The organism is Microseira wollei NIES-4236 (assembly GCF_020521235.1).
Lineage (GTDB): Bacteria > Cyanobacteriota > Cyanobacteriia > Cyanobacteriales > Aerosakkonemataceae > Microseira > Microseira wollei.
The window spans coordinates 1-47734 of record NZ_BLAY01000069.1 but is presented as its reverse complement, the minus strand read 5'-3'; the positions used below and the strand labels follow the sequence as shown (position 1 = coordinate 47734).

General features: G+C 46.5%; 38 protein-coding genes and 2 pseudogenes. 17 read left to right on the top strand and 23 right to left on the bottom strand.

Annotated elements, in window-relative coordinates; genetic code table 11:
• The 3 genes from MiSe_RS22415 to MiSe_RS22405 form a co-directional block, all read right to left on the bottom strand.
• Positions 1-512: KGG domain-containing protein (locus tag MiSe_RS22415; RefSeq protein ID WP_226585054.1), on the bottom strand; the 512-nt coding region annotated here is incomplete at its 3' end.
• Between the two features lie 634 nt (positions 513-1146).
• Positions 1147-3300: a polyribonucleotide nucleotidyltransferase gene (locus MiSe_RS22410; RefSeq protein WP_226585062.1), complete on the bottom strand. Its 2154-nt coding sequence runs from the start codon at positions 3298-3300 to the stop codon at positions 1147-1149.
• 484 nt (positions 3301-3784) lie between these two features.
• Positions 3785-4330 (bottom strand): GNAT family N-acetyltransferase, encoded by a 546-nt coding sequence (locus MiSe_RS22405; protein ID WP_444980534.1) that lies wholly within the window; start codon positions 4328-4330, stop codon positions 3785-3787.
• A 184-nt stretch (positions 4331-4514) separates the two neighbouring features.
• On the opposite strand from MiSe_RS22405, the gene MiSe_RS52155 reads away from it, so the two are divergent.
• The 9 genes and pseudogenes from MiSe_RS52155 to folP all read left to right on the top strand — a co-directional run bounded on the left by MiSe_RS52155 (position 4515) and on the right by folP (position 15148).
• Positions 4515-9137, top strand: coding sequence for a sll1366 family intein-prone helicase (locus tag MiSe_RS52155; protein ID WP_307731503.1), 4623 nt, complete (start codon positions 4515-4517; stop codon positions 9135-9137).
• Between the two features lie 106 nt (positions 9138-9243).
• Positions 9244-10074, top strand: a complete 831-nt coding sequence (locus MiSe_RS22390; protein ID WP_226585050.1) for an SWIM zinc finger family protein — start codon at positions 9244-9246, stop codon at positions 10072-10074.
• Between the two features lie 5 nt (positions 10075-10079).
• Positions 10080-10658: a Uma2 family endonuclease gene (locus MiSe_RS22385; protein ID WP_226585047.1), complete on the top strand. Its 579-nt coding sequence runs from the start codon at positions 10080-10082 to the stop codon at positions 10656-10658.
• A gap of 202 nt (positions 10659-10860) precedes the next feature.
• Entirely contained in the window at positions 10861-11769 is a 909-nt protein-coding gene (locus MiSe_RS22380) for a Uma2 family endonuclease (RefSeq protein ID WP_226585045.1), read from the top strand.
• Positions 11770-12134: 365 nt separating this feature from the next.
• Positions 12135-12566, top strand: a complete 432-nt coding sequence (locus MiSe_RS22375; RefSeq protein ID WP_264196643.1) for a tetratricopeptide repeat protein — start codon at positions 12135-12137, stop codon at positions 12564-12566.
• Positions 12567-12666: 100 nt separating this feature from the next.
• A pseudogene (locus MiSe_RS53950) lies at positions 12667-13181 on the top strand (CHAT domain-containing protein); the annotation flags it as partial.
• A gap of 65 nt (positions 13182-13246) precedes the next feature.
• Positions 13247-13972 carry a triose-phosphate isomerase gene (tpiA, locus tag MiSe_RS22365; protein WP_226585043.1) on the top strand — a complete coding sequence of 242 codons (726 nt, stop codon included), beginning with the start codon at positions 13247-13249 and terminating at the stop codon, positions 13970-13972.
• Positions 13973-14130: 158 nt separating this feature from the next.
• Positions 14131-14277, top strand: coding sequence for a hypothetical protein (locus MiSe_RS22360; RefSeq protein WP_226585041.1), 147 nt, complete (start codon positions 14131-14133; stop codon positions 14275-14277).
• Position 14278: 1 nt separating this feature from the next.
• A complete protein-coding gene (gene folP / locus MiSe_RS22355; RefSeq protein ID WP_226585039.1) occupies positions 14279-15148 on the top strand; it encodes a dihydropteroate synthase in 870 nt (289 codons plus the stop codon).
• A gap of 47 nt (positions 15149-15195) precedes the next feature.
• Here folP and MiSe_RS22350 read toward each other — a convergent pair whose 3' ends face one another.
• From MiSe_RS22350 to MiSe_RS22315, 8 genes are all read right to left on the bottom strand, one after another.
• Positions 15196-16014, bottom strand: coding sequence for an SPFH domain-containing protein (locus MiSe_RS22350; protein WP_226585037.1), 819 nt, complete (start codon positions 16012-16014; stop codon positions 15196-15198).
• Positions 16015-16178: 164 nt separating this feature from the next.
• Positions 16179-17303 carry an RNA-guided endonuclease InsQ/TnpB family protein gene (locus tag MiSe_RS22345; protein WP_226585035.1) on the bottom strand — a complete coding sequence of 375 codons (1125 nt, stop codon included), beginning with the start codon at positions 17301-17303 and terminating at the stop codon, positions 16179-16181.
• Positions 17304-18206: 903 nt separating this feature from the next.
• Positions 18207-19850 carry an alpha/beta hydrolase gene (locus MiSe_RS22340; protein WP_226585033.1) on the bottom strand — a complete coding sequence of 548 codons (1644 nt, stop codon included), beginning with the start codon at positions 19848-19850 and terminating at the stop codon, positions 18207-18209.
• A gap of 42 nt (positions 19851-19892) precedes the next feature.
• Entirely contained in the window at positions 19893-23723 is a 3831-nt protein-coding gene (locus MiSe_RS22335; protein ID WP_226585031.1) for a PAS domain S-box protein, read from the bottom strand.
• A 220-nt stretch (positions 23724-23943) separates the two neighbouring features.
• The gene (locus tag MiSe_RS22330; protein ID WP_226585029.1) at positions 23944-24363 is read right to left on the bottom strand and encodes a secondary thiamine-phosphate synthase enzyme YjbQ; all 420 of its coding nucleotides are present in this window, start codon (positions 24361-24363) and stop codon (positions 23944-23946) included.
• 56 nt (positions 24364-24419) lie between these two features.
• Positions 24420-25502, bottom strand: coding sequence for a glycosyl transferase (locus MiSe_RS22325; protein WP_226585027.1), 1083 nt, complete (start codon positions 25500-25502; stop codon positions 24420-24422).
• Between the two features lie 123 nt (positions 25503-25625).
• Positions 25626-25778, bottom strand: a complete 153-nt coding sequence (locus MiSe_RS22320; protein WP_226585025.1) for a hypothetical protein — start codon at positions 25776-25778, stop codon at positions 25626-25628.
• 329 nt (positions 25779-26107) lie between these two features.
• On the bottom strand, positions 26108-27280 hold the full coding sequence (locus MiSe_RS22315; protein WP_226585023.1) for an aminotransferase class V-fold PLP-dependent enzyme: 1173 nt from the start codon (positions 27278-27280) through the stop codon (positions 26108-26110).
• Positions 27281-27407: 127 nt separating this feature from the next.
• Here MiSe_RS22315 and MiSe_RS22310 point away from each other — a divergent pair, with 127 nt between their 5' ends.
• Positions 27408-29078 carry a TM0106 family RecB-like putative nuclease gene (locus MiSe_RS22310; protein ID WP_226585021.1) on the top strand — a complete coding sequence of 557 codons (1671 nt, stop codon included), beginning with the start codon at positions 27408-27410 and terminating at the stop codon, positions 29076-29078.
• A gap of 261 nt (positions 29079-29339) precedes the next feature.
• On the opposite strand, the gene MiSe_RS22305 is transcribed toward MiSe_RS22310, so the two are convergent.
• The 3 genes from MiSe_RS22305 to hemF all read right to left on the bottom strand — a co-directional run bounded on the left by MiSe_RS22305 (position 29340) and on the right by hemF (position 32046).
• Positions 29340-29738 carry a hypothetical protein gene (locus tag MiSe_RS22305; RefSeq protein WP_226585019.1) on the bottom strand — a complete coding sequence of 133 codons (399 nt, stop codon included), beginning with the start codon at positions 29736-29738 and terminating at the stop codon, positions 29340-29342.
• 553 nt (positions 29739-30291) lie between these two features.
• Positions 30292-30660, bottom strand: coding sequence for an STAS domain-containing protein (locus MiSe_RS22300; RefSeq protein ID WP_226585017.1), 369 nt, complete (start codon positions 30658-30660; stop codon positions 30292-30294).
• A 339-nt stretch (positions 30661-30999) separates the two neighbouring features.
• Positions 31000-32046: an oxygen-dependent coproporphyrinogen oxidase gene (gene hemF / locus MiSe_RS22295; protein WP_226585015.1), complete on the bottom strand. Its 1047-nt coding sequence runs from the start codon at positions 32044-32046 to the stop codon at positions 31000-31002.
• Between the two features lie 1535 nt (positions 32047-33581).
• Between hemF and MiSe_RS22290 the strand changes: the two genes are divergently transcribed.
• Positions 33582-34061: an SRPBCC family protein gene (locus tag MiSe_RS22290; protein ID WP_226585014.1), complete on the top strand. Its 480-nt coding sequence runs from the start codon at positions 33582-33584 to the stop codon at positions 34059-34061.
• A 665-nt stretch (positions 34062-34726) separates the two neighbouring features.
• Here the strand turns inward: MiSe_RS22290 and MiSe_RS52150 are convergent.
• From MiSe_RS52150 to MiSe_RS22270, 6 genes are all read right to left on the bottom strand, one after another.
• Positions 34727-35344 (bottom strand): group II intron maturase-specific domain-containing protein, encoded by a 618-nt coding sequence (locus MiSe_RS52150; protein ID WP_307731504.1) that lies wholly within the window; start codon positions 35342-35344, stop codon positions 34727-34729.
• A gap of 210 nt (positions 35345-35554) precedes the next feature.
• Entirely contained in the window at positions 35555-36100 is a 546-nt protein-coding gene (locus MiSe_RS52145) for a reverse transcriptase domain-containing protein (RefSeq protein ID WP_307731502.1), read from the bottom strand.
• Positions 36090-36470 (bottom strand): reverse transcriptase N-terminal domain-containing protein, encoded by a 381-nt coding sequence (locus MiSe_RS52140; protein ID WP_307731501.1) that lies wholly within the window; start codon positions 36468-36470, stop codon positions 36090-36092. The genes MiSe_RS52145 and MiSe_RS52140 overlap by 11 nt, the downstream gene beginning before the upstream one ends.
• Positions 36471-37176: 706 nt before the next feature.
• Positions 37177-37596 carry a zinc ribbon domain-containing protein gene (locus tag MiSe_RS52840; RefSeq protein ID WP_226585058.1) on the bottom strand — a complete coding sequence of 140 codons (420 nt, stop codon included), beginning with the start codon at positions 37594-37596 and terminating at the stop codon, positions 37177-37179.
• 144 nt (positions 37597-37740) lie between these two features.
• Complete coding sequence (locus MiSe_RS22275; RefSeq protein WP_226585012.1) at positions 37741-38055, bottom strand: transposase; 315 nt, start codon at positions 38053-38055, stop codon at positions 37741-37743.
• Entirely contained in the window at positions 38030-38515 is a 486-nt protein-coding gene (locus MiSe_RS22270; protein WP_226585011.1) for a hypothetical protein, read from the bottom strand. Before MiSe_RS22270 ends, MiSe_RS22275 begins: the two co-directional genes overlap by 26 nt.
• Positions 38516-38918: 403 nt before the next feature.
• Between MiSe_RS22270 and MiSe_RS22265 the strand changes: the two genes are divergently transcribed.
• Entirely contained in the window at positions 38919-39989 is a 1071-nt protein-coding gene (locus MiSe_RS22265) for an Mrp/NBP35 family ATP-binding protein (protein ID WP_226585010.1), read from the top strand.
• A gap of 137 nt (positions 39990-40126) precedes the next feature.
• Here MiSe_RS22265 and MiSe_RS51110 read toward each other — a convergent pair whose 3' ends face one another.
• Positions 40127-40249 carry a hypothetical protein gene (locus tag MiSe_RS51110; protein WP_264196641.1) on the bottom strand — a complete coding sequence of 41 codons (123 nt, stop codon included), beginning with the start codon at positions 40247-40249 and terminating at the stop codon, positions 40127-40129.
• 411 nt (positions 40250-40660) lie between these two features.
• Here MiSe_RS51110 and rodA point away from each other — a divergent pair, with 411 nt between their 5' ends.
• The 4 genes from rodA (at position 40661) to MiSe_RS22245 (ending at position 45482) form a co-directional block, all read left to right on the top strand.
• The gene (gene rodA, locus MiSe_RS22260; RefSeq protein ID WP_226585009.1) at positions 40661-41908 is read left to right on the top strand and encodes a rod shape-determining protein RodA; all 1248 of its coding nucleotides are present in this window, start codon (positions 40661-40663) and stop codon (positions 41906-41908) included.
• A gap of 219 nt (positions 41909-42127) precedes the next feature.
• Positions 42128-42325, top strand: a complete 198-nt coding sequence (locus MiSe_RS22255; protein ID WP_226585008.1) for an NAD(P)H dehydrogenase subunit NdhS — start codon at positions 42128-42130, stop codon at positions 42323-42325.
• 110 nt (positions 42326-42435) lie between these two features.
• The gene (locus tag MiSe_RS22250) at positions 42436-43083 is read left to right on the top strand and encodes an HAS-barrel domain-containing protein (protein ID WP_226585056.1); all 648 of its coding nucleotides are present in this window, start codon (positions 42436-42438) and stop codon (positions 43081-43083) included.
• A 269-nt stretch (positions 43084-43352) separates the two neighbouring features.
• Positions 43353-45482, top strand: a complete 2130-nt coding sequence (locus MiSe_RS22245; RefSeq protein WP_226585007.1) for a cation:proton antiporter domain-containing protein — start codon at positions 43353-43355, stop codon at positions 45480-45482.
• A gap of 265 nt (positions 45483-45747) precedes the next feature.
• Here the strand turns inward: MiSe_RS22245 and MiSe_RS22240 are convergent, their stop codons facing one another.
• Both MiSe_RS22240 and MiSe_RS22235 read right to left on the bottom strand, forming a co-directional pair.
• Positions 45748-45885, bottom strand: a complete 138-nt coding sequence (locus tag MiSe_RS22240) for a hypothetical protein (protein WP_226585006.1) — start codon at positions 45883-45885, stop codon at positions 45748-45750.
• 165 nt (positions 45886-46050) lie between these two features.
• Positions 46051-46914 (bottom strand): lipid kinase, encoded by an 864-nt coding sequence (locus tag MiSe_RS22235; RefSeq protein WP_226585004.1) that lies wholly within the window; start codon positions 46912-46914, stop codon positions 46051-46053.
• 245 nt (positions 46915-47159) lie between these two features.
• Here MiSe_RS22235 and MiSe_RS22230 point away from each other — a divergent pair.
• A pseudogene (locus tag MiSe_RS22230) lies at positions 47160-47249 on the top strand (helix-turn-helix domain-containing protein); the annotation flags it as partial.
• Positions 47250-47734: the final 485 nt, after the last annotated feature.

Genomic DNA, 47734 nt, shown 5'->3' with positions numbered 1-47734 from the left:
CCGCGATGGGAAGCTTTCCCGCCCTTGCTAGCTATTTCGCGCACTTTTTCTTTATCCATTGAAGCAAAACCTTGCTTGCCTTTGCCTTCATTTTCATTATCTTCATCTTCTGATTCATCTTCATCGTTAGAAGCACCGCGATGGGAAGCTTTCCCGCCCTTGCTAGCTATTTCGCGCACTTTTTCTTTATCCATTGAAGCAAAACCTTGCTTGCCTTTGCCTTCATTTTCATTATCTTCATCTTCTGATTCATCTTCATCGTCAGAAGCACCGCGATGGGAAGCTTTTCCGCCTTTGCTAGCTATTTCGCGGACTTTTTCTGTATCCATTGAAGCAAAACCTTGCTTGCCTTTGCCTTCATTTTCGTTGTCTTCATCTTCTACGTCACCGTTGGTATCGGGTTCTTCGCCTTTATGGGAGGTTCTACCACCTTTGCTTGCTATTTCCCGTTGTTTTTCCTCATCCATAGAAGCAAAGCCTTGCTTGCCCTTGGTTTGTTGCTTCTTCGCCATGATATTAATTCCTTTATCTCAAGCTCTGAACTGTGACTTAAATCAGCTTACAAAGCTGCAATTTATCTTCCCTCTTCCTCTGGAATGAATGTAAATATCTTTCAATTGAGAGAGGAGGTTTTGAGCGGCATTTATTAGTTATTAGGCTTTATTTATTGCTGATTCAGGACTTACGCAGCAGCACCATATGTGGTGGTTGAGGTGCCGTACTCTGCTGGAAGAGAGCACCCTACATTTAGATCCTTTGCGTAATTCCTGTAATTGATAAATAGGTGCGCGTAGTTAAAAGTAAAATGCTGACCCTCTAGAGCGCCAGTCCAGTAAAAGAGATTGACAAAAACCACATAAGATGTATTGTGTAGGGGCGAAGCATTCGGGCGACAATTTATTGCACAAAACCCAAGATTTTCTGTCCGAATGCTTCGCCCTACCGAGGTCTGTATAAGGATCCACATTTAGTTTATTTTGTCAATTACTTCTACTGGACTGGCGTTCTAGGTCGGGTCTCTGTCTGTTTGGGGATTGAATAAAAATCAAAAAAGCTTCTGAAACCAGAAGCTTTTTAGTCAGTTATTTAAGCCAGATTTGAGATTTTAATTTTGTTACAATTCAAAATCAAAAATCTAAAATCGGTTTAGCGCTTGGCACCAGCTTCCCGTGCTGCTGCAGCTTCTTCTGGGTGAATGCCTAAGCGCGTGAGATTGATGCGACCTTTGTTATCAATTTCCCGTACTTTGACGATCACTTCGTCACCGACGGCAACTTCATCCTCGACTTTGCCAACGCGGTAGTCTGCGAGTTGGGAAATATGAATCATCCCTTCTTTACCGGGAAGGAATTCCACAAAAGCACCAATGGGAATTATTCGAGTGACGCGACCGGCGTAAACATCTCCTTCTTGGAGTTTCCGCGTCATGTTGAAGACGATAGTGCGCGCGCGTTCGGCTTTTTCAACATCGTTGGCGGAAATGGTAACCGTTCCATCATCTTCGATGTCAATTTTTGCACCCGTTTCTTCGGTGATCCCTTTAATAGTTTTACCACCAGGGCCGATGACCAAACCGATGAATTCTGGTTCGATTTTCAGCGTCAGCAGGCGCGGAGCAAAGGGCGACATTTCTGTCCGGGGTTGGTCAATGGTCGCCAGCATTTTTTCTAGGATATGCAATCGTGCGGGACGAGCTTGCTCGATGGCTTTGGCAATGGTATCCATGGATAAGCCGTTGATTTTCATATCCATCTGCAATGCGGTGATGCCGCTATCCGTCCCGGCGACTTTGAAGTCCATATCGCCTAAGAAGTCTTCAATGCCCTGAATATCGGTTAAGATGCGGACTTCATCGCCATCTTTAATTAAACCCATTGCTGCACCGCTGACGGGTTTGGTAATGGGTACGCCAGCATCCATTAAACCTAATGTTGAGCCGCAGACGGAACCCATCGAGGTGGAACCGTTGGAAGAAAGTACTTCCGATACGACGCGGATGACGTAGGGAAATTGGTCTTTGGGTGGCAAAACGGGTACTAAGGCGCGTTCTGCTAAAGCACCGTGACCGATTTCGCGGCGTCCGGGTGCGCGCAGGGGTTTGGTTTCTCCCACGGAGAAGGGGGGGAAATTATAGTGGTGCAGATACCGCTTTTGGTCTTCTGGATGCAGGTCGTCGGCGAGTTCTTGGGCGTCGCCGGGGGTTCCCAGGGTGACGACGGACATGACTTGGGTAAGTCCTCGGTTAAATAAACCGCTGCCGTGGACTCGTTGCGGTAAGACTCCGACGCGACAAGAGACGGGACGTACTTCGTCGAGTTTGCGTCCGTCTACTCGCACTCCGTCTTCGACGATCTGACGGCGCATGAAGTATTTGGTGATATCTTTAAACGTGTTGCCGACGGCTTTGCTGTCTGCGGCGGCGGCAACTCGCACGGGGTCTTCTTCTGGCAGTTCGGCGATCGCTTGTTCTATTGATGCTTTAACTTCATCTAAAGCGGCATCCCGTTGGTTTTTATCTAACTCGAACTGGGAGAGGATCTTTTTGATCGGTTCGTTGCCCCGATCGCGGATAAAATTCTCCAGTGTCGGGTCTACTTCCGGCGGTGCTTCTTGCACCAAATCTATCCCCAGTTCTTTGAGCAATTCTTCCTGCGCCGCAATTAAGTCGCGCACCGCTTCATACCCGAAGTCAATTGCTTCGATAATATCCGCTTCCGGCAATTGATTCGCCCCTGCTTCTACCATCACCACGCCTTCAGGAGAACCCGCAACCACTAAATCTAGGTCGCCGTCTTCGATTTCCTTATAGGTGGGATTGATAATGAAATCATCTCCTACTAACCCAACCCGTACGGCTGCCATCGGCCCGTTAAATGGTATCTTTGCTAACAGCGTGGCAATGGAAGCCCCGGTAACTGCTAGCACATCGGGCGGTACTTGCTCGTCCATCGATAGGGTTGTCGCTACGATTTGAATATCCTCGCGCAACCAAATGGGAAATAAGGGGCGCAAAGGACGATCGATCAAACGACTGGTGAGAATGACTTTTTCTGGCGGACGCCCTTCCCGTCGCAAGAAACCGCCCGGAATTCGTCCAGCGGCGTAAAGTCTTTCTTCGTAATCTACCAATAACGGTAAAAAATCGATGCCCTCTCTGGCACCGGAACGGGTTGCCGTCACCAAAACGGCTGTATCCCCCGACTGAATTAAGACGGAACCCCCTGCCTGTGGTGCGAGTAAGCCAACCTTAAGTCTAATATCCCTTCCGTCAAAGGATATTGATTTGTCAATCTCTACCATTCTTTCGGTCTCTATCACAATTCTTTATCTGTCGCAATCGTAGCACTGTTATACGGGTGGTGTTTGGTAATCGGCGATCAAAAACTCCTGGGTCTGAAACCCCGTCCTTTTAGGACGGCTTTTGTCGTTAAACACAAAAGTGTGTAACATTGAAGGTGGTTACTAACCCACCAGAACGATGGAGACATAGAGCCTAACACCAAAGTTTGCATCATCATGCAACGGCGCAGAAAAATCGGTAGATCTGGAAAAGAGGATGGGGCAATGAGATACATCCCTTGAATCAACAAAACACATAAGAATTCCTTTTTGGACTTCGATACATATGGCTGCTGGGCTAGCAGTGTCAGTCTGTGGAGCGACCATAAGACCTAATCTCTTTAAGCGAAGAGGCAGGTGCTATGAAGCAGAAACCAAAATCGTGAGGTTTTGGCATCTCGGTCGTTTTACGACGGAGAGGATGTCAAGGGTAATAGCTTTTGCTTCAAGCAAGGGATCGATAAAGTATCAAAGCATCAACTACTTGTCCCTCTACAAGAAGCGCCGCTTTAGGAATCCGCCCAATCGTTTGAAATCCTAAAGACTGCCACAGGTTGAGGGAGGGTATGTTGGTTTCAAACACCAAGTTGAACATTACACCCTGATAGCCTCGACTCGCGGCAATTTCCAGCATTGCTTCTCCCATTACTCGACCGATCCCCTTACCTCGCTCTCCCCGTTGTACAATAAAACCAGCGTTGCAAATATGGCTTGAGCGTCCGGGAAAGTTGGGTTTCAGATAGAAAGATCCTAAAACTTCTCCTGGGCCTGATGTTGTTGTGTCGTCAATTGCTCTGGCGACAAACGCATCCGAACTCAGCCAGTAAGCAGCGAATTCTGACTCAGAAAGAGGTTGTTCTTGCGGATAGGTTTTACCTTCAAGAATTACCGCGTTCAACAGATTCCTGACCGCTTCTTTTTCTGACTCACGCATCCAATCTATTTCTATTTTAGCTGAATTTGTTAATAATTTTCGGCTGGGCAGTTGGATTATCATCTGAGGTAAAATATAAGCCTGAATTGACTGGAGAATTTCAGATTTTAGCTTAACTTGGATGGGTAAAATTCCATATGCCTAGTTGGCATGGAACAAATACCCGCTCCGGATTGTCTCTGACCTAAAAAGACAACGGTCATTTTTTTGTGAATAAAGACGAATTAAAATAAATTCTGGCATGGCAATTTTACACGGAAACTGGATACCTCAAAATCAGGGTGGTTATTTATTTATTTGGGGAGAAACTTGGCGTCCTCAAACATCTTTGGTGGAAGCGGGGAGAAAAGATGGGATATTATCTCACCCGTTGGCGATGGCGCAGGCGGAATTAGTTTCTTTTTTGCGTTCTCACAGACTCGATATAGAAGCATCTCCCTCTGCCGCGAAGGGAAAAGGCAAGGGAGAGGGGGCATCTGGGGGTGGGAAAAGATGGAAAAGTCATGCGATCGCATCCCCGACTCCGATTGTGGCAGACAAACCCACCTACCCGATTTATTCCCCCAAGGTATCGGGGGAAACAAACGATCTATATCTATATCCCTGGGAAGTTGAAGGATTGTGTTTAAATGCTGCCGATGGGATGAAATTCTTACAAGCATTGCCCCTCAGTTCTTTTAAAGCATCAGATGCTTACTTAGGGGGAGAATTGCGGTTTTGGGCGCAGGTTTGTCGCTGGAGTTTAGATTTACTGTCCAGGGGTAAATTTATACCTGGAATGTACCGAAAAAACGATGGTTCTGTCGTCGCTTGTTGGCAACCCTTGTTAGATAGTGCCGTAGATCGGGAGCGTTTGGAAAACTTTGCCCAGCAAATGCCAGGCGCTTGTCGCACTTATCAAGATGGGGCATCGGAATTACTCAATTATCCATGTTTGGACTTGCCAGCAACACCAGAAAAATTATTACTAGAATTCTTAAGGAGTACGATAGATGCTCAGGTGCGTGCTTGGGGAAATTCTACCCCACCCACAGCAGCAACTCCCGTGCGGGAGTGGTTACAAGCACTTTCCAGAGTATCCGATAACTTAGTCCAGGCAACGGGTGAAGCGGTGGGACGCCTGGAAACTGCACTGCAAAATTGGACAGCAGCCGTACAAGATTATATCGTCGTCTCGCCATCGCAAGGATTGGGACAGAACTTGTATCGCACCTGCTTTTCCATCCATCCACCTGGAGCGGGGGAAAATAGCTGGAGGTTGGAGTATTTCTTACAAGCAGCAGACGATGCCGAGTTTTTAGTTAGTGCTGCCAGAATATGGAATCACACTACTGCTGAATTAGTCCACCAAGGTCGGAAAATTAACCATCCCCAGGAAACTTTTTTGCAAGGTTTGGGTTTAGCAGCAAGGTTATTTGCACCGATTGAACCCAGCTTACGGGAAAGGCGTCCCCAATCTTGCCTTTTAACACCCCTACAGGCGTATGAGTTTATCAAGTCGGCGGCGTGGCGACTGAAAGATAGCGGACTCGGTGTCATTTTACCGCCTTCTTTGGCAAGTCAGGAAGGATGGGCGAACCGCTTAGGTTTGAAAATTCAAGCTGAAACGCCTGAGATCCCCTCCTTGCGAAGGGGGGGAAAGGAGGAGAGGATAGGTTTGCAAAGCTTGTTGAATTTTAAATGGGAATTGTCTATTGGTGGACAAACTTTATCCAAAGCTGAATTTGACCGACTGGTAGCACAGAATACGCCCCTAGTCGAGATTAACGGCGAGTGGGTGGAATTGCGCGCCCAAGATGTGCGCGCCGCACAAGCATTCTTCACCTCGCGCAAAGAGCAAATGGCTTTATCTTTAGAAGATGCTTTGCGCTTAAGTACAGGCGATACTCAAATGATAGAAAAATTGCCCGTAGTTAGTTTTGAAGCATCAGGAACGCTTGAGGAATTGCTATCTAATTTAACAAATAATCGCGCAATTGAACCGATTGAAATTCCCAAGAGTTTTCGAGGAAAATTGCGACCTTTTCAAGAAAGAGGAGTTGCCTGGTTAAGCTTCTTAGAACGTTGGGGTTTAGGAGCTTGTTTAGCGGATTCAATGGGCATTGGCAAATGCTTGTTCAAAAAATCATTGGTTTATATCAATGGTATTTTACAGACTCCAGAGCAGATTTGGCAAGCTTATGAGGGTGAAACAGAGTTTGATGGTGAGGGATATTGGTCTATTCCTTCTCAACCTTTGTTTGTCAATGCTATTGATGAAAAGACAGGTAAAATTGTGTTGGCTAATGTTAAACGAATTTATCGTCAGTATGTCCGCGAAAAATTACGGATAATTGAACTAAAAGATGGTAGCAAGATCGCAATTACTAAACAGCATAAATTACTAACAAATAAAGGGTGGAAAAATTACCTCTACATTGGGGATTACGTCTGCGTACCTGCTAAATTAGTTTGGAATGGAAAGCCAGAAGATCCCGATCTGGTTAAGTTCTTGGCTTGGCAAATTTCCGAGGGTTATGAAAACTACGAAAACGCCAGTGTCAGCATAGCACAGAAGGAGCAAAAAATTCTTGAAGAATTACGTTTAATACTTCTTCGTTTCTGCGACAAGTACGGAATCAAGATTAATAATCCTGTTGTGCGGCGTCGCAATCGCCAAAATGCTGCTGACCTCATTTTACATAGTCGAGGTTACCAAAAGTTCCTTGCAGCCAAAGGATACAACTGGGGAAGACTCTCAAGCGATAAGAGCATTCCCTCGTTTATCATGCAAGCGGATATTGAAACTGCAAGAATTTTCCTCACCAACTATTTTGATGCTGAAGGTTCTGTTATTTCAAGTATGGGAAGCATAGAAATTGCCACAGCTTCACATGAAATAATTCATCAGCTATCTGTACTTCTACGTCGCTTCGGGATTTGGTTGAGAATATCCGTTAAACGCAAACGCGCTACCAATGGTACGGGTATCTATCGTACTTATTACATTGGCACGCTTGGAGGAAATAGCGCTCGCAGATTTTTGCAAGAAATTGGCTTTGGCATTCCAGAAAAACAGCGTAAGTTAGAAGCAATATGTCAAAAGAGCGGCAATACAAACGTTGAAGGTATTCCCGCATCAGATATTTTTGCTAAAGCTGTTCAAGAAACCAAACTACCTTTGGGACATTTTGGCGTACACAGCAACGTTTACATCAACGGTTCGCAGCAGTTTTCACGCAATAGTTTGGAAAAAGTTATTGCTGGATTTGATAATATCCTGAGCGGCGAATCTGAACAACAATATCGTCAGCTAAAACCTTCCAAATGGACAAGGCAGACACTTGATGCTTATGCTCAATTGGACGTACAACAACTTAGCTTGACAAGACAGCGCTTACAATGGTTACTCAACCAGGAAGTATTTTACTGCCAAATTGAATCAATCGAGGATGTTGAATACAACGACTGGGTTTATGACTTTGAAGTCAGCGAACATCACAATTTTGTGGCTAACAATATCCTTTGCCATAACACGATTCAAACTATTGCTTTTATGCTGAAACTACAAGAGGAAGAAGCATTAGAAGCACCTGTATTACTTGTTTGCCCCACTTCAGTTTTAGGCAACTGGGAGCGAGAGGTTAAGAAATTTGGCCCCTCAATTAAAACTTTAATGCATCACGGAGATAAACGCGCGAAAGGGAAAGCATTAGCTAAGGCAGTTAAGGATAATAATTTAGTTATTACTAGCTATCCGTTGGTGTTTCGGGATGCGAAAGACCTCCAGAGTATTTCTTGGCGGGGAGTCGTGTTGGATGAAGCACAAAATATTAAGAACCCAGACGCGAAGCAGTCGAAAGCAGTAAGGGAATTACAGACACAATTTCGCATTGCGCTGACAGGAACTCCGGTAGAAAACCGCTTATCGGAACTTTGGTCAATCATGGATTTTCTCAATCCGGGATATTTGGGGCAGCGACAATTCTTCCAGCGGCGGTTTGGAATTCCAATTGAAAAATATGGGGATGGAGAGTCGTTGAAAACATTGCGCTCGCTAGTACAACCCTTCATCCTCCGCCGCCTCAAAACCGATAAGGAAATTATCCAAGATTTACCAGAAAAACAGGAGATGACTGTCTTCTGTCCCCTGGCAGTAGAACAAGCAACGCTTTATCAAAAAATAGTCGAAGAATCGCTGGCTGAAATCGAATCTGCCGATGGAATTAAGCGGAAGGGAATGATTTTAGCCTTGATAACTAAACTCAAACAAATCTGCAATCATCCGGTTTTATTTAAGGAAAAAAATCCGGAATACGGAATTAGTTCGCAACAATCGGGGAAACTCCAGCGATTGGATGAAATGTTAGAAGAATTAGTTGCAGAAGGCGATAGCGCGTTAATTTTCACCCAATTCGCCGAGTGGGGTAAACTTCTAAAACCCCATCTGGAAAAACAACTAGAACAAGAGGTATTATTCTTATATGGCAGCACCGCCAAAAAACAACGGGAAGAAATGATCGACCGCTTCCAAAACGACCCCGAAGGGCCAAAAATATTTATTTTATCCCTAAAAGCGGGTGGGGTTGGGCTTAACTTAACTCGTGCAACTCACGTTTTCCACTTTGACAGATGGTGGAATCCAGCAGTAGAAAATCAAGCCACAGACAGGGTATTTCGGATTGGTCAAACCCGCAACGTTCAAGTGCATAAATTTGTCTGCAACGGCACTTTAGAAGAAAAAATTCACGATTTAATTGAAAGTAAAAAAGCCCTAGCAGAACAAGTCGTAGGTGCAGGGGAACAATGGCTAACCGAACTAGACACAGACCAATTACGTAACTTACTGCTATTAGACCGGAGTTCAGTAATAGATGATGAATAAATAGCTAATGGCTAATGGCTAATGGCTAATGGCTAATGGCTAATAGCTAGTCAAACAGCAATTAACAATTAGCCATTAGCAATTAGCAATTAACAAAGGAAAAAAAATGACTAACGACCAAACACAAAGAGAATGGTGGGTGCAAGGGTGGCTGGATTTACTCAACTCCTACCGCTTCAAGAAACGGTTAGAAAGAGCGCGAGATTATGCGCGTCAGGGTAACGTGCTTAGCTTTGAGTTTCAAGGACCAAAAGTAGTTGCCCAAGTTAGGGGGAGAGAACAACCTAAATATGACGTTTCTTTGTGGTTAGATCCTTTCAGCGATGAACAATGGGATTATGTCATCGAAACTTTATCCCAGCAGGCGATATTTTCTGCAAAACTGTTAGCGGGGGAAATGCCGCAGAATATCCAAGATGTGTTTACGGCGAATGGGTTGTCTTTATTTCCGTTTAGCTTATCTGAAGTGCGATCGCATTGCAGTTGTCCGGATAAAGCCAACCCTTGCAAGCACATTGGGGCAGTTTATTATATATTGGGCGATCGCTTTGAGGAAGACCCCTTTGTCCTATTCCAATTGCGGGGTCGTTCCAAAGAAGATATTCTATCCGCATTGCGCCAAATGCGAAGCGCTGCGGGTGAAGCATCTGACTCAGAAACATCCCCGATTCCACAACCTCCACCACCCCCTTCATACCCGCTACAAATCAACCAATTTTGGCAATATAACGAACCTCTGGAATCTTCCCTAGTTGTAATTGCACCCCAAGGTAGCGAGACAGTTTTAGATGTCTTGGGGTCAATTCCCCCGATAAATGAGGCAGAAAACCGCTCAAAAGGTCAGGATACTCAGGTTGTAATGCAGTATCTAGATGGAATTTACAAAAATGTCAGCCAGCAGGCGGTGTTATCAGCAATGAATGTAGAAGGGAGTTGACAAAAATGACAGTTACACCTCTGGAAAAAGAAGCAGAACCAATTTTAATCGACGGGTTAACCAGGCGCGAATTCAAAGTTGTGGAACAGCTAATTGATCGCCCAGGAGTCAGACTATCTTTTCTGGATGGAGTTTTAGAGATTCGTAAAAATCCAGGGAAAAAACACGAAACTATCAAAGAACGCATCGGTGCTTTGTTGGAAATATATATGGAATTTTTGGGGTTAGATTTTACTCCCACTGGTTCTATGACCTGGGAAAGTGAATCTGGACGAGTCAAACGGGAAGCCGACAAATCTTATGAACTAAGTCCTGATAGAGAACGTCCCGATTTAGCAATTGAAGTTATCGTCACTAGTGGAGGGATTGACAAACTCGAAGCTGACAAACCTCTGCAAATTCCTGAAGTTTGGTTTTGGGAAAAAGGGCAACTGTCATTTTATGCGCTGGGGGATGAGGAATATGAAAACATCCTTCAGTCGCAACTACTCCCCAATTTAGATGTAGCGCTGTTGATGCGCTGTATTAACTTACCAAATCATACTCAAGCTTTGGGAGAATTTCGGCAGGGAATCCAGAGTTAATAGTTGCAAAATAGAAGAAGAAGTCGCTGGTAACTATCCAGGACTTAAGCAAAGAAACTGGGTTTATATGAAAAATTGTCGCGTTGGAAGTAGTAGCACAGCGCATAAAATGTTCGCTTTTACAGAATATATCGCCCGTTCCCTACGCTCCAAATCCGGTTTCTAAGTTTTGTTATCATCTCTAATCCATTCCGGAATCGCCATGACTCAAAGCACAAACCCAAGGATTCTTCCTCCTCCGTTTCCCGACCATACCCAACTGCCTGAATCAGACGGTACGTTTGTGAAGAATTTTCAAGAACATCCCCAAAGTATTCTACTCACCGACTCGATTGGCCCGGTTTTACAAAGCCTGCACCCCGATGGACAGTATGCAATTGGGCAAGATTGCGGCATTTATTGGCGCGAAACCGAACCGCCGGAACAAGGTGCAGAAGCACCGGATTGGTTCTACGTGCCGAACGTTCCTCCCCTGGTGGATGGCGAAATTCGCCGTTCTTACGTGCTGTGGCGGGAATATATTGCGCCTGTGATTGCGATTGAACTGGCGAGTGGGGACGGTACCCCAGAACGCGATCGCACCCCCCTATCGCGCACTGCTGCTGAAACCAGAAAACCGGGCAAATTCTGGGTTTACGAGCAAATTGCCCACATTTCCTACTACGCTATTTTCGTCATCAAGACGGGCGAACTAGAGGTTTACAACTTGGTAAACACTCGATACCGCCGCCTGACACCAAACGAACGAGGACACTATCCGATCGAACTCTTGGGAGTTGAATTAGGAGTTTGGCAGGGAAGCTATCAAAATCAAACGCAGCGGTGGTTGCGCTGGTGGGATAGTCAGGGTAATTTACTCCTAACCGGCACCGAGCGAGCTGAAATCGAGCAGCACCGAGCCGAACAGGAACGCCAGCGTGCCGAACAGGAACGCCAACGCGCCGAACAGGAACGCCAGCGCGCCGAACTTGCTGAACAAGAGAGAGCAGCTTCCGCGCAAGCGCGACGGGAAGCGATACCGCGCTTGCTGGGTTTGGGTTTAACGGTAGAGCAAATAGCCGCAGCATTGGGATTACCGCTGGAAGAAGTGAGGTCGTTTATGCAGGAGTAGGGGCGGCGATCGCATCTTGCACCCGATCGCGCAGCTGCAGCGAAAGTCCACTCAAGTGGACTAAAAACTGCTCTGGAGTCCACTTGAGTGGACTTTGGCTATTAGCCTCAGACTTAAGTCTGAGGCGGGTGAGAACTTCGGTGCCAGATCTGATATCATGTCCGCTTAATTACTGGCAATAAAAACTTCGACCCGTCGCCGCGTCGCCCCGTCTGGGCGTCAGCCCTAATTATAAGTGTTCAACCGGACATGATATGAGGGGCGATCGCAACTCCAAATCACCAAAAATTGCATAAGTCTTCAAATCCCAGAAATATGAATAAATAAGTAATACTCTTATGCCCTACTGATGAAGGATTTTCTCCATGCCTCTCCAAAGCAGACTAATTGCGCTGATGACTTTCTTGGTTACGATTCAGGTTAAAGATGGATTGGCAACTTCTTTCGATGGGCAATTAATCCAAAATCCAAAATCTAAAATGCAAAATTCCCAGGTATTGGCACAAACCCCAGAACCCCGAAAAGCGGAAGCAGATCGACTGTTTCAGCAAGGGATTGAGCTATTTCAAGCAAATCAATTTCAAGCAGCAATCCAGTTTTGGAAACAGGCACTGAATATTTATAGGGAAATAGGCGAGCGCGATGGTGAAGCTAATTCCCTGGGCAAGCTAGGCAATGCTTACTATTCTCTAGAGCAATACCAGCAGGCAATTGAGTTTTTTCAGCGGCAACTAGCTGTTGTACGACAGATTGGCAACCGTGCAGGGGAAGCCAATTCTCTGTACGCTCTGGGCTAGGCTGATAATTTTCAAGGCAAATACCAACAAGCAATTGAGTTTTTTCAGCAGACACTAGCCATCGCAAGGCAGATGGGTAACCTGCTACAATTCCCGGGACCAATTTAACCGCGATACTGTGTTGTTGATGAATGATTATTCGATTGTTCACCTCGCCACTCACGCGGCTTTTTTAGTTGGTCAGCCGGAAGATTCTTTTATTATGTTTGGTAATGGTGACAGGGCAACGCTGCGCGATGTGGAAACCTGGTCGCTACCCAAGGTGGATTTAATCGTCCTGAGTGCCTGCCAGACGGCTGTAGGCGGCAAGTTAGGCAACGGGGAAGAGATTTTTTGGGGTTTGGCTACCAAATGCAGCGTACAGGCGCGAGAGCAGCAATTGCCACGTTATGGTTCGTAGAGGATGGCGGCACGCAAGTCTTGATGGATGCCTTCTATGCCACCTTGAAGCAAGCCAATATCACCAAAGCCGAAGCCCTAGGTCAAGCGCAAATTGCCTTGATTACGGGGCAGCAGCGCATTAACAGCAGTCTACCGCCACAAGTGAGTAACCGCCTGGGTCACCCCTTCTACTGGGCACCGTTTATTCTGATTGGCAATGGTCTTTTGCCCTAACTGACCCCTTAAAGTCATAAACTAAAGTTTGCAATTGTAATAGTCTGAACTTGACAGAGTGACCCGTGCGGAAAATCGTTATTGCTGGCAACTGGAAAATGTACAAAACCCAGGCTGAAGGCACTGAGTTTTTGCAAGGATTTATGCCCACCCTGGAAGAAACTCCCCCAGACCGGGAAGTTATTCTCTGCCCTCCCTTTACAACGCTAGGCATTCTCTCTAAAAATTTACATGGGAGTCGGGTACAATTGGGCGCTCAAAACCTCCACTGGGCGGATGCAGGAGCGTTCACCGGCGAAATCGCCCCGGCGATGCTGACGGAAATTGGGGTGCGTTACGCTATCATCGGTCACAGCGAACGGCGGCAATATTTTGGCGAAACTGACGAAACGGTGAATAAACGCCTCAAAGCCGCCCAAAAATACGGCATCACTCCCATTCTCTGCGTCGGTGAAAGTAAGCAACAACGGGATGCTGGCGAAACTGAATCGCTGATTATTTCCCAACTGGAAAAAGGTTTAGTCGATATTGACCAAAACAATCTTGTTATCGCCTACGAACCGATTTGGGCGATTGGTACCGGCGATACCTGCGAGTCAAAAGAAGCGAATCGCGTGATTGGTTTAATTCGCAGTCAGTTAAGCAATCCCGATGTGCCAATTCAGTACGGTGGTTCGGTTAAGCATGATAATATTGATGAAATCATGGCGCAACCGGAAATTGATGGGGCACTTGTAGGAGGCGCGAGTCTAGAACCTGCTAGTTTTGCTCGCATTGTTAATTACAAGTAGGGGTAATTGGTAATAGGTCATTGGTCATTGGTCATCGGTTATATCAAATCCGCTTTCATTACCCCCTTGCAAGCCGAACGACTCGCATTCGCGGCTACACAAACAAAGACCGCCTGCGCGGTCTGTAAGAATGAATAAAGGGGGTCGTTAACCCTGATTTGGTCTTATATCATTTCTGGTTGCATCGCAATTATGATGGCGCGGTTGGGACAATTACCAATTACCAATTACCAATTACCAATTACCAATTACCAACAAAGCTAATTCCACGGGATGCCACCGGATTTGATACGATCGATCGCTAAAATGAGTATTGACAGAGGAAAAAAAATAAACTTGCTACCAATGACTGTGGGCGATCGCTTTTTCAACTGGGGAAAACGCACCTATTTAATGGGCATTTTGAACGTTACCCCCGATAGCTTTAGCGACGGGGGACTGTTCAATCATCCAGAGGCTGCATTAGCACAAGCTCGCTATTTAGTCAAGGCAGGGGCTGATATTCTGGATGTGGGGGGTGAATCGACTCGTCCCGGTGCGGCGGAAATTTCCCTAGAAGAAGAACTGAATCGGGTAGTCCCAGCAATCGAAGCAATTCGTCGGGAATTGTCCGTACCCATTTCTGTGGATACCACAAAAGCAGCGATCGCTCGCGTCTCTGTCCTCGCCGGTGCGGATATCGTCAACGATATTTCGGGAGCAACTTTTGATTCCCAAATGTTACCAACTGTAGCAGAATTGGGGGTTCCGATTGTGTTAATGCACATGCGGGGGACGCCCCAAACTATGCAAAACATGACGGATTATGAGGATTTAATTGGGGAGATTTATCAGTTTCTGCAAGCGAGGGTAGAAGCTGCGATCGCATCGGGTATCGACAAGTCTCGCATTATCCTTGACGCAGGTATCGGTTTTGCTAAAACCTCCGACCAAAACTTAGAAATTCTGCGCCGCTTGTCGGAATTTTCCAGTTTAGATTGCCCGATTTTAGTCGGGGTATCGCGGAAGAGTTTTATCGGTCGGATTGTCAATCAAACCGATCCGCAAGCGCGAATTTGGGGGACGGCGGGTGCTTGTGCGGGTGCGATCGCATCTGGCGCAGACATTTTACGAGTCCACGACGTGCAAGAAATGCGCGATGTTTGTCTTGTCGCCGATGCTATTTTCCGACGTTAAGCGAAGATTTTAGATTTCATGCAATTTGAAATCTAAAATCTTTCAGCTTAACTAGCTTTTGTTGCTTCGCCGCCCAGATCTCTGATTTGATCGCTAATTTCATCTGCAACCATCAATTCGGATACAGCTTCTGACATGTCTTTCGGGTTCATAAAGACTATCTTAGAATTCGGGCTTTCTCCCAGTTTATAGTTAGCATCCACAAATTTTTGAGCCAGGAAAAACTTCAAAGCTTCCTGACCTTTGGGGTTATCTTTCAAAACATCAGAAATTTGCCTCATGTAATCTGCGACGCCTTGAGCTTGCAATTTGGCTGCGTTTCTTTCAATTTGAGCCGCCTTTTCTTTTTCGATGGAAGCGACAATGTTTGGCGCTAATTTAATTTCCTGAATTTCCACCCTCGTAATTTCGACGCCCCAAGCTTTGGTCACTTCTTTGATTTCTTCCGTCAGTCCTTGGCTGATTTCTCTGCGGTTTGAAAAAGTTTTTTGTAGTTCCATCTGACCAATTTGAGAACGCATGGCGGTGAGAACTAAATTTTTCAGCGCGTTTTCCAGATCTTCAACTTCGTAGTACGCTTTATACAAATCCGTAACCTTCCAGTAGATGATCGCATCCACCTTGACTTGGACGCTATCGCTGGTGAAGGCTTCTTGAGGTTCGATATCGATCAATTGTTCCCGTGTCGTTTCTTCCCAAACAATCGTGTCTAGGAAAGGCACGATGAAGTTCAGACCGGGTTTGAGGGTACGTTTGTATTTACCCGTTTGCTCTACAATGGCTTCATACCCTTGGTTGATCACCTTTGCCGATCCCACGGTTGAACCCAGGATTAGCAAGATAAAGGCGGCAATAATCCCATCCATAACAAGTTTTCTCCAACTCTATTTTTGATTGAAATCCCAGGATTTCAAGTTACAGAATTCTTGACACTCCCCTAGCTAAAGCTGAGGGGATTCTGCAATCAACGTCAGAGTTTGCTCGCTTCAGGATTGCACCAACTAGCGTAGTGACCCCAACTCCTACAGCGTTACTTCCGGGATGCCCTCCCGTAGCTTGCTCTCGCAAGATTTAAAATATTTATCGCCGCATTTTCGTCTCGGTTCAATCGACATCCACACTTACAAATGTGAGTGCGAGTTGATAGAGACTTCTTCACAATCCCATCACATTTACTACATTTTTGACTTGTATAGTGTGGTTTTACGGCGACAGCTTGGCGGCTAAACTTGTCAGCAAAATACTCAATCCACTGTCTAAACTGCGCCCAAGCAGCATCATTAATTGACTTGGCTAGACAGTGGTTTTTGACCATGTTACGAACAACTAAATCTTCGTAGGCTACTAGGTCGTGAGTCCTGCAAACGTTACGCGCCAGTCTCTTGGCATGTTCATTCCGTTGCCTACTTACTTTTAGGTGTTTTTTAGCGAATCTTTGCCGCGCCTTACGTCGCCCGTTTTTGCCTTTCTCCTTTTTGTAGATGCGACGTTGAACCTGTTTAATAGCTTGTTCAGCTTTTCTCAAAAAACGCGGATTTTCCTCCTGGTGTCCGTTGGAATCTGTGTAGAAAAATTCAAGTCCCACATCCAATCCAATGGCATTTCCGGTTGGTTCTAGTTGCTGTTTAGTTTCAGCATCAATAGCAAATTGGCAGTAATAGCCATCAGAGCGACGCACCAACCTAACTCGCTTGATTGATTTGACTGGATAGGTATGAACATCCCACTTACCTAACAGCTTTAACTCACCAATACCTTTGTTGTCAGTAAAGGTAATCCGGCGGTTAGTCGAATGCAGTTTCCACCCACTGGTCTTATACTCGACCGAACGGTTGTCTTTTTGGAAGCGTGGATATCCTTTTTTACCCGATTTTTTGGACTTACAGTTGTCGTAAAATCGGGAAATTGCAGACCATCCACGCTCAGCCGCAGCTTGCACTGCCATTGAGTTTAGGTCTTTAACAAATGAGAATTCGTTGCGTAGTTCTGTCGAGTACTTGTTTAGAACAAAACCATTGATTTTGCTTTCTTTTGGCGCATCCATCCAATACCGAATGCACTTGTTTCTCACAAACTGAGTTGTCCGAATGGCTTCTTCAATTGCTTGATATTGATGAGTGGTGCGTGCTTTAATTTTGTACTCTAAGACCAGCATTGAATCGACCTCTCAATGTTCTATGTGTACTATAGTATATATGCTGACGGGCGTCATGGCGGTTACATGAAGAATCTTAAACTCGAAGTGAGATTGACTCAGTACGAAATGTTGCAGCTAGAGCAAGAGGCTCTTAGGCGAGACATGACTAAATCAGAATTAATTCGTAGTTTGATAGCTCGATTCCCCGAACCACTAATTCAGAAGGATGTGACGGGACTTAAAAGTCCCGCTCGCGCAAAACCCCCACGTAAACGATGGGGGTTTTGCGCCTCTCGTCATGATTAATAACCCAAAACGCGAGCGACCGCAAGGCTGTCAGATGCGGTGCTTTCCGCGGCTTCACCTCGATCCTAATCTGCGCTCGCCCAACTTGATGCCAGGAGTTATATCGTGTCCGGTTGCATCGGTTGCGTTTGGAGAGCAAAGGGGATGGGGGAGCAAAGGGGAGCTGGGGGAGAAAAAACGCTTTTTCGCACAATCAACTATACACAACTGATCTCTCGCGGACATGATATTAGCTATAAAATCAATCCTTATAAAGCATGACTAGGCTAGAAACCCGGTTTCGACCTGGATCTCTCCCAACCAAACCAACGATTTTTGCTAGAAACCGGGTTTCTTTGCCTAAGTCCTGTCCCGCTCAAGCATGACGAGACGCGCTTGCACCCCCTCTAAAAGGGGGGATTGGGGGGATCGGGACTAAAACAGGTTTCGTCAGTACAAGAAGTTAAAACCTACCCACCGACTGGGAGAAAGTTGACGACCCAGTATCCCGCTGCCAGGCTAGGATTTTGACCGCCATTAGGCAGAAGGATGGCGCTAAGGGTTCCTGAGTTTTCAGGATATTAAGACCGCAATGTCTTAAGAATCCCCGTACCAACAGGCGCGGGGAGTGTCAATCTACCGACGCGCGGTTATTTGCAGCCATCGGTACACGGTTGCGGGTAGTTGGGTGTTGAAACGCAAAGGCAATTCCTGGCTAGAAAGCGATTGGGCGTAGGCGGGCGTTAAAAAGGGTTCGTAGGTTTTAGCCTCTGGTGTCAGTTGTTTGATAAACGCTAAACTAACTCCTTGTAGCAATTGATGCAATGGCTCTACATCATCGCCGATGCGCTCTTGCACCAAGGTTCTTTGAATGCCCAAATTACTTGGATCTCCGACGCTGAGGTGAGTACCGCCAATGACGGTTATAAGGTATTTTTCGCCACCGAGTTGCGTGAATGGTTGCAATTGGTGGTTCACGGCTGGGGTAAACGCATCCTCAGTTCCGGATAAAATCAAGGTCGGGATCGCGACTTGTTTTAAACCCGTTTTACCAAACAATTGACCGACTACGGGGTTAAGAGCGAGCGCATTTTTTACCCTTGCATCCCCCAATTGTAAGCGGCGAGAGGGCAATTCGGAGGCGGCGCACTGCAACCATTCGGCGGGAGACTTAGAAAGCAAATCCGTTGATTTACACGACCGCCGCAACTCGTCTAATTGCAGTTCCCCACCCGCTAACGCCAAAGCAGTATAGCCGCCCAAGGAATGACCGATAACGCTGACCAATTTGGTGTTAAACTTCCCTTGCCAAGTTCCGGGTTGCTCGTTTAACAGCTCAAGTTCATCGAGTAAAAAGCTGATATCTTTGGGACGGTCGATAAACTCCGACGGGGAGATTAAATCCCCTGGATTGCCGCTAACGGACGCTCTAGATAGCCAATTTACATTACTACCTGGATGTTCTAAAGCAGCTACCGTGAGTCCGTGGGAGGCTAGATGGCGGGCTAAATACCTTAAAAATCCTCGGTCGGCACCAAAACCGTGAGAGATAATTACCAGCGGACCCGGATCTGGTGGAGTAAGGTCGTAGCCATCCAAGTTGGAATTCGGGTGATTCGAGTATATGTCTACGGGAATCAAACGATCGCGCTGTCGGTCCCAAAAAGTCAAGGTTTGCTCTTCCACGCGCCCAAAACCCCTTTGTGCGGGGTTAAACGGCGGATCGAACCCAGTGGTGTCGCTGGCGAGTTCCCGTTCCAGCATCGGACCGAGGACTTGGCTTTCCCAGAATGATGGGTTGAATTGTAACGCTAGTGCGATCGCTCTCGTCACGTCTATGGTGACGCTTTCCCCCGGAAATGCCCGCAACAAGGAAATTGCACTCAACCCGTTGGCTTGACGCGCCGCGATCGATATGGCAGCCTGTACTTGCTCGATGCTGCTATTGGGCAGAGCATCTCCTAAACTTTTGATAACTTGTTCTGCCGCCGGACTTCGCAGCCAGTCTTTAATTACTCTATCTGTAATGTTCGGGTCAACTTGCAGCCGCTGTAGCAGGATATTCCGCACATCCTGATTCAACACCACCGAGAAGGATCTCAGGTTCCCAGGCAATTCGCCGGTTTTGGCAAAACGTTCCAAGTCCTCGATCTCGATCGACTGCTCAAACGGTCCCAATCGCAGGAGTAACCGTTCCGCTGCCGATACAGGCATTGCCCAGCAAGAGCCTAGCATTAAAGCCAAGGTACAGAGAAATTTGTGCGCTAATTTCACGGTCATCGATTCACAGACATTTAGGAAAATAGTATTACAAAGCGCCGCTCAACTGATTCCCTGGCGAATCGGTATTTCTATCCAAAATTCCGTTCCCTTACCGGGTTGGGAAATACAATCCAAAACGCCACCGTGTTTTTCTACTACAATTTGGTAGCTAATCGATAATCCCAAACCCGTCCCTTTACCGACTGGTTTTGTGGTAAAGAAAGGGTCAAATAATTTGGCTTTTACTGTTTCAGTCATTCCCGGTCCGTTGTCGGCAATTCGCACTACTAATTTTTCCCCGTTTTTGACTTCTGTGCTAATCTTAATTTTCGGAACTTTGTTGTTTTTCTCTCCTTGATTTTCCGGCTTCCACCTGTTTTCTTCTAACGCATCAATCGCATTGTTTATGATGTTCATGAACACTTGATTTAGTTGACCAGGGTAGCATTCTACCTGTGGCAATTCGCTGTATTCTTTAACTATTTCAATCCCCACATAGTCTGATTTTACTTTCAGCCTGTTTTGCAATATTAGCAGCGTGTTTTCAATTCCTTCGTGGATATCTACTGCTTTCATTTCCGCTTCATCGAGGCGGGAAAAGTTCCGCAACGATAGGACTATTTGACGGATGCGTTCGGCTCCCATTTTCATCGAACCGAGTAATTTGGGCAAGTCTTCTGCTAAAAAATCTATTTCGCAGTTTTCGGCTTCATCTTCAAGTTCTGCGGGTGGATTGGGATAATGTTCTTGATAAAGCCCCAGCAGCTTCAGCAAGTCTTGGGTGTATTGTTCGGCGTGAACGAGATTGCCGTAAATAAAATTAACCGGGTTGTTAATTTCGTGGGCGACACCCGCAACTAATTGTCCCAAAGATGACATTTTTTCTGTTTGAATTAATTGGGTTTGAGTTTGTTGCAGCTGTTGTAAAGCTTGTTCGAGTTCCAAGGCTTTTTCTTGCGCTTCTTGGGCAGAGTTTTGCGCTTGGGTGTATAGTTCGGCTTGGTATAGCGCGATCGCTAGTTGATCCGCCACCGCCCGCAGCAGTTCCACTTCTTCGTCGCACCAAGTTCGCCCATTGTCGCACTGGGCGCAAACCAGCAACCCAATTGCCCCAGAAGGCGTTTGTATCGGTAAAGATACTATTGCCCTATATCCATATTTATGATATAATCTCCTACCCTCTAGATTTCGGGAGTTTTTCAAATCGGAGGCACGCAAGATTGCCTGGTTTATTAGCTGTTCGACCAGGATATTGGCTTCGACTGGATAGACGCCGACTTGAGAAGCTAGGGTGGGAATCTTGGCTTCGGTGACGACTTGCCAAACGGGGGGTGCAGATGCGGGGCGATACCAAACAAAGTTGCACCGATCGAGTTGCAACAAGGTCTGGATTTCTTGTACGGCGGTTTCCAGGATGGTATTCACGTCCAGGGAATTGCGGATATGGCTGGCGAGTTGGTTGAGTAGCGCTTCCCTTTGCGCCAGGAGTCGATACTTTTGTTCCGATGCTTGCAATTCTTGCGCTTGTCGTCTGCGAAAGGTGGCGTCTACGCCCAAACCAATTAAGCCGATGATGTTGCCGTCTTTATCTTTAATTTTGGCTTTGGTAATTTCCAGATAATGCTGTTGACCATCTACAAACGGCAGACTTTCTTCCGAATGATGGGGTAATTCCTGCGACCAGCAAGCAGCATCGGACGCCATGCTGTTGGCTGATGCTTCTAATCCTAATATTTCCGAATAGTGGGAAACTTCGAGAAAGCGCGATTCGGGTATGCCGACGTTTTCGCAGAAGGTTTTATTCACAAACTGCATTTTCCCGTTGCGATCCGTCATCCAAATCCAAATCGGGGTATTATCTAAAATCGTCCTCAAAGTTTGCTGTTGTTTGGCGAGGGCGGCTTCGGTTTGTTTGCGCGAGGTAATATCGGTAATCATGCCCAAGGTTCCGGCATATTTACCCTCTGTATCGTAGATGGGATTGGTAGAAACAATTGCCCACAAATCTGAACCATCTTTGCGGGTAAATTTAAAATCGTTTTGTTCGGCGATTCCTGGGCGACGATGTTCTAATTTGGTTTTAGCGATCGCAATTCCCTTTTCGTCCATAAATGCTACCAAAGGTTCGCCTAGCATTTCTGCGACGCGATATCCCAACATCGCCGCCATTTGGGGATTGACAAAGGTTGTCATCCCATTTTCATCTAGCATCCAAATGCCTTCGTTGGCTGTTTCTACGATGCGACGATATTGTGCTTCGCTGGCTTTTAATGCAGCTTCTGCTATTTTACGGTCGGTGATATCGTGCATCGCTACAACCGCACCGAGTTTGTTCCCAGAGGCGTCGATAATCGGTTGACCCGAAGCAAGTAAAGTCCGCGGTTTTCTATCTTTGGGGACGAGTACCATTTCGACGTTGCGAATCGTTTCTCCCCGAAATGCTCTAAATAAAGGAATCTCTTCGGTTGGCATTGGGGTTTTCCCGTCGGGCATGTAGATGTTATAGTATTTTGCCCACATTTCGGGGGGAATCGGTTGTTCGGGTAAGCCGCAATAGTCGCGGGTGGCGCGGTTAAATAAGGTTAAAGTGCCGTTGGCGTCGCAAGCGACGATACCGTCTTGCAGGTTATCTAGCAAAGCGTTGAGAAATTCCCGTTCTCGATACAGCGCTTCTCGCGCTTGTTTGCGAAAGGTGATGTCTCGCGAAATTCCCATGACGCCGATAATATTGCCGTTGCGATCGCGGTAAGCATTTTTAGTAGATAAATAAGTCCGAGTCAAGTTATCCCTCGTGACCTCTTCTTCCAAAATCTGGGTTTCCCCCGTTTCCATAATGCGACGATCCGTTGCTTGAATCTGACGCCATATTTCCTCTGGCATTAATTCGCGATCGTCTTTGCCGATAATTTCTGCTACGGATTTTCCCATGGCGATCGCACCCGCCGAGTTAATCATCTGGTAGCGTCCTTGAAGGTCTTTCACGAAGATGCTATCGGGAGTACCTTCGATCACCGAACGCAATAAACCGTTGCTAATTTCTAACTCTTCTTTAGCTTGTTCCCGTGCTGCTTCTGCCATCTTGCGTTCGAGGATTTCGCTTTCTAGCTGTTGCACGGTTTGCCTTAATTGGGCAGTACGCGCTTCGACTCGCAACTCTAACAGTTCTTTTGCTTGGATTAACGCTGCTTCCATCTGCTTGCGTTCGGTGATATCTTTCATGAAGCAGTGATGTCCGATGAACCTATGTTGGGCGTCGTAGGCGCAGACCATCACGACTTGCTTGTAAAAGATCGACCCGTCTTTGCGAATTCCCCTTGCTTCCGCTTCGACTTTGCCGTCTTTGAGCATTTGTTCGTAGGCGGCTATTAATTTTTCTATGTCTTCCGGATGAACGGTCAAAGGCCATTCCATGCCGATCATTTCTTCTGGTTCGTATCCCGCTGCGTTCGCATAAGCTTTATTGGCGCTGATATATCGCCCTTGGGTATCTAAGCGCGAAATTCCCTCTACCGCATTCGCCAGCGCTGCACTCAAATCCCGCAGTTCTTGTTCAGCTTGCTTTTGTTCGGTGATATCCCGCGCCACTGCATAAATTAAACCTTCTTCTAAGTAGGGTGCTGCATTCCAGATTAGCCATTTATACGACCCGTCTTTGCACAGGTAGCGATTCTCAAATCGGATCGTTTCTATCCCACTGTCTAGTTTTTTGACTTCCGCAATCGTTGCTTCCCGGTCTTCCGGGTGAACTAATTCCAGGAAAGGTTTGGCTAAGAGTTCGCTTTGTCTAAAACCCAGGGTTTTTTCCCATGCCGGGTTGACGTGCTTGAAATAGCCGTCTAGTCCGGCTATACACAGCAAATCCAACGACAACTTAAAAAAACGGTCTGCCATTGGCTTTGACCTGTGGGATTTTTTCCGGATGCCCGTTGGGCTTGAATTGTAGCTTAGCAATTTTGCCATCCCTCCCAGGCGTGATTTTTTAATTATTTTCTATTTTTTTAATTATCCTCAAAATTTTCACCGTTTGGGGATAGGGGGTTGCTATCTTTTTTACAAAAGTTATAACTTGGGCAAAACTAAGCAGATCAAGTACCGCGAAAGCACAAATTATCTAGTTGCCGGAAATATGGACGACGAGTTCTCGAATATACCCGTGTTGCCGATGTTCCCAAATATAAATGCCTTGCCAGGTTCCCAGTAACAATCGACCGCGATCGATCGGTATCTGTTCCGATGTTTTTGTCAGGGCGGTGCGGATGTGGGCGGGCATATCATCTGGTCCTTCGGCGTTGTGGATATAAAGCCGATCGTCTTCTGGCACTAGCTGGGAGAAGAAGTTTTCCAAGTCTTTCAGCACGTCCGGGTCAGCATTTTCTTGAATCAGCAAGCTAGCCGAGGTGTGGCGCAAAAATAAGCTACAAAGTCCGGTTTCTATCCCGGATTCGCCGACAACTGACTGAACCTTGCCGGTAATCTTAGACAAAGATTTGCCAGTTGTTTGAATTTTAAGTAACTGTTGGTAATGGGTCATGGGTAATTAGTCATTGGTGATTTAGCCGGGGTAAATGCGATCGCTCCTGGCAATGACTACCGTTGGAAGTAATTTACAATCGCTTGGGCGATCGCGAAGCTGCCTCGTTTATCTAACCGTTGAGTTTTAAGGGGCGGTTGTAGGGGTTGGTGGAGAAATTCCCAACTCGTCGCGAAGAACTCCGATGGGTGAATAATTTGATGATACCCATAATTTTGCATCCCTTCGATAAGTAAGGGAGATTCGGCAAAGCCAGAGCGAGTCAGGGATACGATCGGCAATTCTAAGCGCAACGCTTCCGAAAAAGTACTGTAACCCGGTTTAGAAATGACTCGCCCGCACAGCGGCATAAAATCCACCGGACGCAGCGAGCGCTCTCCGATTTTAATTAAATTGGGTAAATCGGGAGCATTGTCATCAAAGCTGATAAATTGCCAATCGGGAAATTGACTTAAATTCTCGTAGGGAATCGCCTGCAACCCCAATCCACCAAAGCTGAGCAAGATTGTTCTTTCCGGTGGTGCAGTTATATTAAACCGCAATCGCAACTCCTCTGGACTGTAATGAGGTGTCCCACCAGTTAAACCCACATCTTCAATTACCCGAAACGCCGACATGGGTTCATTTAACGGGAGACGAAACAAGCGATCGCATAAACCAAAACAATCCTTAATCCACTCAGCTATTTCGATAAACTCTCCCCCCCAAGCTCCATAAATAAAATCCCAGCCAAAGTTACTCAACATCCAACAAGGTATCCCCGCAGCTTTGGCGATAACAGGCGCTAACGGCGGAATATCTGCCAGCATTAATCCCACTCGATTTTGCCGGATAAAGCCAACCTCTCCCGCAATAATCGATTGCTGAGTAGAACGAATGTGCCGCAATTTTTCCAAAGTGGCATTTTTATCCATCGTTAAACTATCCGACTGAATCACCCCCACATCAAACGCGCGGGGTCGATGGATAAAATCTCCCGGAATATACGACTCCAACAACCAACGCGGCGCTGTCGTGACTAAAATTAGCAGAATTTCTGGGTTTAACCGTTGCACTTCTGCCGCGACCGAGGCGGCGCGCACCGCATGACCGAATCCGTGATTGGTAATCGCAATATATAAAACAGGTCGAGTTTTCAACACATCCTCACCGATTTAATCAACCGCCAAGACGCCATAGACAAGGGTAGCGACTTCCCGAAGCGTAGAACGCCAAGCAAGAAGAGAAGAAGATAGGTGGTCCTGTAGCGCCGAAGCGAGTAATCAGAGGAGGAAGCGGGTTTCTGAGTTTTGGCTGTCTAATTCTTGCTCAATTTTCCCCACTTCTACCTTCTGCCTTACTCTCTTCAGTACTCTAACATTCCCTATCTTCTTCTTTTCTCTTACCTTCGCGCCCTTCGCGTCTTCGCGGTTCATCACATATAAGCTTAGCTTATTAAACTAATCTCTAATTTTTAAAGATTAAAACCAAGTCAAGGAACCATAACAAATTATTGATAATTATTCTTAATTATTTCACTATTTTAGGGGGGTTGACGAGTTTGAAGTTTTGTGTTGAAATATTATTATGCTTAACATTCGGATAATGGGAATCCGTGCGCCCATATATAACCGTAAAAATAGCCATAATATCAATATAACTCAAACATGGAAACTTGCGTACAAGAGTTGGCACCCCTATCGCTCAAAATGTCAGGAAAAATTGATATTTAACCAGTCTAAAAGCACCGGCGCGGCGACGGCAGCTAAAGGGCGGACTTGACAGAATCGACAACATCGAGTAGGAGATGGATTTCGGATGGGAAAGTGAAGTAGTGGACGCAGGCGCGGACGCAGTCTGGGAAGCGAATCGTGCGGATAAAGCAGTTTTGTTGTTCGAGAAGTTTGACGAATTGATTGTGGGGGATACCTTTAACTTGGAAAGAAACAAGACCGGCGGCGGGAGGGGAAGTATTCAGACAGTTGATATAAGGTAACTCGGATAAGCGTTGCCAGAGATAGTGACTCAGATGCTGGATTTGTTGCAGGCGTTGTTGGGGAGAACCCCATCGCTCGTGGAGAGCGATCGCTTCCGCCAAACCTGCCATCAGTGGATAAGCAGAGGTAGCAACTTCATAACGTCGCGCATCGGATTGCCAGCGAATCGGATTGCCGCTGCTATCGGTAACAATGCCGCGCCAGCCGATAAAGGTAGGGTTTAAAGATTCTAGAGCATCGGGTGAGATGTAAAGACCGCCGAGTCCTTCCGGGCCGCACCACCATTTATGACCAGTAAAGGCATAAAAATCGATGGGGATTTCGCCCAGATTTAACGGCAGCACGCCGACAGATTGGGCAGCATCGACTAAAATCCTTGCCGAAGAAACATTTTTGCAGGCTGTGGCGATTTGGGCGAGGGGTAAAACTTGTCCTGTATTCCAGAGGATGTGACTGATTACTACTAGGCGGGTAGAAGGTCGCAGGTGTTGGACGATGGCTGCAACTGGGTCGCCTCGATCGAGAGTTTCGACGAGGGAGCAAATAGAGATTTCAATGCCAAAACGGCGCTGGAGTTCTTTGACTGCGGCGACAATGCCGGGATGTTCGCAGTCGGATATTAATATATGGTCGCCCGCAGACCAATCTATGCCCCAGAGGGCAATATTGCACCCGACGGTGACATCTTCGGTGAGGGCGATGGAAAGTTTGGAGACGCCGAGTTGGGATGCGATCGCCATGCGGGTGCGATCGGCTTCGATGTCGATCCAATCGTTAACCGCACTGGAAAATGGACCTGCTTGCTGGATGAATTGGTAAGCTTGGGAAATTGCTGCGAGTGCCAAACTGGGAAGGGGTCCAGTACCGCCATAATTGAAATAGGCTTTATTCGCCAAAGCTGGAAATAAGGCACGGTGTTGTTCGGTTTTTGCGTCGGTCATGGTTGTGGGTGGGAAGGGTGGCAAGATTGAGTATTTTAGGATTAAACCGCCAAGAAGCCAAGAACGCCAAGGAAGAGGAAGAAGAGGAGAGTTCGCAGTCTGTGGAATTTATTGGTAAGTTAAGGTTATGTTGTTGACTGCGGAACTGCTACTAAGTTACCAGCGCTGTGAGAGGCGAGCTTTTCTGGATGTTTATGGAGATCCTGAACAGCTCGATCCGATCGGCGATTTTCATTTGAAACTACAACAGGATCGGTTCGCCCAGGAACGAACTGTTTTGGCAGGGAAAATTTATCGCCAACCAGAGTATCGTAAGGGAGATTGGCAAGCGGGTGCTAGAGCGACCTTGGAATTGATGCACCAAGGGGTGGAGGCGATCTATCAAGGGGTGTTGCTGGCGCAATTGTCGTCAGATCGGGTTTGGGACGAGGAAGACTCTTGTTCTCTACCGAGTAATGATGACCAAGAAGACGCGGTGACGCAAAGAAGGGGTGACGGGTCGAGTGAAAATTTCCCTGTCTCAGAGTGTCAGAGCTTCAGACTGTCCTCTTCCCCGCGTCACGGTGTCCCCCCGTCACCGCGTCTTCTTCCACATACCGCGATGCAACAGGCGGGGAAAGTGGAAGCACCTCGCTTTGTCACTTTATTAAGCTGTGCGGATTTATTGGTTAAACAGCCGGGAGAATCTATTTTTGGGGATTGGTGTTACGTTCCCTACCAAATTGAACTGGGCAAGCGTCCCAAGCAGGATTATCAAATTATTGCCGCGTTTCACGCTTTTGTCCTGGCGGCGGTACAAGAAAGTTTGCCGGAAACGGCGTGGTTGATTTTGCGCGATCGCCCGCCCTATCAGGTCAATTTACCAAAAGTTATGCCCAAGATGCAGGGTGTTTTGCATGAATGCATCGCTTTGCTGCAACAGCAGGAAGAACCAGAAGTGTTTATTTCCCGTCAGCGGTGCAATCTTTGTCGCTGGTACAGTCACTGTTACGCACTAGCTCAATTCGAGCAACATTTGTCTTTGATACCGGGGGTGAGTCCGAGTCGATACAGTTACTTGCGAAGTCTCAACCTAACAACGGTAGAATCCCTCGCTGGCGCGGATGTCGATTGGTTAGAACCGACCATCGAAAGAGATATTGCGATTCAATTAGTCAGACAAGCTCAATCCGTCTGGCAAAATAAAGTAATTTTAAGCGATTCTCCACCTTTCGCGGCGGATGCGTTACCAACTGCGCCGATCGAACTTTATTTCGATATAGAAGCCGAACCAGATATTAATTTAGATTATTTGTTAGGGGTTTTAGTTGTAGATAGGGCAGCCAAAACAGAAAAATTTTATCCTTTTTTGGCAGAAAGACCCGAAGATGAAGGTTTGATTTGGGAACAGTTTTTAGAGTTGGTTTCCTGCTATCCCGACGCGCCGATTTTTCATTTTTGCGACTACGAAGTCGAGACGGTAAAACGGTTAGCCAAGTGCTATAAAACACCCTACGATCAAGTTAAATCCATCCAGGCGCGCTTTGTCGATATCCACTCACGAGTTAAACAAGCCGTAACGTTACCAGTGCAAAGTTATGCACTCAAACATATTGCCCGCTGGTTGGGTTTTGAATGGCAAAATCCTCAAGCAAATGGACAGTTATGTATATATTGGTATGACCAGTGGTTAAAGGTAAGCGATCGCCACTACCTCGACGCAATTTTACGCTACAACGAAGACGACTGTCGCGCTACTTTGTTGGTCAAAGATTGGCTTGTAAATTTAATTGAAGATTCGCAGCAAAATCCAGCTTAAATTGCTAATTAATGATAATAATTGGTGACAAACAGCGCGATCTAATTCATGGTTTTACCTGGTTTCATTGGTGGCCTCTGACCGCTATCTAAAATGCACGCGATATGCCTTTGCAACCCTGGCGCGAACGCACAGTATTGTTCACACCAAGAGCATACACTACCGATGCCACCAGACATGATATCACTTGTAGTAATATACGCTATACTCCACCCTCACCCAGGTGTATTGCCATCGGCTGTAACCCGCTGTAAATGCCGTTCAAGCTCGTTTTTTAGCTATCAATACTGCACCGGGCAGTATAAAGAACGCCTGGGTAAATTGCCCATTTTCATCCGACTTAAACTCAATACTAAAACCAGAGTGCCCCTGGAGATTGAACTCAGTTCCCCGCTCGGGAACTAACACATTCTCCCTCTCTCCTTGAAATGTTGCTGTCAAAGTCTCATTCTTCAATGCAATAGTTAAAGTAGAACTGTCCGATGCAAATTCATAAATGCCAACAAATTGTTGTAAAAAGCTTTTCTCAGTCAGTTCTCGCTCTGCTTTTCGGATGAATACTATATGCTTGACCTCTGGATCTAGCTGAATCGCTAAAGAGGCAATATTTCCCTTGAGGTCTGTAGAAAATGAGAACTTGATTCGAGGGTCCAATTGCACAATGGTCGCTGCAAAAACATCATAGTAATAATGGGCTACCAGGTAGGCGCAAGACAATAGACGCCGGACTGGGGAAAAGGGAAACCCGAAAAGGGGGAAGGATGAACAAACTTTTCCCCTTTTCCCCTTTCCCCCTTTCCCCCTTTCCCCTTCTCCATTTGCCACAATGTCCCATCTTAGATGGGTAGCCCATTTTGTACGATCGCGATCGCTACTCCTGGCACTTGCCATTGTTTGAGTGTTTCTTCTACGAATGGACGGAATTCGCTCAGATCCCATTGGTCGTTCATCAAAAGCCTCGTTGATGCAGTGAACGAATAGCTGATTCAATGGTAAGTGACAAAGAAGCGATTGTTTGTCTGATTTTGCCAAAAGAAAAGTGCTTTGCGAGTATTGAGCGCGAAGTAAAGCCATCTGGGGCGCCCTGCTTGCGCCTTACCGCTTTACCAAACGGCAGGATTTTTCTGCTTTTGTGCCCATATAAAATATTCTCCTCCCGTAAAAGAGAGGAGCTTGCTTGATTTGTTACCAATGCTGAAGATACAGCCAGCGCTTAACCTACCATGCTGCGGGGAACTCCTTCGAGAGCTTCTTCCTCGGTTTCAAAGATTTCAAATACCGAATCCATCATAGTGACTTCAAACACCAATCTAGCTTCGGGATGCACGTTACAAATCCGAAAACTGCCTTTTACCTTGTCGGCATCTCTCATGCCTGCGACCAATGAGGTGAGGCCAGAACTGTCAATAAAACCAACTTGACCTAAATTTACCACCACGTGACGGCTGAGTTTGGAGATGCACTCCTGCAATTTCAAGCGAAATTGCCACGCCGTTGTGATATCGAGACGGCCTTTAGGTGTTAAAACGATAACAGTCGTGCCGTCTTGGGTTGTGTGGGTTTTCTGCTCGATGTGAATCACTGAACTTTCCGTTAAATTCGTATAGATGTACAGCGTTTGATCTTAACTTTACCCAAATCAAGCCAAAAACGAACGCAGCCAGCTTTAGCAATTGGCGACGCCGGTGGTTGATGAGCGGAATTTTGGGGAACCCACTGGGCGAACAACAATAGTTTCTTTTTTGTTAAGTATATCCGTCAACTGGTAGGAGCATATATCCGAAAGAACAGCCAGCCGCCTGATGAGATACTTTAACAAGCTAAAGTATACCGCAGCAAGTTGCTTCAACTGAAAAATATTTGCAACTTTTTACCTTTGGTAGCGAGGGATCGAATTGCTGGCTGCTCATCTCGTGGAAGATTATTTCACTTCTGAGTTAGACTCGGACCAGTTCGCCCAATCTTGCGGCTTGAGGAAAGTGTCGTATAACTCTGCTTCGCGGGACTTTGGTTCTGGTTGATACCCGTATTCCCACCGTACCAATGGTGGCAACGACATCAAAATCGACTCGGTGCGCCCGTTGGTTTGCAGGCCAAAAATCGTACCCCGGTCATAAACCAGGTTAAATTCCACGTACCGCCCCCGACGATACAGCTGGAAATTCCGTTCGCGATCGCCATACTCCAACCCGCGCCGTTTTTCTACAATCGGTACGTATGCCGGGACAAATGCCCCGCCGCAAGATTGTATAAAACTAAACAAATCTTCCCAAGTACGCGGAGCTAAATCTCCCACGCCCTCGCTGTAAACGCCAGCCGTTCCGTTTGCATCTGCGCCTCGGTACAGTTTGCCCCTGCCGTCTTGATAGTCAAAAAAGATACCGCCCACGCCCCGCGTTTCCTGACGGTGTCTGAGATAAAAATATTCATCGCACCAACGTTTAAAAGTAGGATAGTACTCGCCATGATGGGCATCGCAAGCGGATTTTATCGTTTTGTGGAAATGAGCCGCATCTTCGGCAAAGGGGTAGTAGGGTGTTAAGTCCACACCGCCACCAAACCACCAGACTGGCCCTGCTTCAAAATAGCGATAGTTCAGGTGTACTGTGGGAATATAAGGATTGCGGGGATGCAACACCATGGAAGTGCCAGTGGCGTAGAAGCGATGACCGGCGGCTTCGGGGCGCTGGGTCAAAATGGAAGGAGGCAGGTGGTCGCCCCAAACTTCGGAAAAGTTGACGCCGCCTTGTTCAAACACAGCACCTTCGCGGATGACGCGAGAACGACCCCCACCGCCTTCGGGGCGCACCCAGGAGTCTTCCATGAAAGTGCTACTACCGTCGGTAGTTTCCAGTGCTTGACAAATTTGGTCTTGTAGGTGGCGCATAAACTGGCTCACCCTGGATCTTGAGTCAGCGGGTGGCACAGAATGGGTTGTGATTGTATCGATTGTGGAAAAAGCGGTCATAATCTCAAAAGAATCGATTAAGTGAATTTCAACCGAACAGATGTTGAATTGTGGTGGTTGAGCCGCTCCTCGCGCCTATTGGTACGGGGATTGCTGGCTGGAAGTTGGGGATAGCTTTTCGCCCGGAACCTTGAGGAACGGCTATCTGGCTAACCTTTTCCAGCTATGGGGAGAACTGCTCTACGGGGCAATCAGTACACCGGCTAAAGGACGCGCTTACTAATCTCTCAGTTTACTGGCATATCGCTCTCTTGCCTCCCTGAAGTCCGGCTCGGACCTTTGATGATAAACATCTGCAATCAGAGCAACCCTGATTACTGACTCTAGCCACCTCGACTAGAAAACCATTGGTTGACTTTGCAGCACTAAGATCCGTCAAAGTTATTTCAACCACAATTTTTACTATCACCGATAACTTCGTTTCCCCGTTGTTTCGACTTAGGCGCGTCAGCTACCTAAAAAGATGAGGCAGTGAGACGCCGTCTGTTTAGAGCGGGTTGCTGACATCGTATAAGTGAGGGCGAATAAATTCGCCGCTGCGCGTTTGGGTCCCGAACTGAAGTTGCGGGGATACCACGCTGCCGATTTATTTCGGTGTATTTAAGATTAACTCGAATCGGGTCAAGTTAAACCAAGTCGCTTTTGCCTACTTTAAGCAGCAGCGTATTAATCACAATTTTTAGCAGAAAGATGCGAAGTATTACACAAATAGCCTATGATCGAAGGCTACGCTTGCAGGCTAACTAGAGGCGGACTACCTTCAACGACCCCACCGCTCCCGGCGGATGGGGATTGACCGAACCAATTCGGACCAGTCAAGCGTTGGTGCGACTGGTTCGCAGCCTAATTCATCAGCTGCGGTGAGAAGGAAAGGTTAGAACCTTGAAAATCTCATAACTGTTCCTGGGATGGAGGTGTAAACCCTCCCCTTCAAGGCTAGAAGTGACTCCCTATCTGTCCACGCTGAGGTTAATCACCAGGGTGAAGCTTTCGCCCTGGCGCAATCAGAGCTGAATCAGATTAAGCACACTGGCGCTAATGGGGAGATACTATTGGTGAACTTAATGTGAAGCGCCTGAAAAAGCGTCTTATGCGTAAGCGAGAATCTGTATAAATCTCGACTACACCACCTATAAACCCGCAGCAATTCAACGCGTTAGCTGCAAAAGCCTTGGGTTGGTGGTAGACGAATTGGTGACACCTAAAGTATCAAAACAATCTAAGGAACGGAACTCGACTCTAACAATACCGCAAGTAGACATAGCTTGGGACACACTTGCGAATACTTCTCTAGTTCGGATTATCTGTAAGCCTGATTGGTCAGGCGTTGCGTCATGGCAAGCCATCTTAGTTATGTTGCGGGAAGGGACTTAAACGAGTTTACTGGTTCTCGGCTTGATCGGCATTAAAAACCAGTTCCCGTAAGGGATTTGGCAGGTTTTGGATTGGTGGCGAAGGGGGCTTTTAACCCCACTCAACCACCGCTCAATTCCCTCCCCACAGTGTAGAAGGATGGGGTATCTCGGAGAAAAAAGATGAAGGGCAATTTTTCCTCCAAACTGATGCGCTGGCGCAAAAAGCGCTGGTGGCAGTTTAAATTGGCTAAGACATATCGGGTTTTGACTCCAGCTTCTGTGGACGCCCTCTGGCATAAAGTGATTGACTTAGCCGATGTTTCCTGGCATCCTCTACTGGCAAGCACGAACATTCCCAAAGGGTTAGTTCCCAAACCCGGCTTGATTTACCAAGCCGTGACTCGCTCAATCCCGATTCCAATTCGGATTTTTGTCGAGCAAGTGCGACCCAGAGAATTATTGAGCGTCCGAATTATGACTTTACCAGGACTGGAAGAACGGGTGATCTACAAGGTAGAGTCCACCGTCTGCGGTACTCAAATATCCTATTCCATCACCTTGCGCGGGTGGTTGTCCCCCCTGATTTGGTCGCTAATTAAACCCAGTGCCGCCAAAGTAGCAGCGGAATTAGCCCACGCCGCCGAACAAACTAGGGGCTAGGGGCGGTGGAAAACAGCGAGAAAGACTTGTTTGTGACATCCTCCCGACGCTGACAACAGCTGTACAGCGATGGCTCTCCTTACCTCGCGATCGGGCATTCCTAGTTACTTCCCTGGCGGGGTTTTCGCCACTTATCTAGAACAGCCCCATGACTTATTCCCCGATAGACCGACTGCATAGGCGTTTTGCACCCCGAGGAGTCCGTGACGCTCCTACACCTCCCTAACGGGTAGGTGTAGGCTTCTGGGGCATTCCGCAAGCTTCGCCTGGCGCAAAGCGCCTTAGAATGCGTAGAATTTCTTTCGCGCTGGCATCAGTAGTAGAACTAGCTATTAAGTAGGTGCAGGTAAATAAAGTAAAAATAACTGAATGGTTAATTAGAAAACTAGCGCTGTTGTCTTGATTATTTTGCTATAAACAGAGTATTAAGTCAGATGCTCAATCTTTGAAATAATCAGGCAAAAGAGTGGAAAAAGCGAGCAACCCTTGTCTCTTCCACCTCCCTTTGTGATTCGCGATTTATTTTCGCGAATTATTGCAGTTTTATTCTGATTCTTATCAAATAGAAAATTTCTAGGATGGGGATTTAGTGACATTGACACTCCGTTAACCTAAGCCGGGTGGTCACCCACCCGACTCGGCTTCAAAACCGTGCATGATTATTTCTAATCACACGGCTTCTCTCCAAGTTGATCCTGGTCATGGATACTTAGTTCAGTGGTGAGATGACCGTAGCCTCCATGTATCAGGTCATGACAATGAAGGTGTACAGCAGTCAAGTTCTCTAACCGATTATCTTTGGGATTTCCATTTCTATGATGAATCTCCACAATGTCATCAGGTAGAAAAGTTAGTCCACATTCAGCGCACTTCCCTTTTTGTCTGTTGATGGTTATCGTCACCCTCTTTGAGACTCCAGGGTATGAGCCTTTTCGCTTACTCCAGTATGTCCATCTCCCATCATAGGGGGAGCTTTCCCCTTTGACTTTTGTATGTCGGTTGATTTTGGTATTGGAATGTTTTGGTAGGACTAAATCGCCGTTACCAAATGTCCATCCTTTATCTTTCTGGAGTCGCCAATATTTATTGGCTATCCATCTTCCCGACTTCTTGGGATGTCTGAACTTACCCCATCCTCGGAATAGCTTCTTCCATACCATGTGGTCTAACTGAGTAAAGATATCTTTACTACAGACAGTGGCGTAGTAGTTACACCACCCCGTGATTATTGGTATAAGTTGGCTAATTAGCTCATCTTGGGTTGCAGGGCGACATTGAGTTATTACCTCTGCTACCTTTTGATAATGAGCCTTGATACTTTCTTTGGCGGGTTTGACAATTGTTTTGAAACCTGTTCTATTCCCGTTATTTTTTCCACAGTTAGTTTGTCCAACGGGGTATGACCGGATATTGAATCCGAGGAAGTCAAACCCTGGTTTATCTTCGCCTATCCGGCTAAGGGTGTGGCTGATTCGGGTCTTTTCAGGTTTCAGTTATAGCCCGATTTCTGCTAACCATTTGCCGGCTATTTCTTGACATCTTTCAATTTCCTCTTTGCCTGGATGAAGAATCACAAAATCCTCGGCATATCGAATTACTTGGGGCTGACACAGATGCCATTTATCTCCTCGCTTTACTTTAGTTGGAAAAGCCTGGAGTATTTCTGTTTCTAACCCGTGCAAGGCGATATTTGCCAATAATGGACTCAGAACTCCACCCTGTGGCGTTCCTTCTGTTGTGGGGAATAACTCCCCTTTATCTAGAACACCTGATTTGAGCCATGTTTTGATGACTCGTTTAAACAGAGGAAATGTGTTGAGTTTGGCAAGTAGCTTTTCATGATTGATTTGGTCAAAACATTTGGCTATGTCTGCATCCAGCACGTATTTGGCTTTTTGACAGATTGCCGTATGAATTGCTTCAATTGCATCATGGGCAGAACGTCCTGGTCCCAATCCGTAGGAGTTGGGTTCAAACAATGCTTCCCATTCTGGTTCTAAAGCTAGTTTGAGAAGTGCTTGAGTTGCCCTATCTCCCATGACTGGGATTCCCAGAGGTCGTTTTTCGGCTTTTCCAGGTTTTGGAATCCATACCCTGCGGGTTGGTAGTCCGCTGGCTTTGATTTCGGTGTGTGTTGACTAATTCCATTCTCTGTTTTGGGTTGAGGGATTTAATTCCATCAACCCCTGCCGTTTTTCTTCCTCTGTTTTCTTGAGTGACTCGCCTCACGGCTAGACACTTTGCTGACCAGGATTTTGTCAGGAGTTTTTGCCAGCGGTGAACTTTCTTGACATCTCCACTCAACGAAGCTCGATAGATTCTTTTTTGGAGCTTGAAAACTTTCACTTGGATTTTCTTCCAAGGGATTGTCTTCGATTCATACCTAATCGATTTTAGCGATTGGCTCATGACTTTTGTACTCTACTGATTGACTCTATCTTTCAACTTGTAGTGGCTACGTCTGCATATCCCTAACGTTACTCAGGGCATTTGCTTCTTAGCCAATCCTACCCCTTCACTGCTTTCGGTTGACACCTACTCAGGCTATCGACCTTTGCTTGAGAGCAAATGGAGGGGTTATCCCGTTCCTGTTATCCGTTTGGCATTGGTTTTAGGATGTTACTGTCTGCCGGGTCATACTATGAGGGTGATTGTTACTACTTGCGTTATAGTTAACCTCGGATGACCGTTACCGTTTTGGTCTGGCTTGTCAGTCTCGTTTAGCCAGTTCAATTTTTCGACAGGTTAATGTAACTTTGCTTTCGCTATCCATAACCAATTTTGCTAGATGGGGTTTTGAGTGAGACTCTCAATTACCATCATTTATCCCCGCTTCACCCGATTGATAGTCAGTCGCACAGGTGGGGGATAAGCTGTCACTTTGTCACCACAAAGGGTAGGAATTTCACCTACACGGATAACAAGTTGTCAAGGTACGTTTTGGAGGTTTTACTCCTTGTGTACGACTTGCCGCCAATCTCCCAGTTGTGCTGGTTTCTGGCTCACGGGTCGCACCCGCACTGAATTGACGGGGATTCTTGCGTCTACAGATACTCTCCACTAGGGAGAATACCTTTCATCAAGTTAGGGGTTGTGCCAAGCAACCCATTCTCGCTTACCAGATGAAACCATTACAGCAGCATCTCTCTGTAGGTCTAAAGAACATGAGAAACCATCCCCGAAGGGCTAAGTTCAAGGCAGCGTTCAAATCAGCATTATGGTGGTGTCCTAATGGGCAGTTGAAATCATGTTTCTTCCTGTTGCCAATAGTTCCGCAAGTTGAACAAGATTTGCTGGTATATCGATCCGGACGTTTGATTAGTTTTAATCCCTTAAGTGCTAACTTATAATCAAGTTTCTGCTCTAAAGAATAGTACGCCCAAGCGTGCCTTGATTCCCCATGATCAAAGCGATTTTTCTGACTCTGTTTCATGGTGTTTCGACATCCTTCCAAGTCTTCAATCACAACATCAGCATTGTGATATTCAGCAAATCTTACAATCCTTCTGCTGATAGTGTGATTAACAGCTTCCATCCATCGCCGGGCTACCAATCTAAGACGGGACAAAATGGCCTCTCTCGAAGGGGATTTGGGGATTTGGGAAAAGGGGTTTGGCTTGTTCATCCTTCCCCCTTCCCCCTTTTCCCAAATCCCCTTTTTAACTGTGTTGTCTTGCGCCTACCTGGTAGCCCATCGCCGCTCTTTCTTATCCCACTTCTTTAAGGCCCGAAACTTTTTAGCCGACTGCAAAGAATGGCGACGTTTTTGATTAGAGCGACGGCGATGTTTAACTTCTTTACCGTTGAAAAACTTGCCGAAACCAAAAGCAGGTGCTACCACTGCTAGATTATTTTGTCCTCTATCGCAGCCAATTCTGTTCGTTGTCTTCACCTCTGGAACTTCCAGGGTTACAGAAATATAGGCATACCACTTATTTCGATGTTTGATTAATTTTGCGGAACCTTTATCAATCAAAGCGTCGCCAACTAACAACCTGTCTAAAATTGGTTGCCAGTGCTTTGATGCTACTTCTACTGGAACTCGCGCAAGTTGCTTTGATACTGGGAAAACTTAAGCTAAAAGTTTCACCAACTTTATGGATTGACCAGTTCTGCTTATTGATCTCTGGTGGCAAGGATTTATATTGTTTGACTTTCTTCCCTACCCCAGATGTAGTATGCCGAATTGTCTGATTTGCAATAGCAGACATGAGTGACGTTTCTATCTTGGCTGTCGTTAGCTTTCTCCGTTCTGGGAGCGGAATCGTTAACAGCCAATTAGCTAATCGAGTATTTGACTCTGTCATCTCGCCAAACATTTTTGCTTTGGCATGATTGAGGCATGAAAACTTTAGTTTTAGCGTGATAGTTACTTGACTCATGCTACTATGATAGCACCTATTACCCGACTGGGTAATATGACGGCGAATAAATAAGCCCTTGTCGCATTTCATCCACCGGATAAATCACGGTGGCTTTCATGCTACCGTGCTATTTTAGGTAAGAGTTCCATCGGCAGAGTTGAAGATTCTAGATCGCTACTGCAAGCGAACGAAACGAACCAAAACCGATGTTGTTCGGGAGTTTATACGCTGATAGGCGACTCTTGGGGGGTTCGACCCCCCAAGAGTCGCCTTGGGGGTTGATGTATCCCGACGCTCAAGCAGCGGGTGAGCGCGGAACTTATAGCCCCCAAACCCCCATCACTTAATTGCAATTTGGTGTCAGATATTGAGAGTTCTGAGATTTTTGTCTTTGACTGGCGGCAACTATCAATGGGAACCCGCCGAACGTTAAGATTTTATCAACGTAAGTCATTAACCTGCCTGCACCAATGCAGTGCAGGTGGAGAACACAATGTCTGCTACTGTTGATGTCACCTCGGTTTTAGATGTCTTGCGACCCGTGCAAGACCCGGAACTCCGCAAGAGTTTGGTCGAATTAAATATGATCCGTAATGTCAAAATAGATGGCGGTAACGTCAGCTTTACCCTCGTGCTGACTACCCCTGCCTGTCCGTTACGGGAATTTATCGTTGAAGATTGTCAGAAAGCCGTCCGGCAACTGCCTGGGATAACGGATGTGGTCGTTGATGTGACGGCAGAAACACCGAAACAAAAAGATCTGCCAAATCGCCAAGGAATTCCGGGGGTGAAGAATATCATCGCGATTTCCAGCGGTAAAGGAGGCGTGGGTAAAACCACCGTCGCCGTGAACGTTGCCGTGGCTTTGGCGAATTCAGGCGCTAAAGTGGGGATGCTCGATGCAGATATTTATGGGCCAAACGTACCCACGATGTTGGGGCTAGAAAACGCCCAAGTCATGGTACAGCAAGGCGCTGCTGGGGAAGTCTTGGAACCGGCTTTTAATCACGGCGTCAAAATGGTGTCGATGGGCTTTTTGATCGACAAGGATCAGCCGGTAATTTGGCGCGGGCCGATGCTCAATGGCATTATCCGCCAATTTCTCTACCAGGTACAGTGGGGCGAATTGGATTATTTGGTGGTAGACTTGCCCCCAGGAACCGGAGATGCCCAATTAACCTTAATTCAAGCCGTGCCGATGGCAGGTGCTGCGATCGTGACTACGCCGCAAAACGTGGCGTTGCTGGACGCGCGCAAAGGCTTAAAAATGTTCCAGCAGCTGGGCGTGCCTGTGTTGGGGATTGTAGAAAACATGAGTTATTTTATTCCCCCAGACATGCCAGAGCGACATTACGACATTTTTGGGTCTGGCGGCGGCGAAAAAACATCCAAAGAACTCGGTGTGCCGTTGCTAGGGTGCGTGCCGTTGGAAATTCCCGTGCGCCAGGGAGGCGATGTGGGAGTGCCGATTGTGATTGGTCAGCCCGAAAGCGCTTCTGCTAAGGCGTTGAAGGAAATTGCTTTTCGGATCGCTGGTAAAGTTTCCGTTGCTGCATTAGCATAATTAAAGTTCACAGACAAGTAGCTTGGATTAGAGTCATTAGTCATTAGTCATCAGTCATTAGTCCTTTGTCAGATCAAATCTGCTCGCTCGCCCAAAATCAAAATCTCAGAGCGTCCGTTGCATCGGGTGCGTCGGTTTTAACTAATCTCGCCCAATTCCCCATCCACCGTTAGCGGTGGGGATGGATAGCGACGGCGCGGGAGCGCCAATCTCTGGTAAATATTGTATTGGTCGAGTACCCGTCTGACTGTCTGGAACATACAGGCTAATTCCTTGCGTAGCAGTAAGATGCTTGCCGCAGAAACAGCAGAGATCAGAGAAAGAACGTCTCCCGCTGGTCGCTATTGCAGAAATCCATGAGACGTTGTGGGAACAAAACTCAACAACCTTGGAAAGCAGGGTTGCTGCCTGGGTAGTAGAGCAATCTACTACGAGAGTTAGGCTGCGCGTGGGCAAACCTCTAGAGGACAAGTAAGACCATCATCGTACTCGGTACGAACTTCTTCGGAAGTCCCTAACCTGGCATTGACCGTTGAAACAGGAAGCCCCATCCGCCGTTAGCGGTGGGGTACTTCACCTACGGGTAATCGACCAGACACGATATAACTTGCTAATGACCAATGACCAATGACCAATGACCAATGACCAATGACCAATGACCAAATGGCACTATGTTAAGATCGCAGACCCAATCCCGCTTCAAGACTTGGTTGATGCCTTGGCAGGGAATCGACGGCTGGCTATTGATCTTGCCCGCTGCGCTGACTGTTTTGGGCGGCATTATGATCCGCAGCACCGAGTTAACCCGCACCGTAGAATGGTGGCAGCATTGGGTGATTGGTGGAATTGGTTTGGCGGTAGCACTTTTGATTGCTAGCTGGCGGTACGAGAAACTACTAGATTGGCATTGGGTCACCTATGGGATAACGAACGTTTCCCTGATTGTGGTATTGATTATCGGTACGACGGTCAACGGTGCCCAAAGTTGGATTACCCTGGGTGGATTCAACATTCAACCTTCAGAATTTGCCAAATTAGGGTTGATTATTACTTTGGCGGCAATTCTGCACAAGCATTCGGCAAAGACAATACCTGATGTTGTGAGAGTTTTAGCGATCGCTGCGGTACCCTGGTTTTTAGTGTTTATCCAACCCGACTTGGGAACATCCCTAGTATTTGGCGCGATTACCCTCTCAATGCTTTACTGGGCTAATGCCAACCCCGGATGGTTATTGCTGTTAGTTTCTCCCTTGGTGTCGGTGATTCTGTTTAGCGCCTATTTCCACGGATGGATTGCTTGGGCAGCGATTACAGTTTTCATCGCTTGGCGCACTCTCCCTTGGCGTTTGTATGGAGTGGGCGGCACTTTGGTGATGAATTTAGTTGCAGGGGAATTGGGACACATTGTTTGGGGGTTATTGAAAACCTATCAAAAAAACCGCTTAATTTCATTTTTTAACCCTGAAATAGACCCACAGGGAAGTGGTTATCACATTATTCAATCCCGCATCGCCATTGGTGCCGGACAGTTGTGGGGACGGGGTCTGAACCAGGGGACTCAAACTCAGCTGCACTTTATCCCAGAACAACATACAGACTTTATCTTCTCAGCGATTGGCGAAGAATTGGGTTTTGCTGGCTGCGTTTTTGTCTTGATAGTCTTTTGGCTGATTTGCCTGCGCTTGGTAATGATTGCTACGAGGGCTAAAGATGATTTTGGCTCTTTATTGGCGATTGGCTTTTTGAGCTTAATCGTGTTTCAGGTAACGATTAATATCGGCATGACGATCGGTTTAGCACCCGTGACGGGTATTCCCCTCCCTTGGTTGAGTTACGGTCGATCGGCACTGCTGAAAAACTTTCTGGCTCTCGGTCTGATAGAATCGGTGGCAAACCATCGACCGCGAAAGAGATATTAGTGTTTGGCTAATGGCTAATGGCTAATGGTTAATGGCTAATGGGTAATGGCTAATGGGTAATGGCTCATGGCTAATGGGTAATGGCTAATGGCTAATGGGTAATGGGTGGTTAAACAATTAGCGATTAGCGATTAGCGATTAGCAATTAGCAATTAGCGATTAGCAATTAGCCAAGCACTGATTGTAAGCTAATAGAAGCAACCACAAGAGGAATCAATCATGTTTCTGCCCGGTTCAGCGGTGAAAGTCAAAAATATCGACGATACTTACTACGGCTTCCAAGGGTTAGTTCAACGAGTCAGCGATGGTAAAGCTGCCGTACTTTTTGAAGGGGGCAACTGGGATAAGCTAATTACTTTCCGACTCTCTGAATTAGAATTGGTTGATGCAACTGCTGGTCGGAAAAAAGCTAAGTAGGTAATTGGTCATGGGTAATTGGTAATTGGTCGAAAAGACGATTTACCATTACCCTCGTGACCACGGATCTGCCTGGGAACGCCATTACCTATTACCCATTACCAAAGTTTATGCGCCTTCCTCTGCCACAATTTACTGTAACCGATCGCCACCCCGACCACATCGCGGAGGTGATCGAAACTGCGACGACTGAATTTCTAGCCCAATGCCTAGAACCCGATACGCTTAGCTTTCCCACGATGCCGCCTTTTGGCAGTTTGGTGAGGGCAAGGGATGAAGAGTCGGGCAATCAAATTTATGCGATCGTTTACCATGCTACCACCTGCCCGATTGACACGATTCACCGCGCACGCGCTTTGGGGTTGTCGTTACAGGATCTGCGCGAAGAACAACCCCAAATTTTTGCCATGCTCAAAACCGAATTTCGCGCTTCAATTGTAGGATATCAACCACCTGCTGAGGGAACGCCTGTTATTTACCAACATCTACCGCCTCGTCCTCCCCAAGTGCATCAAGCGGTGTACTGTTGCCAACCGGAAGAAGTGGTTAAATTTAGCGAAAAGTTAGATTTTCTGCGAACTTTATTGCAGGTGAAGGGCGCACCCGTAGAGGCACTTGCTGCGGCGGCGATTCGCGAAGTTTATCAACTGAGAAAGGCGGATCGCGCTTGGTTAGTCCAGGCAGGACGCACTTTGAGTACGCTGCTCAAAGATGATTATGACCGCTTGCGGATCGTTTTGAGTCAGGTGCATTTTTAGAGCGAGCGCAACTATATTTTGCTAATTGCTAATTGCTAATTGCTAATTGCTAATGGCAATGCTGGGGTGGAAAAACCATAATTTATAGCATATTTTTAGCAAAAAGTCTATCAGTATTTAGAAGGAAATTAAATGTTTTATCAAGCATAAATAAAAAAAAAGAGTGAATTAAATCTATCCGCAGACGAATAGCATAAAAATTGGTAAGCGAGTTTAATTTTTTAAGTTATACCCTTTTTCTTAGAGTAGCGACACTCTCGCTTTAACCGATGGAATCCGCATCAGAAGTTCTCCACGAACCGCTTGTCCCCTTCGCTATTTTGCTAGCGGTGATTTTAACCGTACCTCCTTTATTTGAGAAACTGCGATTACCGGGATTAGTCGGTTTGCTAGCAGCAGGTGTAATTCTTGGCCCCAACGGGTTAAATTTACTTCACAATAAATTACCGACGATGCGGCTGCTATCAGATATTGGGTTAGTTTACCTGATGTTTGTGGCAGGACTAGAAGTCGATATGGCACAATTCCGGCGGACGAAACATCGTTCGGCTGGGTTTGGTTTCTTAACGTTTATAGTTCCCTTGATATTTGGCACAATTGTGGGGCGGATATTTAATTTTGGCTGGAATGCTGCAATTTTAATTGGCTCGCTGTTTGCCTCCCACACGCTCTTAGCATATCCGATTGTCAGTCGCTTAGGGGTTGTGGGAAACGAAGCCGTTATCGTCACGATTGGCGCTACTATTTTTACCGATATTGGCGCTTTATTAGTACTAGCTGTTTGTATCGGCATTCATGCAGGTAACTTTACCCTATTCAAGCTATTTACTTTATTGGGGATGTTGCTTGTATACTCGGCTATTATCTTATTTGGCTTTGATTGGGCGGGGAGAGAATTTTTCCGCCGTTCTGGAGACAATGAGGGGAATCAATTTTTATTCGTGCTGATGGCGGTTTTTCTAGCAGCTTTGGGCGCGCAATTAATAGGGGTGGAAAAAATTGTCGGTGCTTTCTTAGCCGGATTGGCAGTGAATGACGCGGTGGGGGAGGGGCCGGTCAAAGAAAAGGTGGTTTTTGTGGGCAGCGTCCTATTTATTCCGATTTTCTTTGTGGATATGGGACTGCTGATCGATATTCCAGCTTTTGTGAAAAGCATTGCATCGATTTGGCTCACCTTAGCAGTTGTGGTGGGTTTAATTGGCAGTAAATTTTTAGCCGCTTTGTTTGCTAAATTTATTTACCGCTATAACTGGCAGGAAATGCTGACGATGTGGTCGCTGTCGTTACCCCAAGTAGCGGCTACTTTGGCTGCAACGTTAGTAGGATATCGCGCCGGATTGCTGAGTGAAGCGCTATTAAACAGCGTGATAGTTTTAATGTTAGTAACGGCAACTCTTGGGCCACTAATTACGAGTCGAGTTGCACCGGGTTTGAGCGTACCGGAAACAAATTTAGAACCAGATCCAAATGGGACAGATGGGGGAGAGGAACAAAAATCGAGTTCGTTTACCGTTGTGGTTCCAGTTTATAATCCTAGAACCCAGCGATATTTGATAGAAATGGCGGCATTGTTGGCGCGACACGAACAAGGTCGAATTGTACCCTTATCAGTTACAACCGCCCACGCGCATATGGATGCACCCCATTTGGAAGTTGCACTCCAGCGGGGTGAGGCGTTACTTACAAAGGCAACAGAACTGAGTCGAGAATTGGGTATAGAGGCAGAACCGCTATTACGAATTGACGATAATATTGCCCAAGGAATTAGTCGCGCTAGTCGCGAACAAAATGCCAGTTTAATTGTGATGGGATGGGGTCAAAGAACGGGTTTTCGCGCTCGCTTGTTTGGCAATGTTATTGATAATGTTTTGTGGACGTCTCACTGTCCGGTTGCCCTGACGCGCTTGCTGAAGTCGCCGACTCAGATACAACGCATTTTGGTGCCAATTGAAAACCTTACCCCTGAGGCGGTGCGTCCGGTGCGGTTTGCTCAAATTTTAGCTCAGGCGAATCCGCAGGTGACGTTATTGCATGTATGGGTTAGCGAAGCGGTGCCCGATAGCGCACTTCGCAACACTACCACCACCCGACGCGCCTGGACCGAATCCCAACTCGCTTTACTCGCCTCTAAATGGGCACCCCAAAGTAATTTTGAGATTCAAATTGTTCCCCACGAAGATATCGTCAGAGCGATTTTAAATGCATCCCAATCTACCGATTTAATTATCTTGCGCTCAAAACGACGACGGACTGCGGGGGGTTTGGCAATTAGCGACTTAACAACTCAATTGGTACAGCAACTCAATTGCTCGTTAGTGATGCTAGGGGAACCGCAGCGGGCGCTAACGGGTATTCCTACCGAACGCTTGCCAAACAAAGTCTTTCCTACAATTGGGTAATCTTTACCCCTCTCCCTGGATGGGAGAGGGGGTTGGGAGGTGAGGGTATATAAGACCTATTTATTGCTCAAATGAGGGGAGCGAACCTGAGCAATTCCCTTGTCTCCGAATGCGGTTCTCACCGCGTCAAATTGCATAAAACTAACCTGAAAGATGGAAAAGTTGAAACGAGCCAGAATGCCAGATGCAACCGTTTACAAATAGTAAGGCATTTAGGCGATCGCGTTTCACTGAGCGATCCCAACAAAATAATTAAATTTTTGGGTCAAAATTTGCGCGTTTCCTCCCAAGTTTCAATGACTGCCCAACCGATGTAGGAAGCTGCAAGTAACACGACAGCTGAAACGACATAGGCAACTGCCAGCATTTGAAGGGCGGTTTCAAAGGGAACGTAAGTAGTCATTAGGTGGCCTCCATAGCCATGCTCTATTTCTAGTATTCCGCGCAAATTGCCATTTTTTCTACTGATTTTTAGGGATGTTTAATCTATCTAATGGTATAAATTGGCGATTATTGCCGGTATTTGCCCGTTTTTTTGGCATATTGCTTAAATTTTGAAATTATCGGTTTAGGGGACAAAAACGGGTAAAGCGCGCGGAATCACCCGGAATTGAGCCGGGGTAGTCGTGGTTAATTCGCCATCGGTATCGATTAAGTTGGGTTCCTTAGTATAGATGTTAATTTCTTTACCTTGAAGCGTTAGGACGCCCGGTACTTTTTTCCCTTGCACAATCGCAGGTAGTAGGGCGAGCATTTCCCACCATTGCTGGGCTTTAACGCTGTAGAGATCGAGTCTTTGGTCATCAATTGCGGCATCTTCAGCTACTACCAACCCGCTACCGTAGTAGCGACCGTTACACACAGTAATCTGAAAGGTTTTGACTTGAGTTGACTGGTTATTCCAGCGAATTTCTGCTTCAAAAGGTTGAGCTTGCCAAAGGACTTGCAGCGCCACTGCTGCATAGGCTAGCACTCCGAAGCGCCGCTTCCAGGCTTTTGGCACTCGGCGATTGATTTGGGCGCTCAATCCCAATCCGGCTACATTGAAGAAGTATTTGCCATTGACCGAGCCTAAGTCAATGGGTCGGATTTTTCCGGCCGCAATTATTTTACAAGCTGCGGGTAGACTTCGCGGAATTTTCAAGCTGCGTGCCAGATTGTTAGCCGTTCCAGATGGCAAAATTCCTAAAGGTAACTGGGTGTCTAACAAGCCTTCGATGGCTGCATTCACCGTACCGTCACCGCTGCTAATGATAACCAGATCTACCTGTTGCCGATACTGGCGGATGATTTGGGGTAAATACTGGGGGTTTTCGGCAGATTCTTGGAGCAATTCAAACTCTAATGCCTGCAATTCTCGAACTGCTTGCATTTGAGCTTCTTTTCCCCTTCTCGCATGGGGATTCACCAACAGCAACGCCCGCTGTTTCATAGGATATGACGCTCACCGAAATAATGGGTCTCTTGCTTTGTCCTTCTAGGACGGCTTTTCTTCCTTCAGTTTATCTATCCAGTCTTCAATTAGTTGAGTCATTGTCTTTTTCTTTTGTTTTGCAACTCTTCTCAGTTTTTCAAGCCGTTCTGAATCGACGCGAACACTTAACCTATATTTCATAAATGGCTATCCAATGGCTACCCGGTAATGCTATCATCAATTCAGTTGATTTCAGTTGAGCAATGAAAGCCAGATATCAGTACCGCTTCTATCCGACCGACCAACAGCGACAGAGCCTCGCTCAGTTGTTTGGTTGTGTTCGGGTGGTGTGGGTGCGATTCGTTCCTGCAAAAATGGAAAGCCCAACGGCTGAAGTGTAAGCAGGGCAAGGTTTAACCTTGACAATCTAATTTCCGTGATGGTGTAAGTCCATCCCTCTTGATGTTGGAGTGACAGCTTAATCCCCAATCTATAAAACTGGTAATCTTATAGGTTGAAGCGGGGTTAAACGGTGGTAACTTAAAATCCGATTAAGAATCCCATCTAGCATATAGTCATGGGTAGAAACACGAACTTTCGTCTGAAACATCGTAACCCGGAACCAGCCTACTCGGATTATTGGCTGGAGACAAAATGTCAAAAGTCTAAAATGCCAGATGATTCCAAACTCATAACTGGAGACATCCATAAAGACTCGGTGTATAGAAAGACCCTAAAACTAGGAACAACGGAAATTAGGAACGAAGTAACCCTTATAAATCTCTTAAGATAGGTCGAATCTTAAGTAGTAACCAGCACAAGGTTTATAAGGAAAGGA

Bases quoted from the DNA above. Each gene is read 5' to 3' on its own strand.
- MiSe_RS22320 (WP_226585025.1), bottom strand. From the start codon at position 25,778: ATGAACCGCGAAGACGCGAAGGGCGCGAAGGTAAGAGAAAAGAAGAAG.
- MiSe_RS22290 (WP_226585014.1), top strand. From the start codon at position 33,582: ATGAAGGGCAATTTTTCCTCCAAACTGATGCGCTGGCGCAAAAAGCGC.
- MiSe_RS22265 (WP_226585010.1), top strand. From the start codon at position 38,919: ATGTCTGCTACTGTTGATGTCACCTCGGTTTTAGATGTCTTGCGACCC.
- MiSe_RS22270 (WP_226585011.1), bottom strand. From the start codon at position 38,515: ATGAAATGCGACAAGGGCTTATTTATTCGCCGTCATATTACCCAGTCG.
- MiSe_RS22255 (WP_226585008.1), top strand. From the start codon at position 42,128: ATGTTTCTGCCCGGTTCAGCGGTGAAAGTCAAAAATATCGACGATACT.
- MiSe_RS51110 (WP_264196641.1), bottom strand. From the start codon at position 40,249: ATGTTCCAGACAGTCAGACGGGTACTCGACCAATACAATATTTACCAG.
- MiSe_RS22350 (WP_226585037.1), bottom strand. From the start codon at position 16,014: ATGGATGGGATTATTGCCGCCTTTATCTTGCTAATCCTGGGTTCAACC.
- rodA (WP_226585009.1), top strand. From the start codon at position 40,661: ATGTTAAGATCGCAGACCCAATCCCGCTTCAAGACTTGGTTGATGCCT.
- hemF (WP_226585015.1), bottom strand. From the start codon at position 32,046: ATGACCGCTTTTTCCACAATCGATACAATCACAACCCATTCTGTGCCA.
- MiSe_RS22385 (WP_226585047.1), top strand. From the start codon at position 10,080: ATGACAGTTACACCTCTGGAAAAAGAAGCAGAACCAATTTTAATCGAC.
- MiSe_RS52840 (WP_226585058.1), bottom strand. From the start codon at position 37,596: ATGGAAGCTGTTAATCACACTATCAGCAGAAGGATTGTAAGATTTGCT.
- MiSe_RS22330 (WP_226585029.1), bottom strand. From the start codon at position 24,363: ATGACCCATTACCAACAGTTACTTAAAATTCAAACAACTGGCAAATCT.
- MiSe_RS22235 (WP_226585004.1), bottom strand. From the start codon at position 46,914: ATGAAACAGCGGGCGTTGCTGTTGGTGAATCCCCATGCGAGAAGGGGA.
- MiSe_RS22390 (WP_226585050.1), top strand. From the start codon at position 9,244: ATGACTAACGACCAAACACAAAGAGAATGGTGGGTGCAAGGGTGGCTG.
- MiSe_RS52140 (WP_307731501.1), bottom strand. From the start codon at position 36,470: ATGAGCCAATCGCTAAAATCGATTAGGTATGAATCGAAGACAATCCCT.
- MiSe_RS22315 (WP_226585023.1), bottom strand. From the start codon at position 27,280: ATGACCGACGCAAAAACCGAACAACACCGTGCCTTATTTCCAGCTTTG.
- MiSe_RS22250 (WP_226585056.1), top strand. From the start codon at position 42,436: ATGCGCCTTCCTCTGCCACAATTTACTGTAACCGATCGCCACCCCGAC.
- MiSe_RS22310 (WP_226585021.1), top strand. From the start codon at position 27,408: ATGTTGTTGACTGCGGAACTGCTACTAAGTTACCAGCGCTGTGAGAGG.
- MiSe_RS22240 (WP_226585006.1), bottom strand. From the start codon at position 45,885: ATGACTACTTACGTTCCCTTTGAAACCGCCCTTCAAATGCTGGCAGTT.
- MiSe_RS22245 (WP_226585007.1), top strand. From the start codon at position 43,353: ATGGAATCCGCATCAGAAGTTCTCCACGAACCGCTTGTCCCCTTCGCT.
- MiSe_RS22380 (WP_226585045.1), top strand. From the start codon at position 10,861: ATGACTCAAAGCACAAACCCAAGGATTCTTCCTCCTCCGTTTCCCGAC.
- MiSe_RS22375 (WP_264196643.1), top strand. From the start codon at position 12,135: ATGCCTCTCCAAAGCAGACTAATTGCGCTGATGACTTTCTTGGTTACG.
- MiSe_RS22340 (WP_226585033.1), bottom strand. From the start codon at position 19,850: ATGACCGTGAAATTAGCGCACAAATTTCTCTGTACCTTGGCTTTAATG.
- MiSe_RS22345 (WP_226585035.1), bottom strand. From the start codon at position 17,303: ATGCTGGTCTTAGAGTACAAAATTAAAGCACGCACCACTCATCAATAT.
- folP (WP_226585039.1), top strand. From the start codon at position 14,279: ATGAGTATTGACAGAGGAAAAAAAATAAACTTGCTACCAATGACTGTG.
- MiSe_RS22335 (WP_226585031.1), bottom strand. From the start codon at position 23,723: ATGGCAGACCGTTTTTTTAAGTTGTCGTTGGATTTGCTGTGTATAGCC.
- MiSe_RS52155 (WP_307731503.1), top strand. From the start codon at position 4,515: ATGGCAATTTTACACGGAAACTGGATACCTCAAAATCAGGGTGGTTAT.
- MiSe_RS22410 (WP_226585062.1), bottom strand. From the start codon at position 3,300: ATGGTAGAGATTGACAAATCAATATCCTTTGACGGAAGGGATATTAGA.
- MiSe_RS52145 (WP_307731502.1), bottom strand. From the start codon at position 36,100: ATGGGAGATAGGGCAACTCAAGCACTTCTCAAACTAGCTTTAGAACCA.